Below are 56,594 nucleotides of genomic sequence, written 5' to 3'. Positions count from 1 at the left end.
GCAAGGACATCTGTGCCCGCAGACCTCTCGATATCTCTTCTCGGTCGATCAAGGTCAGAGAAAGCCGTGACCTAATGCGGTCCCGCGGACGGATGCCGCCAGTGCGCCCTAACAGCGGTAAAATTGATGATGACCCCCGATCAAACACCCGACCAATCGAGCTCATCGACTCTCCGCGTTGCCATCTGTCCCAGATCTCTGACTTCTGTTTGTCCGTAAAAAATATGTGGCGGCGATACTTCACGTTCATCACTCCATCTTTGACTAAAGATTAAAGTGTTGCGTCGACCAGTTGAAATCGCCGGACAAAGCAGACGAAGCACACCATCGTATTTATCGCAAATCCGTTGGTCTGTGTTAATCTTGGCATAAAAGTTAAGAGAGACGCACAATTCGGGAGATTTCGGTTGGGAAAAAGGAAATTCGTACTGGAAAGTTTCTGGCAGGACCGGCGGCGATGACGCGGCCGTCTACGGAACTGCTTGCCGTTTCGCGCCGCTGGATCGACGCAATCCAGCACAAGCGGAAAAACCAGATGCGCAACCTTTTGTCTGAACATCAACACCTGCGCTTCGTCGGCACCGGCGAAGACGAACTGTGGGCGGGTGAAGCCGTGCGTGAGGGGATTGGAGAGTTTTTTGGCGTAATTCCCCAATTCCTCAAACACGAAGAAACTTTTGCCGAAGCCTTTGAGAATGGTGACTCCGGATGGGCGTGCCTCACTCATGACATTGTTTTTGCCGATCAGCCCGATCGGACATTTCATGTGCGGAACACCCTGATCTTCGCTCTCGAAGAAGGCGTTTGGAAAATCGTGCTGCGCCATGGTTCGCTTCCAATCCCGAATATCGATTTCACGGGAATCGAACAAAACGCCATCGCCGATCTTGTCGTTGCTGCGCGGAAAGGCTTTTCACTCGATCAACGAGACGGCTTTGCCTCGATCATGTTCACCGATATCGTCAATTCTTCGCGCCTTGCTTCACTGATGGGCGACCGCCTTTGGTCTACTGAGATGGCTCGGCACTTTGCCTCGCTGCGCGAAATCATCGAAGATGCAGACGGTCAGTTTGTGAAGTCATTGGGCGACGGAACCATGTCGAGCTTTCCGGAACCTGCTCAGGCATTGCACGCCGCGAGGGCAATCCTGCAAGTAACCGAGCAATCCGACGGACCTGCCATCGCCCTGCGCATTGGTATTCATACCGGCAACATCGTCCAGACGAGCGATGATTTCTTTGGGTCTGTCGTCAACAAGGCAGCTCGGATCGCTGCCCTCGCCGCATCGGGCGAAATCCAAGTCTCTGATACCACGCGCCGAATGGTCGGTGAAACGCAGGATTACCGCTTCACCAAAACGACTTCGGTGCAGCTACAGGGGTTTGAGGGCGAGCACCTCATTCACCGGCTGGACTAAAGGAATGAGTTGGGAACGCTTAGAACATTTTTCGTTTCTCAACGGCAACTTTGTCCGCGAAGCTACCATGGCGCCAAGCGCAGCGAATGTCTCCAATCCGCCCTTAGTGTCGGTTCGTGACACGCTGGCACTTCTGGCCCTGAGCAGACATTGACTGCTCTGAGGAGTCCTGCGGTGCCGCTTACCCAAAGCGGCAATAGGTGAAGTTTGAAAAAGCCCTGCGACTGCAAATTGAATCAAACATCCGCCAAGATTTCTCCTTTCATTTCTCCCGTTATTCGCGACATATCCTCTCTGTGGACCGATCTACGAACCTCGTCGATTTTCAACTCCGCTGCGTCTCTGGTGGCCTTGTCTGGCCATTCTGTAATCGCAGCACTCGTCCGATCACTGGTGCGTATGACGGTCACACGGTTTGCCCCAAATCCCTTAAGCGCAGGAATTCTTTTTTCTTCGATCGCACGCAATGAAACATTGAAGTCGGCTCCGTCTGCGAGTTCCCATGTGGTTATTGTGATATAGCGCATTTTCTCCTCCTTTGTTTAGCCCTTGGTGATAGCATAAAGCGGATCGGATAGATTGATCGAAATCATGCAAGAGTAGACCAACTGAAGGATTGAAAATCCAAATAGGGACATCTTGGAAGTGCGCAAAATATTTGACGCCCTGGGCAGCTTGCGGCCCTAACCGGCCATTAACCAGCCTTCCAATGCCGCAGCGCGGCTTCCCCAGACCGGCCGTTCGTGCATCGCGCAGCATTTTCGGCGGCTGATAGACCGCAGCGCCGGACAAAGCGCCAATTTCCTTCAGCCGCACCAATGACCGCTTTATTCACTTCGAGGTGGCGTGACTTGATCGAAAAGTCTTGCCACTCTACTCGATTATTTCGAATGAATAGTGAAGAACGGTCGCGATTGTGGCGTTATCGACCCCTTCTTTTTGCATCCGCATCGCTCCACCGTTTTGAGCGTCGAAGTACAGCGCCGCAGCATCGGTTGGGATTTTTGCTCCGCACTCCCCTTTTGATTTGGCGGTCTCAATCCAAACCATATAGGCATCCAATACCTCTTGGCGAAGCTGATCCACGCATTCACCTGTGGCTGACCCGAGGCTATCGCGCTGCGCACGCATGGCGACGAACAGGCAACCCAAGGGCAACCCAACTGCTTCGCGGTCTTGCGTTGTGAACGAGACCAAGGCGGCCTTTGCAGCCGCAAAACTCTGATCTCGTTTTAGAATGTCGAACAACGGCAATAGAGCTAAGCTGCGGTAGCTCTCAAGCGCAGCACGTTTCAAACCATCATCGCTCCCAAATTCGCGGTAGATCCCGGGTTTTGAAGCACCTGTCAGTTTGCAGATCTCGCCGATGGAGACATCGGTTGGGTTGACATCCCAATATTGCATCAGCGCGGTCTGTAGAACGTGCTCTCGGTCCAGAGTCTTTGGTCGACCTCGTTTTTCAGTCTTTTCCATTTCGGACCTAAGGGTATTTTATAATTGACACGCACGTACCGAAGCCATAATACGAAATAAATACAGAAAGCGCCAGACGTCCTACAGGAGCCTAAATAAGATGCCCAAAGACCCAATTGGAATACTGGGCCGCATGAACGCGGCAAGCTTGATGATGATTACGCCTGAGTTCTTCAAAGTGCGGCGTCTGCGTACGAAAGGGGCCGCAAAAATAAGCGAGACCCCAGCGCGTTTCGTAATGAAACCGGAACGCATGACCTTGGACGGTGTGGATATCCGCTTTGCGAGGGCTGGCAATCCGAACGGTCCAACCGTGCTTTTTCTGAGCCCACTACCGCAAAGTATCCTATGCTATGATAAGGTTTGGGACGCTCTTGCGGCTGACGCTAATTTGGTCGCCCTCGATCTGCCGGGCTTTGGCCGCAGCGCAGGTGACATGAGCTTTATGACTTTCGAGGCGCAAAGCGCGTTTCTGGAAAAATTTGTCTCGAAAATGGGTCTGACGGACATTCATGTTGTTGCCCCTGATATCGCGATGCCGGTGGCGCTGCATTATGTCATTCACCGCAATCACAAGGCGGCAAGCATTTTGGTCGGGGATGGACCGGGCATTCTGCCTTCGGACAACGGCAGCCTTGTCACCAAGATCATTCTTTCTGGGTTCTGGCGATCGATGGTGAATATGACCGGCCCGCGTGCGTTTATTGCAGGCGCCATCCAGCTTGGGTACTTGCACTACAGCCCATCAGCAGAGGAGGTCGCGGACTATGTTGCTTCTTATAGCGGGCGGATCAGTCAGGTTTCTGCATGGTTCAAGCATTATCCGATAGGCTCTAAAACCATTGATCCCCATCTGAATTCTCTCGAAGTCCCAGTTCATGTTTTTTGGGGTGATCAAGACGCTTTCCTGACAACCGACAATGCAGAACGATTGCACAAGCGGCTTCCTAAGAGTGCCTTGACCATTTTTGAAAACTGCGGCCATTTCTGTTACCAGGATAAGGGCCAGGAATTCACCCACATGGTCCAAAACTGGATCACGGGTGGGTATCACTTTGGTGATACGCATGGCTGACGTCTTCTACGTCTCGATCACTGGATTGCAGCTGAAAAGAGTATGGCATGCGCCGAAGTTCTGGCGTCATGCAGCCGCATCGATGTCGCAAGCAAGGTCTGCGGATGGATGCCTCTCGGCAGATGCACGCACAATCGATGGCGTTCATCACACTTTAACTGTTTGGACTTCTCGCAAGGCAATGCTGGCCTACCTTTCAGAGGGTGCGCACCTCAAGGCAATGAAGGCGTTCAAATCGTTTGCGACTGGTAAAGTGTATGGCTTTGAAACGGCAAAAATTCCCGAATGGCCAATAGCACATGCCCTCTGGCTCGACAAAGGTCGGCAGCTCTGACGAGACGTCTCAGCGCTCAAGAAGCATGATGCGTAACGAGCAAAGCTGACCTTTGCATACTACGCAACATCTGTCACATTGGGCTCTTAGCTGCATTGAGCAGCAAGGTCAGCAGGGCGGACTTTTCAGTCATCCAACATTGCGAAATTAGTGTCCGCTTTCCTGCCTAATCGTCAGTAGAATATCGAGGATGGACAGGTCCCTCATGTCCTCCTTCTTTAATTGTCCAGCCGTGGCCAGTTGTGGGTAGCCAAGCACGAGGCTCCACAGTGCAACCTGACCTTTTCCATTTCTGACGTCGACGTTTCCCTTGTGCCAGAAAATGCCCGCTGAGATATCGGCAAGATTAGCAACACAGGCCCCGACCTCGCTCATCAGGCCGGGATCATCTGGATCGGTCACGATCAGGCGACGCTTTTCGGGACTGGCAGCAGGTTTGATGGCTACCAGTATTTCAACCAGCTCACAGAAGCTTTGTTGAAATTCCTGTCAGACAACACGAGCTAAATTTACTTAGATCCCGTCTATAGTGGGGCTGGTTCCAAAATTAAGTTTCAGCGCTTTGGTCATACTTGTGCCGTGCAGCATCGATCGTGGCGAGATTTTCCAGCGCCCAATAGCCCAAGGCACTAACGGGCTCTCGAAATGACTGACCCATTTTGGTGAGGTTGTATTCAACTTTCGGCGGGATCGTCGTGTGATAGGTTCGGTTTACAAGGCCGTCGCGTTCCAACTCTTTTAGGGTCAGGCTGAGCATCCGTTGCGAGATACCAAGGTTGCGCTTGAGTTCATTGAACCGCAGCGTCCCGTATTGGGCCAATGAGATCACGACAAGCACGCTCCACCGGTCACCAACACGCGACAGCACCTCATTGATGCGTTTGCAGTCGGGGCATTGTTTATCATCCAGCATGGCGGTTCCCTTTGTGTAACCAAGGTTCAGGAATGTGCCTTCTTGCGGCGCACCTAAGTACACCTTAGGTAGTCGGTTACAAATATATACCGCCGAATTGAGGCGCTGACAATAGGATGAAATACATGACTGCAAAGCCACTGAATGATCTTCTGAAATGGCGCTACGCCACCAAGAAAATGAACCCTTCCAAAGCTGTTCCACAGGACAAGGTTGATGCGATTATTGAGGCGATCCGGATGTCACCGACATCCAGTGGCACGCAACCGTTTAGCGTCCTCTTCGGCGCTACGATTGATCACAAAACGCCCGAATTTGTGCAGGTTTTGCAGCGTCAGGTTTTCGCGCATGCCGTGGGCCAGTAACAAACCGCGCAGCTTGCGATCTTCGGTGAGGTAGCAAAGACCCTGCACCAAAGCATCCGACGGGTTGCGGACCTGAATGGTCTTTCCAAACAGCGCAACGCTGTCCGTCTTAGCAGACCTAAGACCAACCAGACCTTCCATCGTTTCGGTCCGGAGAGAGCCGATCAACCCGCCGATCCCTAGAATTTCACCTGCCCCAAGGTCCAGATCGATCCCTTCGGAATATCCCTTAACCGACAGCCCGCGTACACTTAGAACAGTTGGCCTGTCCACCACGGCCACGGGCTTTTCGGGAAATAGGTCAGAGACATCGCGACCGACCATCGCCGTTCCCATGTTGTCTTCGGTGTAATGGTGGCCGGGCCCGTGTTGGACAACCGCGCCATCGCGCATGATCGTCACGCGATCGGCAAGCTGTGATACTTCGTCGAGCTTATGGGAGGTGAACAGGATTGCGGTGCCGGATGCACACAGTTCGTTGATCTGTTCGAACAGAACCTCGGTTTCTGATTTTGTCAGAACGGCGGTCGGCTCATCCATGGCCAGAATGCGGGCCTGCCGCGACAGGGCCTTTGCGATCTCGACCATCTGTTCATCAGAATTAGAGAGTTGCGAGACCAACGCATCCGGCGATACGCGACACTTCACGTGATCCAGATACTGCCGTGTGAGCGCGCGCATCTTGGGTTTATCCAGCAGCAAACCGGATTTCAGCTCACGCCCCAGAAAGAAATTCTGCTCAACCGTCAGCTGTTCGGCGAGGTTGAATTCCTGATGGATCATAACGATCCCGGCCTTCTCTCATTCGTGCAGGCTGGAAAACAGGAGGGGGTGACCATCAAGGATGATCTGACCGTGGCTTGCAGGCTGATATCCTGCAAGGCTTTTCATCGTGGTAGATTTACCCGCCCCATTCTCACCTATCAGCGCATGAACCTCACCTGCATACAGCGCCAGATCGACGCTATGCAGCACCTCAATCGGTCAGAAGTTTTTACTCACCCCTTTCAGAGCAAGCACTGCCGCATTGTTGGCAGCGGACTGAACGCAGGCGTTGATGAATGACATCCCTTCAAGCCCCTCGACTATCCCCGGAAGAAGACCCATCGCGTTGGCGCGCGGAGTGCCGGATTGCACAGCGCGGATGGCGTCAGCTGCTTCGGTATAGATCGTCGCAAAACCCCCCAGATAACCTTCGGGATGGCCCGCGGGGATGCGGCTGACGGCAGCAGCGGCGGGGTTTGCCGCCGGACTACCGCGCGTTATCAGCCGCTTTGCCACGCCGTGCGGCGTAAACCAGAGATAGTTTAGATCTTCTTGCGCCCATTCAAGTCCGCCTTTTGATCCGTAGATGCGCAGCTTTAGCCCGTTCTCATTGCCCAGCGCCACCTGACTGGACCACAGCATACCGAGCCCCTCCATCAAAGCGCAATATCACATGCGCGTTGTCATCCAACTGCCTGCCTGCGACAAAGCTTTGCAGATCACCGGCAAGACTTTCACAACGCAGCCCTGACACAAAGCAGGCCCGATTATAGGCGTGCGTTCCAATATCCCCGACAGATCCGCCTGCCCCGGACCGCGCTGGATCGGTGCGCCATTCGGCCTGCTTCAGCCCTTCGTTCTCCAGCGGAGAGGTCAACCAATCCTGAGGGTATTCGGCCTGCACGATGCGGATGTCGCCCAAATCGCCCGCCTCACTCATCGACTTGGCCTGGCGGACCATCGGGTAGCCGGTGTAATTGTGGGTCAATACGAATAGGGCGTCAGAGACTTCGACCGCAGCTTGCATTGCATGGGCGTCTGCCATCGTTGCAGTGATAGGTTTGTCGCAGATGACATGGATGTCGCGTTCCAAAAAGGCGCGGGCTGCGGGATAGTGCACATGGTTCGGCGTGACGATGGCAACGGCTTCAATCCCGTCGTCACAGGCAGCCTCTACCGTAGCCATTTCGTCAAAATCACCATAGCAGCGGTCAGCTGCCAATCCGAGAGTTTTGCCAGACGCCTTTGATTTTTCGGGTGTGGAGGACAATGCGCCTGCAACCAGTTCATATCGATCGTCGATCCGTGAAGCGATGCGGTGAACGCCGCCAATAAACGCGTCATTTCCACCGCCAACCATGCCAAGCCTGATAAGTGCCATCTTAGCCAATCCCCATCATTTTAGAGTTTGCAGCATCATCCGTTCCGCCATCGGCGAAATCGTCAAACGCTCTTTCAGTCACGCGGATGATATGGTCAGAGACAAATTGCACGCCTTCGCGTGCGCCGTCCTCAGGGTCTTTGAGGCAGCATTCCCATTCCACCACAGCCCAGCCGTCAAAGTCATTCGCCGCCATTTTGGAAAACACCGCCCCGAAATCGACCTGACCATCACCCAAGGACCGGAAACGCCCTGCCCGATCAACCCAGCTTTGATACCCCGAATAAACGCCTTGCCGCCCCGTTGGATTGAACTCGTCATCTTTGACGTGGAACATCCGAATGCGGTCTTTGTAGATATCGATGTTGTCCAGATAATCCATGCATTGCAGCACGTAGTGACTGGGATCATGGAGCATGCAGGCAAGGCCGTGTTTGCCCACGCGCTCCAAGAACACCTCGTAGGTGATGCCGTCGTGCAGGTCCTCACCGGGATGGATTTCATAGCAAACGTAGACGCCGCAGTCTTCCGCATGATTCAGGATGAGCAGCCAGCGTTTTGCCAGCTCATCAAATGCCGTCTCGATCAGACCAGGGCGCTGTGCCCACGGATGCAAGAACGGCCAAGCCAGAGAGCCAGAGAAGGCCGCGTGCGCGCCGATTTCCATATTATGCGACGCGCTGAGCGCCTTCATGACCTGATCCACAGCCCATTCCTGACGTGCCTTTGGATTCCCGCGCACTTCTGGCGCTGCAAGACCGTCAAACGCGTCATCATAGGCGGGGTGAACCGCGACAAGCTGACCCTGTAGGTGGGTCGACAGCTCTGTCACCTCCACACCATTCTCAGCTGCTTTTCCGCGGAATTCGTCGCAATAGTCACGGCTGCTGGTGGCTTTGTCCAAGTCGATTAAGCGGGCGTCCCAGCTGGGCACCTGAACGCCCTTTTAGCCGCAATCAGCCGCCCATTTTGTGAGGCTGGCCCATGAATTAAACGGGGGTTCGTCGCTTGCAAATTGCGCCAGAAATAGCGCCGGTCCTTTGATCGTTTTCATATCTCTGTTCTCCTCCCATTGCGGTTCAAACGAACCGGTTCACGTTGTTTTCATGAATTTTTTGCCGACCAGATTTTGGTTTGGGGTTGATACTGTCTGCTTCGACTTGTGCGGCGATGGTCTCCAGATCACTGATCAACATTGACTGTGCGCGGTAGTCTTCCCATCCGGCGTAGCGGGCTATGCGCATTTCCTCTAGCGTGCCATCCTCAAGCATCGCAGCGGCCGCCTTCAGGCCGCGCGCGCAGACGTCCACGGCACCGGCGTGCGCTGCGATCAGGTCGTCAGGCTCAAGCGATTGGCGGCGCAGCTTTGCATCAAAGTTCGTGCCGCCGGTTTGAAATCCTCCAGCTTTCAGGGTTTCGTAATAGGCTAGTGCCACTTCGGGAGCGTTGTTGGGGAATTAATCCGTATCCCAGCCCGATTGATAGTCATTGCGGTTCATATCAATAGACCCGAAAATCCCCAGCGCGTTGGCCAAAGCAATTTCATGCTCAAACGAATGGCCTGCCAAAATTGCGTGCCCTTGTTCAATGTTGACCTGCACTTCTTATTCATGCCCAAATCGCTGCAACAGCCCGTAAACCGTTGAAACATAGTAGTCATATTGGTGTTTTCTTGGCTCTTTCGGCTTGGGCTCGACATGGATTGCGCCCTTGAAACCGATCTTGTGTTTGTAATCAACGACCATGCTCAAAAAGCGGCCCAGATGATCCAGATCTTGACCAAGGTTGGTGTTCAACAGCGTCTCGTACCCCTAACGCCCGCCCCAAAGCACATAGTTCTCACCGCCCAAACGGTGGGTGGCATTCATGCACTGCTTGACCGAGGCCGCGGACCACGCAAAGACCTCTAGATCTGGGTTCGTTGAGGCGCCTGACGTGAACCGGCTGTGCGAAAACAGGTTCGCTGTGCCCCGCAGCAGTTTGGTTTTGCGACCTTCCATCTTCGCCTCAAAGATGTCGATGATTTCTTCAAAGTTGCGTTTGCTTTCCGCAAAACTTTGCCCTTCGGGACGAATATCGGCGTCATGGAAACATGAAATACGGCGCGCCGAGAATATCAAAAAAGCTCAAAGGCGACATCGGCTTTCATCTTAGCCAACTCCAGCGTGTCGCCAAACCACGGCCGCTCAAATGTCTGTCCGCCGAAGGGGTCTCCTCCGAGACATGCAAACGAATGCCAAAAGGCAACCGCGAACCGCAGATGGTCCTCCATGCGCTTACCCAAAAGGAATTCGTCAGGGTTGTAGTGGCGGAAAGCCAGATCCGTCGCATTTGGATTGAATTCTAGCGGCGCTTGCTCTGCGAAAAACGTGGTCATTGTCAGCCTCTGTCAGTAATTTTGGTTTTCACGGGCGGGAGATCGTCGGAAGAATGGGATCGCGGGGCGGCACAGGACGGCCATCTGCCAGCAGCCGAAGCGGATTCAGCGCCGCCGAAACCTCTTCCTCGGGTCGCTGGTCAATCACGATGTCAAAGGTCCTGTCCAGCAACGCCGAACGCGAATGGTCAACAAGTTTGTGCGCCACGCAAAAGGGACTTGCTGAACACGATTCCAAGGCACGCGCCAAGCCGCGATTTCCAGCGCCGACATTATATACAGCTGAAATAACAGTGTTATTTCTCAGAGCGGTCTGGATTTCTGCTTCAACTATTTCTGCGTTATCTTGTCCATGGAGGACCGGGCAAATGGACAGGTCGGGGAAATCCTCGTTCAGGACTTCTTGAAAACCGGTCAGGCGTTCGTTGTGGTCACGTGCATTCAACGCACCGACGATGAACTGAACACAGCCCTTCCGCCCCCATGCGCCATACCGACCAGTCGTGCGGCAGTACGTCCGGCCACGACGTTGTGGATACCGATGTAAGTGCTTTCTTCCAGCGAGGGCAGCGCAGACACCAGCGACACGACAGGTATCCTATTCTTCTTCAGCGCCAGCAACGGTGCGAGCAACGCATCGCCCTCAAGACCCACGACCGCCAGACCGTCCAGTTCACTTTTTGCAAGCTCGCCCAAATGCTCCGCAAGACGTTTGGCATCAAAGGCGGGAACATCTTGTATTTCAATGGAAATCGAGGACAAGGACGCCGCTTCAACCTTGTGGTTGATGATCGCGCGCACGTGTTGAAAGAAAGTATTCGCCCCTGCCGGAATGACAAAACGAAGCGATAGGTTTTCTGGCGCGACAGGTTTGCAGCCTAGACATTGCGCACATAACCAAGCTCGGCCACCGCCGCGCGCACCTTCTCGACCGACTTGGTCGAGACACGCGCACGCCTGTTCAATACGCGAACAGCTGTTGCATATGACACGCCTGCTTTCGCGGCGACATCATGTAATGTAGGTTTTTTTTCACAGGCCCCTCCCGTTTCATCATCCGTGGATGATTCTGGTCTGCCAAGCCATCTTGGCAGACAGCTAACGGACTGTGCCGAAAGGTATTTCCATCGTTAAAAGAAGACCACTAAAGCTGAAGAACAGGCTGGAGCAACATTTCGCAAGCCAAAATCATACCCTACGCGCAGCATGACAGGTGCAACTTTTGAGCGCCCTTCACCCTAAGTGAACAGGAGCTACAAACGGCTTTTGAAGTAAAGAGAATTCATCAGCCGACAGATACGCATCCAACGACCAGCCAGGCTGTGGGGGCGCGCTCACAGCTATAGCAAGCGCGCCAGATTTTCAGACCGATATTATCCGCCGACCTTTTCGTCGACCTCAGCGGCAAGCGCTTCGGCGCGGGCGGCAATTTCGGCGAGCGTATCCGTGACGGACTGCGGCACAACAGGAACTTCGATGCGCTCTGGCTCTATGACCACATTGCGCAGGCCCGCCAGCTCTGCTTCACGCTCCGCCAGTTCAGCGCGGACCTCTGCGATTTTGTCTTCGACGCTTGCGGTTTTGTCAGCAAGCATCAGGCCCGCCATCAGCAGCATCCGTGCTTCGGGCATGCGGCCCACGGCATCGGCCAGGATTTGTGCTTCGTCATCCAGCATCTTGGCAGCCGAGTGCAGATAGCTTTCCTCCCCCTCCTGACAGGCAACATCAAAGTAGCGGCCGCCGATGGCAATCTTGACCTCTGGCATTATGCGTCTCCTCGCGTGCTGGGGCTGGTCGTGGCGGCATCCATCAGGGGCTGCAGGCTGGCAAGGATCACCGAGGCTTCGGCGACATCGGCCGCGCGGGCAGCGCGCAGGGCCTCAAGCTCTGCCAGCATGGCTTTGTTAATCAGATGGGCATCTCCCACCCCTTCGGCATTGGCTTCGCGCAACGCAGCGCAAGCATCGCTTAGCTGGGCGTTGGCACGACGCACGCGCTGCAGTTCGATATCAAGCTGGGCCATGCGGGCCTCGCCTTCTTCGACCTTGGCGCGCAAGGAGGCGGTCTCGGTTTCCGATTTGGCACGCAGGCCGCGCACGCGCTCTTGAAGCTGCGCGTTTGCTGTACGCTCTTCTTCCAAAAGCTTTACGGTCTCTGCGTCTGGCCCTGCGGGCGTGGCCGGTCCCAGCTTTTCCAGACCGAATGCGACCTGATCCATCGCTGCGGTAATCCGCCGCTGAAGTTCTTCGATATCGCTCATATGCCTCTCTCACTCAATCTGTAGCACTCCGACCCTGCCGTATGACGAATCGGTTTACGCCCAATATTGGTGCAATCCTATCCAAAGCCGCAATAAAATGCTGCCCCCCTTTCAGAACAGGACCTTGAGCCGAATTCTTCACGCCCAGCCTTAACAAACGCCGTGTGTCGCATGCTTGATCTTTCCCGCTGCCCTGATATGGAGCCTGCAACGCCTTTTAGCTTGTATAAGGAGTCCCTGCCGTGGATCTCAAAGCCCTTCAAACTGCCAATCCCGATCACTGGTCCAAGGCCGCCGCCATTCGCGCGCTGACACTGGACGCTGTTGCTGCTGCAAATTCCGGCCACTCAGGCATGCCCATCGGCATGGCGGACGTCGCCACGGTGCTTTACCAGAACCACCTGAAATTTGACGCGGCCCAGCCCAACTGGCCTGACCGTGACCGTTTCATCCTGTCTGCAGGCCACGGCTCGATGCTGCTCTATTCCCTGCTCCATTTGGTAGGTGACGTGCAATTCCTGATCGAGGAGATCAAGAATTTTCGCCAGATGGGCGCGCGCACTGCCGGCCACCCAGAGAACTTCCTTGCCGATGCGATTGAGACCACCACAGGCCCGCTGGGTCAGGGCATAGCGAACTCTGTCGGGTTTGCCATGGCCGAAGAAATCCAGCGCGCCACTTACGGCGCCAAGGTTGTGGACCACTATACATACGTCATCGCAGGAGACGGCTGCCTGATGGAAGGCATCAGCCAGGAGGCCATCGCGCTTGCGGGCCGCCACAAGCTGAGTAAGCTCATCTTGATGTGGGACAACAACAACATCACCATAGACGGTCCGGTCACGCTGTCCGACACCACCGATCAGGTCGCGCGCTTCCGTGCCGCAGGCTGGGACGTCCAAGAGATCGACGGCCACAACCCCGATGAGATTGACGCCGCGCTGACGGCTGCCAAAAAGACCGACACGCCCAGCATGATTGCTTGCAAGACGCATATCGCCCTGGGCCACGCCGCGCAGGACACCTCCAAGGGCCACGGCGCGCTGACCGATCCCGCACAGATGGTTGCCGCAAAAGAGGCTTGGGGCTGGACCTCTGCCCCCTTCGACATTCCTGCCGACATCAAATCCGCATGGGAGGCCATTGGCAGCCGCGGCGCAGAAGTACGCAAAGCGTGGGAAGAGCGGTTTGACAGCATGCCACGCGGCAAGCGCGAGACGTTCAACCGCGCGCTGGCGGGCGAGGCTCCGCAAAAACTGACTGCGGTGATCAAGGCATTCAAGAAACAGATGTCAGAATCCGCGCCGAAGCTTGCCACGCGCTCTTCTTCCGAAAAAGTGCTGGAAGTGATCAACCCGATCATGACGGAAACTGTGGGTGGATCTGCCGACCTTACAGGTTCCAACAACACCAAGACCGCAGATCTTGGCGTGTTCGATCTGGATAACCGCGGGGGTCGCTACATCTATTGGGGCATCCGCGAGCATGGCATGGCTTCAGCGATGAACGGTATGGCGCTGCATGGCGGCGTGCGTCCGTACTCCGGTACATTCATGTGCTTCACCGATTACGCGCGCCCTGCGATGCGCCTGTCAGCGTTGATGCAGGTTCCAGTTGTCTATGTAATGACCCACGATAGCATCGGTCTGGGCGAAGACGGCCCGACCCACCAACCGGTTGAGCATCTGGCCATCAGCCGCGCGACCCCTAACACGCTGGTCTTCCGCCCCGCCGATACGATTGAAACGGCAGAAGCTTGGGAAATCGCACTAACGCAAACCGGCACACCTTCTGTGCTGTCGCTGACACGTCAGGGCCTGCCCACTGTGCGGACCGAGCATAAGAACAACAACATGACAGCGCGCGGCGCCTACACGCTTGTCGATGCCGAAGGCAAACGCCAGGTGATCTTGATTGCCAGCGGCTCTGAAGTTTCGGTCGCACTAGAAGCGCGCGATCTGTTGCAGGCCGAAGGCGTCGGTGTGCGGGTTGTGTCCATGCCATGCATGGAGTTGTTTGCCCAGCAGGACGACGCCTACCGCAAACGCACCCTGCCGGGTGGCGCTGTGCGCGTCGGCATCGAAGCTGGTGTGCGTCAGGGCTGGGACCAGTGGTTGCTAGGCGAGCGCGGCAAATTCGGTAAAGCCGATTTTGTCGGCATGGACAGCTTTGGCGCCTCTGCTCCGGCTGAAGAACTGTTCGTCAAATTCGGCATCACGGCCGCCAATGTGGCCGAGAAGGCAAAAGCACTTCTCTAGTATAGGTAGAATCACTTTCTAGCACAGGTGGTTTTATGTGCGTGCGGCGGAGCCTTTTCAAAGGTTCCGCCGCCTTTGTTTCCAAATTGTGGATAGTCTGGTGCTGTATATCGGCCAATTTGTGCCAGTTCTGCCACATTTCCGGCGATCTTTAGCCACATCATACCCCTAAATAGGGGGGGTCTTGATTGGCGTTAAGAATTCCCTAACGATTAAGGCGCAAGTTAGAAGACGGTGATACAAACGCGGAGTGTGAAACTATGGCTTACATCCTGACAGCGATCATGAGCGGTGGCATTGCGGCGATCCTTGCGCTTTTCGCAGGCGAAACTTGGGGCCAGATTTTCTTTAGCTACGTCATTTACGGACATCTTGGCATTGCCACTCTGGCCGTTGCACAGATGGCAGCGAACCTCTTTGACCGCCGCGGCGACCCGCAAGACTAAACCCAAATCGACAATATATCAGACGTGGTGCAGCCTGATCTGCATACTGTCTAGCGCATGCATTGCGTTCCCTGGCCGCCAGACAGGCTCCCTCTTCAGTTCGATCCGAGATACCTTCTGCGCCAGCACCGTCAGAACTGCGTCCATCTCAGCGCGTGCCACGTTTTGCCCGACACATCCATGCACCCCGACACCGAAGGCCAGATGACCCTGCGGCTTGCGGTCAACTCTGAAATTTTCAGGATCACCCCATTTGTCAGGGTCCATGTTCGCTGAACCCAATACACAAAGCACTTTGCTGCTCTCTTTGATCGCAATGCCGGAAACCTGAGTATCCAGATTGGCCGTGCGACAAAAGGAATGCACCGGAGAAGTGTAGCGGAGCACCTCTTCAAAACAGGCGCGGGCCAGCGACGGACCGGCGCGCAATTTGTCGTATTCCTGCGGATTGCGACCCAGACAGTACAACGCGTTGCCAATGGCCGTCACCGTGGTGTCTACACCCGCGGATAGAAATGAGCGGACCAGAAACCCCGCCTCTTCTTGCGTGATCTCGCCTGCGTCGGCAGCCTTATACAGCATCTCGCCCATGCCACCTTTCAACAGACGGTCGCGCGCGCAGGCTTTTGTGATCCATGCAATGATCTGTGGCGCGCGGCCAAGCGATGCCTGCCGGATCGGGTTATCCGGCCCAAGGCTGTTGAAAACCATTGCACCATAGTCGACCAGATGGCGCGGATTGCCGTCTTTCATGCCGACGGCCTTAGGGAATACGGTGGTGGGAAAGCTTTCAGCAAACTCGGCAACCGCGTCGAAACTATCGCGGGTGAGCAGATCGTCGATCATGGTTTCGGCTGTTTGCATGAACATGTCACGCTGGGATGCGGCCACCCGCGGCGACATCGCCTTGATCATCACCTTGCGGGTGCGGGTATGCTCTGGCGGGTCCACCTCAAGAATGATCGAGGGCGGACGCCACGCGCGGGTGTGTTTGAAATCATCAAGCCCGACACCGCGCGATGAGACAAAGCGCGAGTAGTCCGAGAATACTTCCTTGGTCTCCGCAAAGCGGCCCACGGCCAGAATGCCATACTTTGGGATGAACACCACAGGGCCCTTGGCGCGCAATTCGGCGTAGTAGGCTTCCGGCTTTGCAAGGATCTCTGGTGCGTAGGGATCAATGTCCCAGATCGCGGCGCCCTTGGGCGGTGCGATGGCTTTGTGTCCTTCGATCATCTCCACGCGGCACATCCTCCACTACCCCTGTCAGACCAGTGTGACGTGTCATGCGCCCATTCCCAAATGTTATTTTGAGAAAACCTTACGCCACAGCGGAGTCACGATCTTTTCGCCAAGCGGGATAAGGATCATACCAAGGATCAGACCAAGCACACCGTCGATGGCCGCTTTGACGAACCATTCGACCGCCCCTGTCCAGCCCTCGGGAACAGTATGTCCCACGGCAGCGGCTACGTCATGGATGATATGCGCAGGCGCGGCAAAGCCCAGTTCTTCCAGCCCGTGCACAATGATCGAACCGCCAACCCATAGCATGGCCGCCGTCCCTACAACTGTCAGCAGACGCAAGAACCCTGGCATCGCCTTGACCAATCCACCGCCCAGGTTTCGGGTGAGCGACAGCCGCCCGTGGTTTGCCATGGCAAGGCCAAGATCATCCATTTTTACGATCAGCGCGACAGAGCCGTAAACCGCGACAGTGATCATTACAGCCACAGCCGCCAATGTCGCCGCTTCCATCCAGAAGTTGCTCACAGGGATTGCCGCAAGCGAGATGGTCATGATTTCGGCCGAGAGGATAAAATCGGTCTTGATGGCGCCGACGGCCTTTTCTTCTTCAAGCGCGGCGGGATCGGAGATCGTTGTCTCTTTGTGCGGATGGTCCTCGTGGCCTTGGCTCCAGCCCAACACATAGGCAACCTTCTCGGCCCCTTCAAAGCACAGATAGGCCCCGCCCAGCATTAGCAAAGGCGCGATGGCCCATGGTGCAAAGTTTGACAGGAGCAGTCCGGCCGGCAGCAAAAACAACAGCTTGTTACGCAGTGATCCTTTGGTTATGCGCCAGATGATCGGCAGCTCTCGCTTGGCCTCGAACCCGTGCACATATTTCGGCGTAACAGCGGCATCATCAATCACAGCACCCGCCGCTTTCGCGGAGGCTTTGGTCGCCTGCCCGATCACGTCATCCACAGATGCTGCTGCAACCTTCGCAATGGCTGCAACATCATCCAGCAAGGCAATCAATCCACTCATCACAACGCTCCGTTTTTCCTGACCTACCGATGTAGAGCAGCCCAGCAGGATTGCCAATGCGGTATGGCACAAGGATGTTACCGCTAACCTGAACTTTTAACGCTAACATGTGATTTTCAAGGGGCTTTGGCTCTGGCCCCTGCCTGCAACAGGCGTCTATAGCAGGCGCAACCTGATCACCCAAGGAGCCTCCCATGACCATCAAAGTAGGTATTAACGGTTTTGGCCGCATCGGCCGCTGTACCCTGTCCCACATCGCCCAATCAGCGCGCGAAGACATTCAGGTGATCAAGCTGAACGCCACTGGCCCGATTGAAACAGCAGCCCATCTGCTGAAGTACGATTCCGTGCATGGCCGCTTTTGCAACGAGATCACCATTGATGACGGCTACCTCAATTTGGGCCAGAACGACATCGAAGTAATGTCCACATACAATATAGAAGAGCTGGACTGGTCCGGCTGTGACGTGGTGTTGGAATGCACGGGCCAGTTCAACGATGGCAACAAGGCGCGCACGCACATCGAACAAGGCGCGAAGAAGGTTCTGCTCTCGGCACCGGGCAAGAACGTGGATCGCACTATTGTCTTCGGTGTGAATGATGACCAGCTTCTGGCCTCTGACACCATGATCTCTAACGGGTCGTGCACCACGAACTGCCTCGCGCCGCTTGCACGCGTTATGCACGAGGCAGTGGGTATTGAGAGCGGTTTGATGACTACCATCCACAGCTACACCGGCGACCAGCCGACGCTGGACCGCCGCCACAAGGACCTTTACCGCGCCCGCGCCGCCGCCATGGCGATCATCCCCACCTCTACCGGAGCGGCCAAGGCGCTGGGTGAAGTCATGCCAGAGCTTAAAGGCAAGCTTGATGGTACCGCTATGCGCGTACCAACGCCGAACGTCAGCGCCGTTGACCTCACCTTTACCGCCTCACGCGATGTGACCGTGGAAGAGATCAACCTCGCCGCCAAGAAAGCCGCCGAAGGCTATATGTCTCGCGTCTTTGCCTATGACCCCGAGCAAAAAGTGTCGATCGACTTTAACCACACCGAGCACAGCTCAATCTTTGCGCCGGACCAGACCATTGTTGTAGCTGGCCGCACGGTGCGTGTCTTGTCGTGGTATGACAATGAGTGGGCGTTCTCCGTGCGCATGGCCGATGTGGCTGTTGCCATGGGCAAGCTTGGCTAGGACTTGCTGCAACGCCCTGCCTGCCCTAGAACGGGCAGGCAACTGAAAGGGCTCACGCCATGACCAACAGGATCGCATTTGTGCTGGGCCTTCTGATCGTGGGCACCATTGTGGTAGATTATATCTTCTACGGGACTGAACATTCAGTGTTCCTCGGCAAAAAGCTCACCGATCTCATTGAATGGCTGGCCTTCTGGCGCTAGGCCGCCTGCTCTGAACACTTCTATGAGAGGGCTTTCAGCTTCGGCTTGACCTTCGCGGTCAACTGAATATGTTAGCGCAAACATACATTCAAACGGGTAGAATTATGACAATCAAACTTGGCATCAACGGATTTGGCCGCATTGGCCGTAACGTCCTGCGCGCGCTTGTCGAAAGTGGCCACGATGATATCGAAGTGGTGGCGATCAACGATCTGGCCCCGCTTGAAACCAACGCACATCTGTTTGAATTCGACAGCGTGCATGGCCGCTTTGGCCGTGAAGTCACTTGGGGTGATGGGGTGATGGACATTGGTCGCGGCCCGATCCGTGTCACGTCCGAGCGTGCGCCAGAGGATCTGCCATGGCAGGACGTGGACATTGTGCTGGAATGCACAGGTATTTTCCGCAGTGTCGAGACAGCTGGCCGCCACCTCAAGAACGGATCGAAGAAGGTGCTGATTTCAGCCCCAGGTCAGGGTGATATGAAAACCATCGTCTATGGCGTGAACCATGACATCCTGACGGCGGATGACACGGTGGTCTCCAACGCGTCCTGCACCACGAACTGCCTTGCCCCACTCGCCCATGCGCTGCACGGCGCCTTTGGCCTCAAACGCGGCTATATGACGACTGTGCACAGCTATACCGGCGACCAGCCTGTGCATGACACGGCCCACAGCGACCTCTACCGCGCCCGCGCGGCAGCTCTGTCGATGATCCCGACCACCACGGGTGCCGCAGAGGCCGTTGGCCTTGTCCTGCCCGAGCTTGCAGGCCGCATTGCTGGCACCGCGATCCGCGTACCAACCCCGAATGTGTCCTGTGTCGATCTGGTTGTTGAACTGGACCGCGACGCAACGCCCGAAGAGATCAACAGCGCCCTGAGCAAGGCCGCCGAAGGCATGGAGGGTGTGATGGGCGTCACCAGCCGCAAGCTGGTATCAATGGACTTTAACCATGATGCGCGAAGCAGCATCATCGCGCTGGACCAGACTACGGTTCAGCAGGGAAATATGGCGCGCGTTCTGGCATGGTATGACAACGAATGGGGTTTTTCCAATCGTATGCTCGACACCGCGACCACCATGGCGCGCGCCTAAGGCCTATTTGGCAAAGCGCGCTTTCAGCTCTGCGTTGACGCGGGGCGTGACAAACTTGCTCACGTCCCCGTCAAGACGGGCGATTTCCTTGACCAGCTTGCTGGCAATCGCCTGATGCTGGGCTTCGGCCATCAAGAACACGGTCTCGATCTCTTTGTTGAGCAGCCGGTTCATGCCAACCATCTGATATTCGTATTCGAAATCCGCCACAGCGCGCAAACCGCGGATGATCAGGCTTGCGCCAACGTCCTGCGCACAGTTGATCAGTAGATTCTCGAATGGATGGGCGACAATCTCGATGCCGGTTTCCTTTGCGAGGGCCTCACATTCTTCTTCGATCAGGTCCACCCGCTCTTCCAGCGTGAACAATGGCCCTTTGTCGCGGTTGATGGCCACACCAATCACCAGCTTATCGACCAACGAGGCCGCGCGCCGGATGATATCAATGTGCCCCAGTGTGATGGGATCGAATGTGCCGGGATATAGGCCAACGCGCATGGGCGGCGCTCCTTGGGTCAGAGTTTTACGAACTTCAAGCAAACACGCGGGGCCCGCAGATGCAAGAGCGGCTAGTGCCCCCTGATCATCCCTTCGAGCGCGTCTTTTTCCATCGCCAGCTCCATCAGACGCGCCTTGACCACGTCACCCAGCGAAATAAGGCCAATGAGCGCGCCATCTTCGATAACCGGCATGTGGCGGAATCGCCCCTCGGTCATCTTTTCCAGCACGGCATCCGCCCGCATATCGCGGTGACAGGTCACCAGCTTCGAGGTCATGATCGAACTTACCGGCTCCGACATACAGTCTCCTCCCGCACGTCCAAGCTGTCGCACGATGTCACGCTCCGAGACGATACCGTCCAGCGTGCGCTCATCGCGCGTAATGATCAGCGTGCCGATCCGCCGCTCTGCCAATATCTGAGCCGCCTGTGCAATCGTGATCGACGGCAAAGCCGTCACCACACTGTCGTCCGCCTTGGATTTCAGGATTTGAGACACCAACATTAATCGTCCTCCCATGGTCGCGTGTTGAAGTCCCTGTATCGTCGCGCGCGCATGGTTGATCTGTCAAGGGCGCAGCTCGGCCTCACACAGCATTTCGAGCCGGGTCACTTCTGCGCGCAGCCCTGCTGCCATCAGGCTGGCGAACCGCGCAAGCCGTTCATTACGCGCATCATCTGCGTGCCGGATAAGGTAAAACGCCCGTGTCAGGCTGACCGCATCGGTCAAGATCCGCTGTACGCCCGGAGCAAACGGCAAGCTGAAATCATGCACCACGCCCACGCCCGCGCCCTGCCGCAACATATTCACCTGAACCGAAACAGAGTTAGACGCCAGGGCCACCCGCCCTGCCCCCAGATCAGCCAGATAGTCCAGCTCCCGATCAAAGATCATGTCGGGGATATAGCCAACCATGCGGTGATCTTTCAGCGCAGCAAGATCGGTGATAGGGTAATGGGCAGCCAGATATTCCTGCGAGGCCGCAAGATGCAGGCGGTATTCGGTCACTTGCCGCACCACTAGCCGCCCCGCTGTGGGCGCGCTGACCCCGATAGCCATGTCCGCCTCACGCCGCGTCAGGTTGAACACCCGAGGCAATGCCACGATCTGGATATCCAGACCAGGATTATCCCGCCCAATTGCAGCACACACCTGCGGCAGCAGAAAGTTCGCACAGCCGTCCGGTGCGCCCAACCGGATTTGGCCCGTCAACGTCTCGCTCTGCGCAATCGATCCGACAGCGGCACCCCGCATTGCCTGCTCCACCACGCCGGCCCGCTCCAACAGCTGCACCCCTGCTTGGGTCAGAGCATATCCCTGCGGGGATTTTACGAACAAAGGTACCTGCAACGTTTTTTCAAGCCGTGCCATCCTGCGCCCCAGTGTGGCGGGGTCCAGCCTTAGCACCTTACCCGCCGCCGACAGGCTCTGCTCCCGCGCGACAGCTAGAAACAGCCGCATGTCATCCCAATTTTGCACAGCACTTCCTTTTCAATCAGCGTCTTGCGTGTCACCGCACACATATCGACAAAAATGCAAGACGATTTTGAAAACTTACCTCTACCCCCGACCTTTTTGCAAGACTACACTGTGCGAAACGCAATAGGAGATCCCCATGCAAGAGCTCACTCACTATATCAACGGCGCCCACGTCAAAGGCACATCCGGTCGCTTTGCCGATGTTATGAACCCGGCTACCGGCGAAGTGCAGGCAAAATGCCCGCTCGCCAGCAAGGAAGAGCTGGAACAGGCCGTGGCCTTTGCTGCCGCAGCCCAGCCTAAATGGGCCGCGACCAACCCGCAGCGCCGCGCCCGCGTGCTGATGAAGCTGGTCGATCTGCTGAACCGCGACATGGAAAAGCTGGCCGAAGCGCTGAGCCGCGAGCATGGCAAAACCTTGCCGGATGCCGCAGGCGACGTGCAGCGCGGCCTTGAGGTTGTGGAATATTGCATCGGCGCGCCACAGTTGTTGAAGGGTGAGTTCACCGATTCTGCCGGCCCCGGCATTGATATGTATTCCATGCGTCAGGCGCTGGGTGTGACAGCAGGCATCACGCCATTCAACTTCCCCGCTATGATCCCGATGTGGATGTTCGCCCCTGCCATCGCTTGCGGCAACGCGTTTATCCTTAAACCATCCGAGCGTGATCCGTCCGTGCCGCTGATGCTGGCCGAGCTGGCCGAAGAAGCAGGCCTGCCCAAGGGCATATTGCAGGTCGTTAACGGCGATAAGGAAGCCGTGGATGCGATCCTGTATAACGATGTGATCCAGTCGGTGGGCTTTGTCGGCTCGACCCCAATTGCGGAATACATCTACAGCACCGGCTGTGCGCAGGGCAAACGCGTCCAGTGCTTTGGCGGCGCAAAGAACCACATGATCATCATGCCCGACGCGGATATGGATCAGGCCGCAGACGCGCTGATTGGTGCAGGCTACGGCGCTGCGGGCGAACGTTGCATGGCGATCTCTGTTGCTGTGCCAGTGGGTGACGATACAGCCGACCGTCTGATCGCAAAGCTGGTGCCACGCATCGAAAAGCTGAAAGTCGGGCCGTATACCTCCGGCAATGATGTGGACTACGGCCCCGTTGTGACAGCCGCTGCCAAAGCCAACATCGAACGTCTGGTACAGACCGGTATTGATCAAGGCGCCGAACTGGTTGTCGATGGCCGTGATTTCAAACTGCAGGGATACGAGAACGGCTTTTTCGTTGGCCCTCACCTGTTTGACCGCGCGACTAAAGATATGGACATCTACAAGCAGGAAATCTTCGGCCCCGTACTGACCTGTGTGCGTGCACAAACCTATGAAGAGGCCATCGGCCTTGCCATGGACCACGAGTACGGCAACGGCACCGCGATCTTTACCCGTGACGGTGACGCGGCGCGTGATTTTGCCAACCGGATCAACGTAGGCATGATCGGCATCAACGTGCCAATCCCTGTGCCGCTGGCCTATCACACCTTTGGCGGCTGGAAAAAATCTGTCTTTGGTGACCTTAACCAGCACGGACCAGATGCGTTTAAATTCTACACACGCACCAAAACAGTGACCGCACGCTGGCCGTCAGGCATCAAAGAAGGCGGCGAGTTCTCTATCCCAGTGATGGAATAAGACAGCCTTTGCGCACCCACTCTCCCCCGCACGGGGGGGAGACGTAATAGACAAAACGAACAGGAGTGGGCGGTGCGATATCAGCGCCGCCCGTCTCGCAGCACGAGGAGAAAGGCTGCGTTGACAAACTCCTGAAAGATTTGGGCCTTACCCACGTCTCAAACCATCGGGAGAACGACATGGATTTTGCACTCAGCGAAGAACAGAACGCCATTTTTGATATGGCCTATGCCTTTGGGCAGGAGCACATTGCCCCTCATGCGCAGGCTTGGGAAAAGGCAGAAAGCATTCCAAAAGAACTTTGGCCGCAGATTTCAGAGCTGGGATTTGGCGGTCTTTACGTCTCTGAAGAAGGTGGCGGCGCGGGGTTGTCGCGGTTGGACGCGACGCTGGTGTTCGAAGCCCTGTCGATGGCCTGCCCTTCGGTGGCGGCCTTTCTATCCATCCACAACATGTGCGCCAAGATGCTGGACAGCTTCGCTTCCGATGAGATGAAGTCCCGGATTATGCCCGACGTGCTGTCGATGAACACAGTTCTCAGCTATTGCTTGACCGAACCCGGCTCTGGCTCTGACGCGGCGGCCTTGCGCACCCGCGCTGAACGCACCAACGAAGGTTATACCCTGAACGGAACCAAGGCGTTCATTTCTGGCGGCGGATACTCGGATGCCTATGTCTGCATGGTACGCACCGGCGATGACGGCGCTGCAGGTGTTTCAACCGTCTATGTCGAAGACGGGACAGAGGGCCTGAGTTTCGGCGGTTTGGAAGATAAAATGGGCTGGCGCAGCCAACCCACGGCCCAAGTGCAATTCGATAATTGCAATATTTCCGCCGACAATTTGGTAGGCGAAGAGGGTCAAGGTTTCAAATATGCGATGAAGGGGCTGGATGGCGGCCGCTTGAACATTTCGGCTTGCTCGCTTGGTGCAGCACAGACAGCGCTGACCAAAACGCTGGACTATATGGGCGAACGCAAAGCCTTCGGCAAACCCATCGACCAGTTCCAAGGCCTACAATTCCGCCTCGCGGATATGGAGATCGAGCTTCAGGCCGCGCGGGTATTCCTGCGTCAAGCGGCGTGGAAGCTGGACAACGGCGCGCCAGACGCAACCAAGTTCTGCGCGATGGCCAAGAAGTTCGTAACCGAGGCAGGCAGCCGAGTTGTTGACCAGTGCCTGCAACTGCACGGCGGCTATGGCTATCTGGCAGATTACGGCATCGAAAAGCTGGTGCGCGATCTGCGTGTTCACCAGATTTTGGAAGGCACGAACGAGATTATGCGCGTGATCGTCTCTCGTGACTTGCTGAAAAACCGCTGAGGAGTCGGGGGATGAGCGATATTGAAATCCGCGTAACCGGACGCGCCGGTCGCATCACTCTAAACCGCCCTAAGGCCTTGAATGCTATGACATATCAGATGTGTCTGGCGATCGAGGATGCTCTGGATCGGTGGCAAGACGATGACGCTGTCGTCTTGGTGTTGATTGATGCCGAAGGCGAGCGCGCCTTTTGCTCAGGTGGGGATATTGCCGAGTTGTATGACACCGGCACGCGGGGCGACTATGCGTACGGCCAGAAATTTTGGGCCGACGAATACCGGCTGAATAATAAGATTTTCAACTACCCAAAGCCGGTTGTGTCGCTGCTTCAGGGCTTTACCATGGGCGGTGGCGTTGGCATCGGCTGTCACGGGTCGCACCGGGTGGTCGGTGAGACCAGCCAGATTGCGATGCCAGAAGTTGGCATCGGTTTGGTACCAGATGTTGGCGGCTCTTTGATGCTTGCCCTCGCGCCTGGTCGGCTGGGCGAATACTTGGGTATTACAGCAACACGTATGAATGCAGATGATGCGATATTTGCAGGTTTTTCAGACGCTTACATACCACAGCTTAAGTGGCCTGAATTATCCGCAGAGCTGGAAAAATCAGGTGACCCAAGCTGTATCGCAACTTATGCCACCACGCCGCCCGAGGGTGCCCTTCGCGGTCAGCAAGAGCAGATCAATGCCCTGTTCGCTGGTGAGGCGCTGGGGGATATCCAACGCACGCTAGACACCGATGGCGGTGAATTCGCAGCCTCCGCGCTCAAGATGATGGGGTGGAATGCCCCCCTCTCGATGGCTTGCGCCGTTGAGATCATCCACCGCTTGCGTGGCCCTTCGCTGACGATGGAAAAAGCGCTGGACCTTGAGTACCGCTTTACCGCCCGCGCGATGGAACACGGTGATTTCCTTGAGGGAATCCGCGCCGCGATCATTGACAAGGACCGCCAGCCGAAATGGCAATATGCACAAGGTGATGTGCCTGCGGTTGCTGTTTCCAAGATGTTGGCCCCCTTGGGGAAAAATGCACTTACCTTCACACGGGAGACTGACATGAGCAGCTATAAAATTGGATTTATCGGCCTTGGAAACATGGGGGCGCCGATGGCCGCCAATCTGGCCGCAGCTGGCCATAGCGTGACGGGCTTTGACACCGCAGGCACCACGGCAGCCGGTGTCGCGGCGGCCCAAACCGCCGAAGCCGCCTGTGATGGCGCAGATTTTGTCATCACGATGCTGCCCAACGGCGCGATTCTGCGTGCTGTTGCGGCTACCGTTCTGCCCGCAATGAAGAAAGGCGCCACGCTGATTGATTGTTCGACCGTTGATGTGGATAGCGCACGGGACGTCGGCACGCAGGCAGCAGGCGCAGGCATCGGCTTTGTTGATGCGCCGGTTTCGGGTGGCATTGGCGGCGCGGCTGCTGGCACGCTCACCTTCATGGCAGGCGGGACCGATGAATCATTCGCCGCCGCCGCCGATATGTTTGATATTATGGGTCAAAAGGCCGTCCATTGTGGTGAGGCAGGCGCGGGTCAGGCAGCCAAAATCTGTAACAACATGATCCTTGGGGCGACAATGGTTGCCACCTGTGAGGCCTTCGCGCTGGCAGACAAGCTCGGTCTTGATCGCCAAAAGATGTTTGATGTGGTCAGCACCTCCTCAGGCTCAAGCTGGTCGATGAACACCTATTGCCCCGCCCCCGGCGTGGGGCCCAAAACCCCTGCGGATAATGACTATACCCCCGGATTTGCAGCTGAATTGATGCTCAAGGACCTTGGCCTTAGCCAGCAGGCCGCCGAAGCGGTGAACGCCGATACCCCTATGGGTGCGTTGGCAAGGACACTCTATGCGCAGTTTGTTGAGGAAGAAGGCGGTAGGGGCAAGGACTTCTCTGCCATGTTGCCCCGTTTCGAGGCGCGCGGACGAGACAGCTGATGTCGCATTCTGGCATTTCTGCTAGGCGATAGGCCTTAGGCTGGTAAACACACCAGCCTAAGGAACCAGCTATGCCTTTGCCGTTTGAGACCTTCGCCGCCACGCTGCGCTACGATGACTTGCCTGAAGCGCTTTTGTGGACGTTGCGCCGATCCTTCACTGATACGATGGGGACCGCAGCTGTCGCTTCGACCACCGAGATGGCTGATATTGCCCGGCGCGGGGCGTTAGCGCTGTTCGGGGCGGGCAGCGCAGGGGCAGCACGCATCCTTTTACACGGTGGATCAGTCAGCCCAGTCGGCGCTGCGATGGCGGGCGCCTTCACCGTGGATGCAATTGACGCCCATGACACCACATCGCCCTGCAAAGGGCACGCAGGATCAGCCGTGTTCCCCGCGCTGCTGGCGGTTTCCGATACGCTGGATCGCTCCGTTACCGGCGCCGAATTCGCGGTCTGGCTCGCTATCGCCTATGAAGTGAGCTACCGCGCCGGACTGGCGCAGCACGCCACCTGCCCCGATTACCACACTTCAGGTTCTTGGACGTCTACTGGCGTGGCGACGGCGATCGCACGAGCCTTGGGGCTGTCGGAAACTCAAATCCGCCACGCTGCGGGTATTGGAGAGTTCCACGGCCCCCGTAGCCAGATGATGCGCTGCATTGACCACCCTAGCATGCTGCGTGATGGCGTTGGCTGGGGCGCGCCATCGGGCCTCACGGCGGCCTATCTGGCGCGCGAAGGGTTCACCGGCGCGCCTGCGCTTACCTGTGAAGAAGCAACGGAGTTCTGGGAAGACTTGGGCACCGGCTGGCGCACGGTTGAAGACACCAGTTACAAGCCGTACCCGTGCTGCCGCTGGGCGCACCCGTCAATTGATGCGGCCGCCGAGTTAATGGTCGCCCATGGTCTGACCCACACCGACATTGTAGGTGTTGATATCCGCACCTTCCATAATGCGACGCGGCTGGCAGGCCATCGCCCCAAAACATTGGATGAGTTCAGCTATTCCATCGCCTTTCCCGTCGCTTGCATGATTGTGCGCGGGCAGATCGGCGTGGACGAGCTATCTCCGGACACGTTGAACGATCCTGACATCCTGAGGGTCAGCACCGCGACGAACCTGATCGACGATGACCACTATACCAAAATCTCGGTCGGAAAACGTTGGGCCGAGGTGACGCTGCGGACCACCGATGGCCGCGAATTCACCTCAGAACCTCGAAGCCCGCGTGGCGATACCGACCAACCGCTGAGCGACGCCGAGATTTCAGATAAGTTCCACCGCTTTTCCGACCCCGTGCTGGGGCGCGCAAAAGCGGACGAAATCGAAGATCTATCGAGTCGGTTTGATACGCTGGACGCGGTGCAGTTTAGCCGCCTTCTGGACCTGTGCTTGAGCGCGACCTGAGGTAGCTGACTACATGAACGCCAGATATCATCGCGGGTCACACACCGGTCACGCTTGTGTGCACTCCCCTTTATGACCGGAACCATTATGCTGTGAGGCCGTTTACGATCCAACAACGGAAAGGAAACGTACAATGCGTATCGTTCAAATCATTACGGCCGCAAGCATCGCCTTCGGTTCCGCTACGGCTGCTTTTGCTGCGTCGCCGCTTGCTGCCCCCCGCCTATAAGGCGCAGTTTATCCAAAGCGGTGCGGGCGCTGCGGAAATCGTTCAGGTGTCCGAGCGGCACCACAAATATAAAAAACATAAAAACAAACATCGCGCTGATCACAGAGCCCACGAGCGCAACGAAAACCGCGAAGCCCGCCGCGAGCGGCAGCATGGTTATGATCACAGCCGCCATGGTCGTGACCGTGATGATATCGATCTGGACAAAGTGCTTGGCGTATTGGGCGCGGCTGCGATCATCTCGAACCTCGGCTAAAAGCTGCAGCAATCCAGTTGGAACCAGTGGCCGCTATTCAGCGGCCACTTTTGTTTTATTCTGCAGCATCGGCTTGAGGTACTTACCGGTATAGCTTTCCGCGACTTCTGCCACCTCTTCAGGTGTGCCAGTGGCGACAACCATACCGCCGCCGTCACCGCCTTCGGGACCAATATCAATGATGTGGTCGGCGGTTTTTACGACGTCCAAGTTGTGCTCAATCACAATGACCGAGTTCCCCTGATCGACCAGTTCATGCAGCACCTCCAACAACTTGCGCACGTCTTCAAAGTGCAGGCCTGTTGTTGGCTCGTCCAGAATATACAGCGTGCGTCCTGTTGACCGCTTGCTCAGTTCTTTAGACAGCTTAACGCGCTGCGCCTCGCCGCCTGACAAGGTCGTCGCCTGCTGGCCGACCTTGATATAGCCAAGCCCGACGCGCATCAGTGCATCCATCTTTTCGCGGATGGATGGCACAGCGGTGAAGAAGCTTTGCGCATCCTCAACAGTCATATCCAACACGTCGGCGATGCTCTTGCCTTTGAACTTCACCTCCAACGTCTCGCGGTTATAGCGTTTGCCTTTGCAGGTCTCACACTCGACGTAGACGTCTGGCAGGAAGTGCATTTCGATCTTGATCACCCCGTCGCCCTGACACGCCTCACAGCGACCACCCTTGACGTTAAAGCTGAAGCGACCGGGTTTGTAGCCGCGCGCCTTGGATTCGGGCAGGCCGGCAAACCAGTCGCGGATAGGGGTGAAGGCGCCGGTATAGGTGGCCGGGTTCGAACGCGGTGTTCGTCCAATCGGGCGTTGGTCAATGTCGATGACCTTATCCAGATGCTCCAAACCTTTGATCGTCTCACAAGGTGCTGGTGTTTGCCGCGCGCCGTTAAGGTTCATGGAGGCAGTTTTGAACAGGGTCTCAATGGTTAACGTGGATTTACCGCCACCCGACACACCCGTTACGCAGACAAATTTCGCCAACGGGAAATCGACGGTGATGTTGTGCAGGTTGTTTCCGCTTGCCTTCACCACCTTGATCTTCTTCTTGTTGCCCTTGCGCCGCTTGGCAGGCACCTCGATAGAGCGGACACCGGTGAGGTATTGGCCAGTGATCGAGTTCGGATCGGCAGCAACCTGTTCGGGCGTGCCGTGGCTTACCACTTGGCCGCCATGCACACCTGCCCCCGGCCCGATGTCAAAGACATAGTCGGCCTCGCGGATTGCTTCCTCGTCATGCTCGACCACGATCACGGTATTGCCTTGATCACGCAGGTTCTTCAGCGTCAGCAATAGGCGGTCATTATCGCGCTGGTGCAGACCGATGGAAGGCTCGTCCAACACATAAAGAACGCCTGTCAGACCAGAGCCGATCTGGCTGGCCAAGCGGATGCGCTGGCTTTCGCCACCACTTAACGTACCACTTGAACGTGCAAGCGTAAGGTATTCTAACCCAACGTTATTCAAGAAACCCAGGCGCTCCCGAATTTCCTTCAGGATTGCTTTGGCGATCTCGTTCTTCTGCGGGCTTAGGGCGTCTGGAACGCTGCTGCACCAATCGAATGCCTCGCGGATGGACATCTGCACAACTTGCCCTGCATGCAGCAGGTCGCCAGGCTTGCCGATTTTCACTGCCAGTGCTTCGGGACGCAAGCGGTAGCCTTCGCACGTGCCGCAGGGACGGTTGTTCTGGTAGCGCTCGAACTCTTCGCGGATCCAGTTGCTGTCGGTCTCACGGTAGCGGCGTTCCATGTTGGGGATCACGCCTTCGAAGACGCGGCTGACCTCATAGACGCGCCCGCCCTCGTCATAGCGGAACTTGATTTCTTCCTTGCCAGAGCCGTAGAGGAAGACCTTTTGGATTTTCTCATCCAGATTCTTCCATTCGGCGTTTTGGCTAAAGCCGTAATGCTTCGCGATGGCCTCAATCGTTTGCTTGAAGTAAGGGCTCTTGCCCTTGCGCCATGGGGCCAGCGCGCCGTCATAGATTTTCAAAGTCTGGTCGGGCACCACAAGACGCTCGTCAAAGAACAGCTCTTTGCCCAAGCCGTCACAGGACGGGCACGCCCCGAAGGGCGCGTTGAACGAGAACAGGCGGGGCTCGATCTCAGGGATGGTGAAGCCGCTGACAGGACAGGCGAATTTCTCGGAGAAAGTAAAACGCTCGGTCTCGCCCTCGCTTGGAGCAGTCTCAAGAATGGCAATGCCGTCGGCAAGGTCCAGCGCCGTTCGCAAACTATCAGCTAACCGCGTCTCAAGCCCCTCACGCACCACGATCCGGTCAACGACCACGTCGATGTCGTGGCGGAATTTTTTATCCAAAGTGGGTGGCTCATCCAGCTCATAGAACTCACCGTTGACCTTCACGCGCTGGAAGCCGCTTTTGCGCAGCTCAAGGAATTCTTTGCGGTACTCGCCCTTGCGGTCACGGATGATCGGGGCCAGCAGATAGGCGCGGGTCCCCTCTTCCATCGTCATGATCCGGTCGACCATATCCTGCACCTGCTGCGCCTCAATGGGTTTGCCGGTGGCGGGGCTGTAGGGTGTACCAACGCGTGCAAAAAGCAGACGCATGTAGTCGTAAATCTCGGTCACTGTGCCCACGGTCGAGCGGGGATTTTTCGACGTGGTCTTCTGCTCAATCGAGATGGCCGGGCTGAGGCCAGAGATATGATCCACATCAGGTTTCTGCATCATATCAAGGAATTGGCGCGCATAAGCGCTTAGGCTTTCGACATAGCGGCGCTGGCCTTCGGCGTAGATAGTATCAAACGCAAGACTGGATTTACCCGAGCCGGACAGCCCCGTAATCACGACCAGCTTGTCGCGCGGAATATCCACGTCGATGTTTTTGAGATTGTGCTCGCGCGCGCCGCGCACTTCGATATTCTTCAACTCGACCATTCAGACACCCCCAAGGTTATTATGCGATATAGGTGGGGTTGCGGGATTCTCCAATGGATAACTGTGAACAAAGCGTAAACATTACATCTTTCTGCGCATTGCAGCAAAGAATATATGCAGGATCAAGCCGCAAGCAAAGGCAACGCCTGCCAGCAACGGCAGGCTCAGATAGCCCCATCCGGCCAGCTCCAGCACCATCACTGGTGTACCAAGCGTGTTGCCGAGGTTGCCCATTTGGGCCATCGCCCCATTGGCCTGCGTCTGCGCGACGGCCGTGTCATTGAGCTGTGGAACAGCTGCAAAACTCGCTCCCTGAATAAGCCCCATCGCCCCCGCGAGCGCCAGACACGCCAGCGGCAAGGCAGGCATCACCCAAAGCCAGACCATGCAAAGCATCGACAGCCCAAACCCAAGGATTACCACCTGCACAGCCGCGATATAGCATAGCAGGACAACACCAAGGGTCATCGACACGACGATGCTCACCAAAGGCATGGTCCCCATGATCACAGTGCGCACAGCAGGGTCCAGATAGGGTGGCAGCACCGTCAGGATCGAGACGAAGCAGAATGTGTAGAACAGCCAGCCCAATCCAGGGGCGGAAATCCGCGCCGAGCTATAAATCGCGCGGTGGGTTGCCAAAATAGAAGCCATTGAAAACGCGGGCATCTCCCCCTCTTGTGGCAAGGTCCGCAAGCGCGGGCTAAGATACAGCGCAAAACCGGCCATATAGAAAGCATGCACAGCGAACAGCGCAGGAATCCCCGCATGAATGGCAAGCGGCCGACCCGCCCATGCCATCAACGCAAAGGCCACACCAAAAAAAGTTCCCCAAAGCGACAACGCCAGCCCGCGCTGCGCGTTTGTGGCGATCTGCGCAATCAGCGTGGGCGCGGCAACGACGATGGCAAGGTGGGATATCCCCTCAACCAACCGCAGGGCCAGCATGACGGGCAGTGGTGGCAACATCGCCTGCCCCAGCGACACAGCCGCGCCCAGCCACAAGGCACCCAACAGCGCACGGCGGTACCGCACCCGCGCCACCAGCATGGCAGCCACTACGCCAAGCACGATGCCGATCCCGCCGACAACCGACACAAGCCAGCCAAGGGCAATGCCGCCGTCGGGATAGATATTACCCAGCAGGTCGTAAATCACCGAGATTTTGGCATATTGCATGGCCGCGCCCAGCCCCGCGCCCCAGAGCGCCAATATCAATGGCCAAGATCCGCGCATCAGCTACGCTCGGCCATCGCCCATGCGCAGATCGGCATCATAGGATCGTTTTCGATGTCATCGGTCGCTTCGTCATATTCCGGCGGCCAGACCTCTTCGAGGTTGCGCTTTGCCACGTGGCGATTGCCCCACTGGAACGACTGAATCAAATGCTCTTCAAAGCCGCATTCGACTAAAAAGTTCTTGAGCCCGCGCGCGGACCAGCGCGAGTTGTCCATCGGCGCGGCATGAAAGGGCACATAGAACGGCACGGCGACCCAGAACTTACCGCCTTTTTTTAGCATCTGGCGCACGTGTTTGGTCGCCACGTAGGGACGGTCCAGATGCTCCCATACCTGATTGGCCAGGATCAGGTCAAACTTGCGCGGCTTACCTGTTTCAGGGTCCAAATAAGGACCGGCGCAGATGTCATATTCAGGGTAACAGAATTGCTCATAGCTTTTGAAATCAAACTGTTGGCCGTAATGGCCCGAGATTTCAGCCACCTGCAAACGGTGCGGCTTGAGTTCTTGTATCATCCGGCGGGATGCGGGGCCCATGACGACGCGATTGAGACTAACCATAAGGCGGTTATGTCAGCGCATCAGGGTGTGGTCCAGTGCAAAGGACAGGACCTGCGGGCGAATGCCAAAGCACTGCCCGCAGGTGCAAAACATTACATGTGGATGACGCGACCGTAGGCGTCCAGCACGGATTCATGCATCATTTCCGACAGGGTCGGGTGCGGGAAGACAGTGTTCATCAGGTCTTCTTCGGTGGTCTCAAGCTGGCGGCCAACGACATAGCCTTGGATCAGTTCGGTCACTTCGGCACCAATCATATGCGCACCCAAAAGCTCTCCGGTCTTGGCGTCAAAAACGGTTTTGACCATGCCACTCTCTTCACCCAAAGCGATGGCCTTGCCGTTGCCGATGAACGGAAAGCGGCCCACTTTGATATCATAGCCCAGCTCTTTGGCCTTGGTTTCGGTATAACCGACAGAGGCGACCTGCGGGTAGCAATAGGTACAGCCCGCGATGCTTTCCGGTTTGACCGGATGGGCGTGCAGTCCCGCCATCAGTTCGGCCACCATAACCCCTTCATGGGAGGCTTTGTGAGCCAACCACGGCGCGCCAGCGATGTCACCAATCGCATACAGACCGTCGACACCGGTGCGGCAGTACTCATCCGTAACCACATGGGTGCGGTCGATTTTGACGCCAAGCTCTTCAAGGCCAAGGTTTTCAACATTACCCACGATACCAACAGCGCTGATCACCGTGTCAAATTCGTGCGTCTCAACCTTGCCGCCAACTTCGATATGGGCGGTGACAGTAGCCCCGGCACGGTCGAGCTTTTTGACCATCGCCTTTTGCATGATCTTCATGCCCTGTTTCTGGAATGCCTTTTTGGCGAAGGCCGAGATTTCTTCGTCTTCTACAGGCAGCACGCGGTCCATCACTTCGACCACAGTCGTGTCGGCGCCCAGCGTGTTGTAGAAGCTGGCGAATTCAATGCCGATGGCGCCGGAGCCAATGACCAACAGCTTTTTCGGCATGTGCGGCGGTTGCAGGGCGTGGCGGTATGTCCAGACCAGTTTGCCGTCCGCCTCAAGCCCGGGCAGTTCGCGCGCGCGCGCGCCAGTGGCCAGCACGATATTCTTGGCTGTCAGGTTCTCGGTGCCCTTTTCGGTTTTGACGGTAACCTTGCCTTTGGCGGGCAGCGTCGCATCCCCCATGACCACAGTGATCTTGTTCTTTTTCATCAGGTGACCGATGCCGCCTGAAAGCTGACCGGCGACCTTGCGCGAGCGTTTGACCACGGCATCCAGATCATAGCCGATCCCGTCAGCCTTGAGCCCGAATTCCTTGGCGCGTTGCATCAGGTGGAACACTTCGGAGGAACGCAACAGCGCCTTCGTTGGAATACAGCCCCAGTTGAGGCAGATACCGCCAAGGTTTTCTCGCTCGACGATACAGACCTTCATACCCAGTTGCGCGCCGCGAATGGCAGCAACATAGCCACCCGGCCCTGCGCCGATCACGATAAGATCAAAGGATGTATCGGCCATTTTGCACCTCATATACAGCTGGAATAATATAGTTCACCGTTAAACTATACCATCTTATCCAGCAATGGCGAGGGGGGAATGGCTGGCATGCGCGTAACGCATCCGGCCCTGCCGCGTGCGCTGCTTTTGCGCGGACGAACCGGGCCGATGATGTGAAAAGAGGGCCATCCGGCCCCCTGTTCTTTGTGGCTTTAAGCCGCTTCTTTTGTCTGTAGCTGCCGCAGCGTGTGACCATAGCCACCCTTGTCCACATAGGCAATTTCGCTACGGGTATTGGTGCGGGACAGTGCGTTGTTTCGATAAGGGAAGCGGCCAAATTCGCGAATGACTTCGCGGTGGGCCTGAGCGTGCACAATGCTGCCTTCGCCGGCGTTTGGCATACGCTCTACCAGCAGGCGGACGCAGCGATCCTGATCACACAGGTTCTCGGAATGCATAAGCGGCAGATAGAAGAACTGGCGCGCGGGCGCGTCGATTTTTGCATCCCATTCCTTGCAGATGGCACGTTTGGCCACCGCAAGAGCGATAGGATCAAGCGAAAACGCAGCCGCCTCACCACGGAACATGTTGCGCGCAAACTGGTCAGTGACGATAAGATAAGCCAATGCGCCAGATGGATAGGTGAGCCAAAGGCTCAGCCCGCCATCACGTGCGGCTTCCCATACGGGCATGAAACGTCTGCGGATTTCTGCATCAAGTGCATCGTCGACAGCGTACCAGCCTTTCGGGCCCACTTCATCGAGCCAGAACTCCAGTACCTCATCAGGACCAACCATCGCTGCATACCTCCTTGCGCGCAGGTAAATGACACATGCAGTAAATGTTATTTGAAACAATATTCATACACACGAATTGCAACAAAACGGTTACATTAGCGCAATCACCTCTCCAATCAGGGGTAAAGTTTCCGATGGGCGACGGAAACCTGCCCGATTAATCAGCGTTTTTCGCGGCTTCCTCGTCTTCCAGTTCAGTTTCGATCGCGTATTCCTGAGCGATTTCAAGTGCCACAGCCGTGGCTGTTGGTGCCATTGGAACATAAGAACCGGTGTCCTCGGATGCAGGTGCTGCACGCACCGTGGCTCGGTAAGACGCGTAGATGATCATCGCGGCGAACAAAACTGCCGTAAACAGGTAGAACCCTGCCGGGCCCAGCGAGGTGCCCATTATCCAACCTGTAATCACTGGCCCCAAAATCGCGCCCAATCCGTTGATGAACAACAATCCGCCCGAAGCTGCGGCCATGTCGTCATGCTCAAGAAAGTCATTGGTGTGCGCGATCAGCAGGGAATAAAGTGGGTTGGCCATACCGCCAATAATGAACGCGGATGCCAGCAACAGGGTGAAAACATCTCCGTACATCATCCCCATGATCGAGCCTGCCCCGCCGACAATCGAAACCGCAATGATCAGATAACGCCGATCCATCCGGTCAGACACCCAGCCGATAGGGTATTGCAGGATCACCGCGCCGATAAAGAACGTCGCCACAAATGTTGAGATTTGCGGCACGCTCAGGCCTGCTTCGGCACCATAGACCGAAGACATGCCGAACTGCGCGGAAAAGATGCCGCCAAGGATAAACATGCCGACACAGCCTAGTGGTGAGAACCCCATCAGCTCTTTTAGGCTCATCGGTTTGGTGCGTTCAAAGGCCGGCGTCGGGCTGATGGACAGCAAGATCGGCGTCACCGCGAGGCTCACCAATACTGAAGGGATAACAAACAGTACAAAGCCGCTTGGATCAGCGGTCAGCAGCAGTGCCTGCGCCGCCACGATGCCCAGCGTCTGCACAATCATGTAAAGCGACAGCGCCTGTCCCCGGTTAGAGTTGTCAGCCGCGTTGTTCAGCCAGCTTTCCGCCGTCACATAAACGGCAGAGAAGCAAAAACCGATCAGCACACGGCCGATGGTCCAAACCGCAACATTGGGAAAGGTTGGATACAGGATCATCACCGCAGAGATGGCCGATGCCAGTGCCGCAAACACACGTACGTGGCCCACGCGCTGGATCATACGCGGCGCAAGGCGCGAGCCGCCCAAAAATCCAACAAAATAGGCCGACATGACGATCGACATCTTGAACGTATCAAAACCTTCAAGCTCACCACGGATACCCAGCAACGTCCCCTGCATGCCGTTGCCCAGCATCAAAAGGAACATGCCGAAAAGGAGCGCCCATGCGCTTGAGAGGACCTGTATCACTGTGTGGTTCCTTTATCTGCACGACACCCCTATCGGTCCAGTGCGCGCCGTGTCGGGTTTAAATACGACCGGTTTCGTCGCTTTTGCGAGCCGGTATCAGGAGAGACGCATCTCCGTAAGAGAAGAAACGATAGTTTTCGTTAATGGCATGTGAATATATGGTGCGGATTGTCTCTTGTCCCATAAGGGCAGAGACAAGCATCATAAGTGTTGAACGCGGCAGGTGGAAATTCGTCATCAACGCGTCAGCCACGTTGAACTGAAACCCCGGCGTGATAAAGATATCCGTGTCGCCTTCCCACGGCTTGATGGCGCCACCCTGCCCTGCTGTTTCGATCAGGCGCAGTGCTGTTGTGCCCACAGGAATCACCCGCCCGCCAACGGCTTTGGTCTGGGCGATCTCGGCAGCTGCTTGGGCGCTGACTTGCCCCCATTCCGAGTGCATCTTGTGCTCTGATATGTCGTCGGTCTTGACAGGCAGAAACGTGCCCGCGCCCACATGCAGGGTCACGTAGGTGAATTCAACACCCATCTCGCGCAGCGCCTCAAGCAGCTCTGCATCGAAATGCAGCGACGCCGTAGGGGCGGCAACCGCACCTGAGTTCTTGGCCCAGACAGTTTGGTAGTCTATGTTGTCCTGCGCGTCAGCTACGCGTTTGGCGGCGATATAGGGCGGCAGCGGCATGGCACCAGCTGTGTTCAGCGCGGCGTCGAAATCATCGCCCGACAGGTTGAACCGCAGATAGGCCAACCCATCGGTGATCTCTTCCAAAGTAGCGCGCAGATCATCCGAAAAGACAATCTCCTCGCCCATCCGCAACTTTTTGAGCGGTTTGACAAGGGCCGACCACACGCCTGCATCTGCCTGCGGCTCAAGCAACGTCGCTTCGATCTTGGCAGCAACAGGGCCTTGGGTGCTGTCGCGGTGGCGCAGGCCGGACAGGCGCGCAGGGATCACGCGGGTATCATTTAGCACCAGCCGGTCACCAGCGCGGAGCCAATTCACCAGATCAGAGACTTGGGCATCATGTATGTCGCCCCCCTGCGCCACCAGCAGCCGCGCAGAAGAGCGCGGCGTCGCCGGACGCACGGCGATCAGTTCGTCGGGGAGGTCAAAGTTAAAATCGCTAAGTTTCATGCTGCTGCCTCTAGCGACCTTCGTAGGTGCGTTCAACGGGCCTTTTTGGTTCGGCGTCTTTCTGCAGTTGCGGCGCCCCTTCAACAGTGGGCAATTCCGTTTGCGGCGCCCGCAGAATGTTGCGTAAGCCCCCCGGAGCCAGCACCGACAGCGGATTAACCGAGACTTTGGGTGATTTAGCCTGCCCGCTGAGCGTATAGTTGAAGCCAAGCAACCCTTCACCCTTGCGCGTCAGTAGCGATCCGATGCCGTTTAGCAGATACACTGGCGTGATCACCCCTTGCATGGATATTTGACCTGTGTCGGTGGCAAAAACGCCGTCTGCCGACAACCCCAGCGACGCGCCAACGGCGCTACCGCGGCTGAGTGTGATGCGGCCAGGCGTCATGCGAAACTCTGCCTCGACCTCTTCAAAATAAATGCCGTCGCCGTTCATCTCGTTCACAAGACCCACCACAGAGACCGCGTTGACCAGTGCTGCCATCGCCGGCGCATCCTTGATCGAGACGCCAGTCACCTTGAGGCGTCCGTCAAACGCCCCGCCGCTGCCTACAGGCAACAAAGACAGCTCCATGTTGCCGCCAACCACCTGCTTCAGCAAGCCCGCCGAACGCAGTACGCCGCCCGCATCCGCACTGCTCAGGCGCACTGCGGTGCGGCCATTCTGCGGCACGATGCGGCCGTAAACACCCGTGCCGCCATTCACCCGCGCCTCGAACGGACCATCTAAGCCGCCCGTTTTTTTGAACGTACCGGCAAGACCCTGAAGCCACATGGTATCCGTGATCTGCAACCGATCGAGCGCCACGCGCATGGGCGGCGCGGGCGGACCGGACGCGCCGCCACCACTGCTGCTTCCGCTGCCGAATTGTGCAGTGCGCATGTCTAGCGTACCGCCGCGCACCACCACCTGTGGCGTGCGTCCTGCGCCTTGACCCACAAGGGCCGCGCGCACGTTGAGCCAGTTGCCTACGCGCAGATTATCCAGCTCCAGCACGTCCAGCCCGCCGCTTTTGGCCAAGCTGATGTTGCCCTTGGCCAACAGCCCTGCGCCGCTCAGGCTCATTGCGGTGACAGCGGGATTTGCACCCAGACGAATGCTCATATCTAGTGCACCGGTTGTGCCGCTGCCCTTGCGCCAGCCAAGCTGCGGGATCTGAAGGGTCGCGCCGCGCAGGTCGGAGCGCAGGCTCATGCGTGGTGACTGGCCACGCTCAAAATCGATGCCGATGTCGGCGCGCGCTGTACCCGTCAGTGTGTTGGACGGCAGCGCAATACCGAATGCAGAAAGCGCCTGTGGCGTTATTTGTGCCGTGCCGCGCAGCGCGCTTTTGGCGGAGCCTGCACCGATTGGCTGCTGCCAGCGTCCGTCAAATGCGACACCGTCCAGCGTCCCCTTGCCTTCGATCCGGACACTATCACTACTGGCAATCAAGGCCATTCGATCGGACCTGAGCGTGCGCCCCTTGATCAGCCGGGTGCTGGCGAGGTTCAGCAAATCTCCGGTGACGTCGAACTTCACATTCTTCGCACCGCTACCCTTTTTTAGCGGAAAGGATATTGTCCCGGTCGCGAAGACATCTCCCGTGGCCAACTCAACCGGCAAACCGGTGCGCTGCATCACACCCATCGGCGGCTGGTCCAGCGTCCAAAGCGCCGCAGTGACAGGCCCACGCGCATTCAGACGCACCACGGCAGGGGCACCGTCCTTGACGGTAGTGTCAGGGATAATGAAAGACGACCGCGCTATCCGCAGCGCGCCGCCAATTCCCGCCTCCATCTCACCATCATCAAGAGAGACCACAAAGCGCGTACCGTCCAGACTGGCGTGTCCGCGCGCGCCTGTGATCGGCGGCAGATCTTTCAGAAAGCGAACCGAGGCGTCCTCATAATCAAACGCCATATAGGTGCGGGGGCGCTCATCCGGGTCGATGCGCAGCGCGAAATCGGCGTTCTTCATACGCGCCGAGATCAGGTTCTGTGTCAGCCAGTTGCGCGTTTTGGTCTTCAGCGGCTCCGGCCAGAGTGCGATGATCCGCGCCGGATCAATCTCGTCCGCGCGTGCATCCATCGCCACGCGCCAGCCCTCCAGCTCGGCGGTGAGCGTGCCGAACGCATGACGTGTTTCGCCCTGATCGAACAAATCGAGCCGACCGATATCCAACTTGAACGGCGCCGTTTGCAGACGGAAATCAAGCTCGGCCCCTTCCAGCTCTACCGGTTCGGGATAAAGACCCATCGGGTTGGCACTTAGCTGGGTCATGCTGAACTGCCCCACCATCGCCTCCAGCGTGCCTTCGCGCAGGCCAGTCATTGTGGCGGTGCCTTCCGCACGCGCGGTCACCCATTTGCTGCTTACCGAAAGCTCGTCAAAATGCAGCAAACCAAGGGCTGAATCGTAAGAGAAATAGCTGCGCGCGGCCTCAAACGGGATGGGCCGCGTGCCGGCGTTGGGTTGCACAACGCCTGCCCCTATCTGCAACGTCGCGTTCAGTGGCGCCAAGGTCCCGTCACTGCGCACGCCGGACCGGACCGCGCCCGATATAGGCGCACGCAACGCCCCCATCCACGCGAAGGCAGGGCTTTGTGTGGCAATGTCGGCGGCAGAGGCATCATCAATTCGTACACCAAACTGCGCCTCGGGCGCGCCAATGGGACTGGTGTAGTTGGCCGACAGCGTTGTGACGCCTGCATCGCCGCCCAACAGCGCCAGATCGGCATTAACCACCAGCGCACCGTCTTTGCGCTGCGCAATCAACCGCCCTCCATCAAGGGTAAACGCACGCTCGGCGCGGCGGTCTACATATTGCAGGGTCATGCCGCGGATTTCGGCATTCTCAAGTGCTGCCAGTCCGGGTTGTTGTAGCACCGCGTCGATCTGTGCCACCAAAGCGCCCAGATTTTGGGTGCGACCCGTTCCGCGTCTAGTGCCTAACACAGTCTGAAGCGCCAGAGTACCATCCTTGTCACGCACCAACGTCATGAAAACGCCGTGCAAGGCGACCTCGGCCGGTTGTACCTTTCCTTTGCGGAGCGCAGGCATAGACAGTCGCAGACGCGCTTCGGAAAAGCGGACCAGTTCATTCCCATCCGGCGTGCGCACGGCCACATCGCGCAAGCGGACACGGGGCCGCCAGCCCTCTTCCATCAGCAGGCGCAACTCACCGAACGATATTTTGACCTCAGGGAATTCCTCTTCCAGTCGCTGCTCAATCCGGGTTTCAACCCAACCAGGCATCACCACAGGACGATCATAGAAAAAGTAGACTGCTCCGACAGCCAGAACAATCAGCAACACCAGCAAGGACCACAGCGCATTGAAAAACCCCAAGAACAGCAAGAACCAGCCGCGTTTACGGCGGGCTGGCTTGGCAGGTGGGGGGGCTGGCGGTATGGTTTCGGCCATCAGGTTCCGGTCACTGGCAAAGAAGGCTACATCTTGCGCGGTTCGGGTTGGACTTTACCGCCGCTGAGCTACTATGACAGACGCGCGCGCTGCGTCCAAGGCCGCGCCAATCATTGACCGGAGTTTTGACATGCCAGACGTATCCCAGCCCGCCCCCGATTTCACCCTGCCCGTCACCGGTGGCGGCGACGTGACCCTGAGCGCGCTCAAAGGTGCGCCGGTTGTGCTGTTCTTTTATCCCCGCGACGACACACCCGGTTGCACCAAGGAAAGCATCGGCTTTTCCGAGCATCTGGAGGCATTTAACGCTGTTGGTGCCAAGGTTTTCGGCCTGTCGCGTGACACAATGGCCAAGCACGACAAATTCGCCGCCAAGCACGGGTTGAGCGTTCCGCTGCTGTCGGATGTCGACGGCAAAGTGACCGAGGATTACGGCGTCTGGGTTGAGAAAAACATGTACGGCAAAACCTCAATGGGGATTGAACGTGCAACCTATCTGATTGATGCGACAGGAAATATTGCGAATATCTGGCGGAAAGTTAAAGTACCGGGCCATGTGGAAGAAGTACTGGAAGCGGTACGCGCGCTATGATGCCGCTGGCTGAAATGGCCGAAGCCGTGCTGCGCACCGCTGATGGCCGTGAAAAGACAGCCCTGTCCCACAGCTTTGCCGCTGAGTGGCGTGCGGCGCGTGCCGATGGCACGGTGCCCGAGATCGGCAGCGCAAATCCGCCGCTCCACCCTGCGCGCCCCGCCAAGCCAGAGCTTCTAAGCCCACGTGATGTGCCGCGTCGCAAGCTTGGCACGCCGGAAGGCCGGATCGCACTTACGCATGCTGTCGCCCACATTGAGCTGAACGCCGTTGATCTGCACTGGGACATTATTGCGCGGTTTTGTGACGTAAAAATGCCCATCGGATATTACGACGACTGGGTGAAGGCCGCTGATGAAGAATCAAAGCATTTCAATCTGATGTGCGATTGCCTTGAAGCCGAAGGCAGCTTTTACGGCGCGCTTCCTGCCCACGCAGGGATGTGGCGTGCAGCCGAGGATACCGTGGATGATTTCATGGGCCGCCTTGCAGTGGTGCCCATGGTGCTTGAAGCACGCGGGCTGGATGTGACCCCCGGCATGATCAAGATATTCAAACAGGCCAAGGCGGATCAGGCTGTGGCAGCGCTTGAGATCATCTATGCCGAGGAAGTGCACCACGTCGCCTATGGCTCCAAGTGGTTCCATTTTCTGTGCGGCCGCCATGACATCGACCCCACGCAGAAGTTCCATGCGCTTGTCCGGAAGTATTTCCACGGCCAACTCAAACCGCCGTTCAACGAGGAAAAGAGGGCAGAAGCCGGCATACCGCCAGATTTTTACTGGCCATTGGCGGAAAGTAGTTAAGCCGCGCAGCACAAGCCGCTGAAATAGGCGGATTTCCGCCCATATGTCACAGAAAGCGGCGACTCTACGTCACGAGCGCCCTCAAGGGTTGCCCGATGCCTTCCCGAAAGTTATTGCAATTTTGTTAACGGATTTGTGAGGGACACGCCGATCCGTAAGGGGACCTAAGGGAAATAATAAACGTGCGCACAAAAATCGCGATTAAGGCTCATGCTCTGTTAGAAAAACATTTTCCAGAGCGCCGAGTATTCTTGAAATCAGATAATGACACACGGTTCATCCGTTTGCGCCCCGTAACCCAGCTGATTGCGCTGGCCGGATCGTCAGCCTTGGTCGCTTGGGCCATTGTGGCAACAGCGATTATCCTCATGGACAGCATCGGCTCTGGCAACTTTCGCGAGCAGGCCAAACGGGATCAACGCACGTACCAAGCGCGCCTGAATGATCTAAGTTCACAGCGCGACACCCGTGCAGAAGAAGCCCTTGCCGCACAAGAACGCTTTAACGCAGCCCTTACCCAGATTTCCGTCATGCAGTCAGAGCTGCTGTCATCCGAGACACGCCGCCGCGAGCTTGAGACCGGCATTGACGTGATCCAGTCCACCCTACGCGACACGATGCAAGACCGCGAAGCGGCGCGCAGCCAGGTCGCACAGCTGCAAACCGAAAACGGCGATTCCATTCAAGTTGCGGCCAGCACCGCGCCGATGGATTTTCTCGCTGATGCGCTGGCCCGTACCGCGCTAGAGCGTGACAAGGTGATCGAGGACTCTGAAGAGGCGCTGTTGATTGCCGACGAGCTGCACCAGAAAATTGCGACCATGCAGGAGCAGAACGACACGATTTTCCGCCAGCTTGAAGAGGCCATGACCGTTTCGGTTGCGCCGCTGGACCGTATGTTTCGCGCAGCAGGCATGCCGACCGAGCGTATCCTTGAGACAGTGCGTCGCGGATACTCCGGTCAGGGTGGCCCACTCACCCCCCTTAGCTTTACCACCCGCGGCGAAAAGCCCACCGCAGATACGCTGCGCGCTAACCGCCTGATCAACCAGATGGACAGGTTGAACCTTTACCGACTCGCCGCCTCCAAGGCACCATTTGCGAATCCTGTAAAAGACGCTTTCCGCTTTACGTCGCATTTCGGCTTCCGCCGCGATCCTAAAACCGGCGGCCGCCGTATGCACTCCGGTGTTGATTTCGCAGCAGGCACAGGCACACCACTCTATGCCACGGCGGACGGTGTTGTGACTCACGCTGGCTGGAGCTCTGGATATGGACGTCTGGTGAAAATTCAACACGAATTCGGCATTGAGACGAGGTATGCGCATCAATCGAAAATCCGCGTGAAGGTCGGTCAAAGAGTATCGCGCGGCGATCGTATCGGTGATATGGGTGCTACAGGACGGGTAACCGGCGTGCACCTACACTACGAAGTGCGCGTGGGTGGGAAAGCCGTCAATCCAATGATCTATATCAAGGCAGCAAACGATGTTTTCTAAGAGCAAAATCAACGATCCGGCCCCAAGCGGTACTGAACCACAAAAACCCGCAATGCCGACTTCTTCGGCTGCCCCATCAGTGCCGCCGCAAAAGCCGAACGAGTTTAAGGCAAGCGCCCCAAAGGCAAAGCCGCCCGCCTCTGTCCTGTCTGCCGATCTGCACGTGACCGGTAACATGAAGACAACTGGCGATATTCAGGTTGAAGGCACGGTTGAGGGCGACATCCGCGCACACCTGCTGACCATCGGCGAGACAGCAACAATCAAAGGCGAGGTGGTTGCCGACGATGTTGTGATCAACGGCCGAATCGTTGGCCGTGTGCGTGGTCTGAAAGTACGCCTGACCTCCACAGCGCGGGTCGAGGGTGACATCATCCACAAGACCATCGCCATCGAGAGCGGTGCGCACTTTGAAGGTTCCGTACAGCGTCAGGACGACCCACTGAACCCCGGCGCCAAAGCGGCCCCTGCCCAGAAAGCAAACCCTGCTTCCTAAGGGATTTGACAACTGCAAAAATTCTAAACGCCGTGAGCGGCGCTCGCGGCGTTTTACTTTGCCGCCATGATCGTGGTGGCTGAAAAGACATTGGCGTAGCGCAGCGCCGGTTAAGAACCGGATCTCAATATTCTGTACAGAGTGGGCAGAACTGAAGAATGCGGGGTATGTGCTGTAGCACCTTTGGTCAGCCCAAAACTATTATTTTGGATACATGGATAGACCAATGCATACCGATCAATCCTTATTTGGTCCTGACGCGGCGTCACAAAACTCTGCAAAGTGATTTCAGGACATCAAAACCTGGAGAGACCAAATGACACTTGTAGAAAAAGCCCGCACCGGTCGCCGCTTCGCTCTTGAAGCTTTGGCCGAAGCCAGAGACAACAAAACAACAGCCGTCAGCTTTTGCAGTTCAAAAGCGTTCGCCTGCTCGTTCTCCGCCACCATATCGAAAACATCTTCAACTTCACCGAAATCGCTTCAGATCGCCGCCAAGCGATGCCGCTCCAGATCGCTTCATAAGCTTACTTCCCGGGCATCGGGCTATCGCCGTGCCCGCTATGATGGCCAGAAATCATACGCCACGTACCTAAGTTCTGTTCCTACCTTACCGCGTAGTTGAATGATTGCCTGAGACGGGTAAACATCGTCGGCACCTGAACAATTTTCGCGATCTAGCGCTGATGAAATAGGTCGCACATATGGCCTAGACCCCCAAGAGCGTCAGGTTCTTCCTTGCTACAGCTCTGACCTGAAAGAACGAAAAAATGCGCCTCCTACGAGACGCCTTCAATCTGGAAACCAGTTCGGACAGGTTAGTCCGTGACGGTGACCGTCTTCATCATATCAGGCTCGCCAACAACGGCGCCGTTGCCGCCTGTGCCGCGTTTGATGGCATCAACCACATCCTGACCATCCGTCACACGGCCAACAACCGTGTATTGACCGTTCAAGAAGGGTGCTTCGTCAAACATGATAAAGAACTGACTGTTGGCGCTGTCAGGGCTTTGTGACCGCGCCATGCCAACCACGCCTTTTTCAAACGCAACGTCCGAGAACTCGGCTGGCAGATCGGGCAGATCGGAGCCGCCTGTGCCTGCGCTACGCATGTCGCTGCCCATTTTGCCATGTTCCACATCGCCGGTCTGGGCCATAAAGCCGTCGATCACGCGGTGGAACACAACACCGTCATAGGCACCATCTGCCGCCAAAGCGGTGATCTGTGCCACGTGGCGGGGGGCCACATCTTCGAGCAGGTCAATCGTGACCGTCCCGTTGGCCTGCCCTGCCACTTCGATCATCAGACCGGAGGCAGCGACAGGGCCAGCAATGAGCGCTGCGAACAGCCCGCTTGCAAGCAGCTTACGCATCTGCAGCTACCTTGACGCTGATCATGCGGTCGGGGTTGGCCGGTGGCTCGCCCTTTGCGAGGGCGTCTACATGCTCCATGCCAGAGATAACCTGACCGTAAACAGTGTACTGGCCGTTCAGGAAATCATTATCTTTAAAGTTGATAAAGAACTGGCTGTTGGCCGAGTTCGGGTTAGCAGAGCGCGCAGCACCAAGCGAACCGCGTGCGTGCGGAACCTTTGAGAATTCGGCTGGCACATCAGGATGCTCGGAACTGCCGGTGCCTGCGGCGCGCGGGTTATAGTCTTTTTCCATGTTGGCGTGCTGTACATCGCCGGTCTGGGCCATAAAGCCGTCGATGACGCGGTGGAAAGCCACGTTGTCATATGCACCTGCGCGCGCCAGCGTTTTCATACGCTCGACGTGCTGGGGCGCTACGTCCGGCAGCAGCTGGATGGTGACGGTGCCACCTTTGATTTCCATCAGGATTGTGTTTTCGGGGTCTTTGATCTCGGCCATGGGGCACTCCTTCATAAATCTTTCACGTTACCTAAGGCGCAGAGGCACAATTGCCAAGGCAGTGCATTGACCCTCGGCAAGATAACGGCAAAACAACACTAACTTTGAGCGCAGACAACAAAGGATCGGTACACATGGGCTGGAAAACACTGGACGACATGGACCTTCACGGCAAACGGGTTCTGGTTCGCGTCGATATCAACGTTCCCGTTGAGCAAGGCAAAGTAACCGATGCCACGCGCATTGAACGGATTGTGCCCACCGTGCAAGACATTCTGGCCAAAGGTGGCACCCCGATCCTTCTGGCGCATTTCGGACGGCCCAAGGGCAAGGTCAATCTGGAAATGAGCCTGCGGCAGGTCCTCCCTGCCCTGCGCCACGCGCTGATGCGCTCTGTCGCGTTTGTCGAAACACTGGATGCCGCCGAGAAACTAACCGCGGAGGCAGCAGTGGCAGACGTGGTGCTGATCGAAAACATTCGTTTCCACAAAGGCGAAGAAGCCAACGACCCCGAGTTTGCCGCGCGTCTTGCGCGTCTGGGCGATATCTATTGCAACGATGCTTTCTCTGCCGCGCACCGTGCTCATGCCTCGACCGAGGGGGTTGCCCATCACCTGCCCTCGTGTGCAGGTCGTCTAATGCAGGCCGAGCTTTCTGCGCTGGAAGCCGCATTGTCCAAGCCGAAGCGTCCGGTGGGCGCAGTTGTGGGCGGGGCCAAGGTTTCGACCAAGATCGCGCTGCTGGAAAATCTGGTGAACCGCCTTGATTTGCTGGTTATCGGCGGCGGGATGGCCAACACGTTTCTGGCTGCACAGGGCGCGCAACTGGGCGCGTCGCTGAGCGAGCCTGACTATTTCGACACTGCGCGCGATATCATGGCGCAAGCAGCCAAGGCTGGCTGCCGTGTTCTGCTGCCCGTGGACGGTTTGGTCGCGCGGGAGTTCAAGGCAGGAGCCGCGCATGAAGTGACCCCGCTTGGCCCCGATACGGTTCTTGCGGCTGACCAGATGGTTCTGGATGCGGGCCCCGAGACAATCGCGCAGGTCCGTCTGGCATTCAAGGGACTGAAAACGCTGATCTGGAATGGCCCCATGGGCGCGTTCGAGATTGCTCCGTTCGACACTGCTACGGTCGCTGCAGCGCAGATGGCGGCAGAGCAGACCCGCGCTGGCACGCTGGTCTCAGTCGCGGGGGGCGGTGATACGGTTGCCGCGCTCAATCAGGCGGGTGTGGCGAATGATTTCACCTATATCTCTACGGCAGGCGGCGCCTTTCTGGAGTGGATGGAAGGCAAAACCCTGCCCGGTGTCGCGGCATTGGGCGGCTAACTAATCGGCCAACTGCACTGCTGCCGTATTGGTAGGCAAAGCGGCCACAGTTCGGCGGAATGTAGCAAACATATGTCGCTGGAGGGAATCCGGGGATTCCCTTTGCGAATTACCTATGGCATAGTCCTAAGACCGCCCGATAAGAGGCGGCAAAGATCGGCAGCAACCCACAGGCATCCTCTTATGAGCAAACCATCGTTTGGCCCTATTCTGTTCTTCGCGATCGCCTTCGCGCTGAGCCTGTATTTCATGTTTGCCGCTGTGCAGGGTGATTTCGGCCTGTTTCGCCGTGCCGAAATTCTGGCCGAGGCCGATACCATGCGCACCCAGCTTGTACAGGTCCGCACCGATGTTGCGCAGATGGAGAACCTGACGCTGCGGCTGTCGGATGATTACCTTGATCTTGACCTGCTGGACGAGCGCGCGCGCACGGTCCTTGGCATGGTGCGTTCCGATGAGATCGTGATCCGCTAAACAGCCCTGCCCCTACAACATGGCTCCGTTGCGCAAAGCCCTCTCGCCAAGCACGTTCGAATCCTTTATGATATAGTTTAACGTTAAACTATATTCGGCGATTTCGATTTACGCCGACGGGAGGACTGCCATATGGCTGCCAAGAAGCCGAGTTCCAAAGCGACCCAATCCAATGTTTCACCGGAAGAGCTGAAAGCGTATTACCGCGACATGCTTTTGATCCGTCGCTTTGAAGAAAAAGCGGGCCAGCTGTACGGCATGGGTCTGATCGGTGGCTTCTGTCACCTCTACATCGGACAAGAAGCGGTTGTTGTGGGCCTTGAGGCCGCAGCCAAAGAAGGCGACAAACGCATCACCTCTTACCGCGACCACGGGCACATGCTGGCCTGCGGCATGGACCCCAAGGGTGTGATGGCCGAATTGACCGGCCGCGAAGGTGGCTACTCCAAGGGTAAAGGCGGCTCCATGCACATGTTCTCGAAAGAGAAGCATTTCTATGGTGGCCACGGGATCGTTGCGGCGCAGGTGCCACTTGGTGCGGGCCTTGCCTTCTCTGACAAATACAAAGGCAACGACAACGTGACCTTCACCTACTTCGGTGATGGTGCGGCGAACCAGGGTCAGGTTTATGAAGCCTACAACATGGCCGAAATCTGGAACCTGCCGGTCGTTTTCGTGATAGAGAACAACCAATACGCTATGGGCACGTCCACCAAACGCTCCACCCACTCGCCCTCCTACTGGGAACGCGGCGCTGCCTACGGAATCAAGGGTGAAGAAGTGGACGGCATGGATGTGCTGGCCGTGAAAGAAGCCGGCGAGAAGGCTGTCGAAGTCTGTCGCGCAGGCAAAGGCCCCTATATCCTTGAGATCAAAACGTATCGCTACCGCGGCCACTCTATGTCGGACCCGGCCAAGTACCGGACCCGCGAAGAAGTGCAGAAGATGCGCGACGAGCGTGATCCGATCGAGGCAGTGCGCAGCCTGCTGCTGACCGGCAAACACGCCACCGAAGATGACCTCAAAGCGATCGACAAAGAAATCAAAGCCGTCGTGAACGAAAGCGCCGAGTTCGCCAAGGACAGCCCGGAGCCGCATCTTGATGAGCTTTGGACAGATATTTACGCAGAGCTGGAGGCTTAAAACATGGCAACCGAAATTCTGATGCCCGCCCTGAGCCCCACCATGGAAGAAGGCACGCTGGCCAAATGGCTGGTGAAGGAGGGCGATACTGTCTCCTCCGGTGACATCATGGCCGAGATCGAAACCGACAAAGCCACGATGGAATTCGAAGCCGTGGACGAAGGTGTGATCGGCAAAATCCTGATCGAAGAAGGCACCGAAGGCGTGAAGGTCAACATGGCCATCGCGATCCTGTTGGAAGAAGGCGAAGACGCCTCTGCCATGGACAGCGCCAAATCCGAACGTGCCTCTGCCCCCGTCCCTGCGGACAAAGAACAATCGTCCGAAACAGCGCCTGCCGCTGCCAAGTCCCACCCCGAGCCTGTCGTAGACACGTCTCCCGACTGGCCGGAAGGCACGACGCTGAAGAAACAAACCGTGCGCGAAGCGTTGCGCGACGGCATGGCCGAAGAAATGCGCCGCGACGAGACAGTATTCATTATGGGCGAAGAAGTGGCCGAGTATCAGGGCGCTTACAAAATCACCCAAGGGATGCTGGATGAATTCGGCTCCAAACGTGTGATCGACACGCCGATCACCGAACACGGATTTGCCGGTATCGGTGTCGGGGCTGCCTTTGGCGGCTTGAAACCGATTGTCGAGTTCATGACCTTTAACTTCGCCATGCAGGCGATGGACCAGATAATTAACTCTGCGGCCAAGACGCTGTATATGTCTGGTGGCCAGATGGGTGCGCCTATGGTGTTCCGTGGGCCAAACGGTGCGGCTGCGCGTGTGGGTGCCCAGCACTCGCAGGACTATGCCGCATGGTTTATGCAGGTTCCCGGCCTTAAGGTCGCTATTCCCTATGCCGCGTCTGACTATAAAGGTCTGATGAAAACGGCGATCCGCGATCCGAACCCGGTGATCTTCCTTGAGAATGAGATTCTCTATGGTCGCTCATTCGATGTGCCTGATCTGGATGACTACACCGTGCCGTTCGGCAAGGCCCGCATCTGGCGCGAAGGCGACGATGTGACCATCGTGAGCTTTGGCATCGGCATGACCTACGCACTCGAAGCCGCCGACAAACTGGCCGAAGAAGGCATTATGGCCGAGGTCATCGACCTGCGCACCCTGCGCCCGATGGACACGCTCGCGATCATCAAATCCGTGATGAAGACCAACCGTCTTGTCACGGTTGAAGAAGGCTGGCCGCAAGGCTCTGTCGGGAGCTACATCAGCTCTGTTGTGATGCAGGATGCGTTTGACTATCTGGACGCGCCGGTGATCAACTGCACAGGCAAGGACGTACCGATGCCCTACGCAGCGAACCTTGAAAAACACGCGCTAGTCACCACCGCCGAGGTGATCGAAGCCGTGAAAAAAGTAACATACAAATAAGGAGCGGACACGATGCCAATAGAAATCCTGATGCCCGCCCTCTCGCCCACCATGGAAGAAGGCACGCTGGCCAAATGGCTGGTCAAGGAGGGTGACAAAGTCTCCTCCGGTGATGTGATGTGTGAAATCGAAACCGACAAGGCGACGATGGAGTTCGAAGCTGTAGACGAAGGCGTGATCGGCAAGATCCTCGTCGGCGAAGGCTCCGAAGGGGTTAAGGTCAACACCGCTATCGCCGTCCTTCTAGAAGATGGTGAAACCGCCGACGACATCGCTGATACACCAGCGCCAAAGGCCGAAGCATCCAGCAATGCCGCTCCGGCAGAAGCCTCTGACGCCACGGCCCCAGCCAAAGGCCACGGGCGCGGCGCAACAGATGCGACACCAGCGCCCGCCGCTGGTGCGAAATCCGATGGAAGCCGCATCTTCGCCTCCCCCCTTGCGCGCCGCATTGCTGCGCAAAAGGGTCTTGATCTGGCTGCGGTCAAAGGCTCCGGCCCCCACGGCCGAATTGTAAAAGCCGATGTTGAAGGCCTTTCGAAAACGGATGCTCCAAAGGCAGCCGCAACTGCCGCGCCGGACAAGGCTGTAGCTCCTGCCGCAGCGATGCCAACAGGCCCATCCAGCGACGCGATCGCCAAGATGTATGAAGGCCGCGAGTACGAGGAAATCACCCTCAACGGCATGCGCAAAACCATCGCAACGCGCCTCACCGAGGCCAAGCAAACCGTGCCGCACTTCTATCTGCGTCGCGATATCCAGCTTGATGCGCTGCTGGCCTTCCGTGCCCAGCTCAACAAACAGCTTGAGCCGCGCGGTGTGAAACTGTCGGTCAACGATTTCATCATCAAAGCCTGCGCGCTGGCCTTGCAACAGGTGCCAGATGCGAATGCGGTCTGGGCCGGTGACAAGGTATTCAAGCTAAAACCATCGGACGTAGCCGTTGCTGTCGCCATCGAAGGCGGGCTCTTCACGCCTGTGCTTAAAGACGCAGAGATGAAGTCCCTCTCCGCGCTAAGCGCCGAGATGAAAGACCTTGCCGGACGTGCACGTGACCGCAAACTCGCGCCGCATGAATATCAGGGCGGCAGCTTTGCCATCTCCAACCTCGGCATGTTCGGCATCGACAATTTTGACGCGGTCATCAACCCGCCACACGGTGCAATCCTTGCCGTTGGTGCTGGTGTGAAAAAACCAGTTGTCGACGCGGACGGAGAGTTGGGCATCGCTACGGTGATGTCTGTCACCCTGTCTGTCGACCACCGTGTCATTGACGGAGCGTTGGGCGCGCAACTGCTCTCTGCAATCAAGGACAACCTAGAAGCGCCGATGACGATGCTCGCCTGATAATTATTTTGGCGATAGATATCCTGTGACGTTTGAGGCGCTAAACCTAAGGAGCGACACAAAAGATCAACAAAAAAGGCCGGAGCAACCGCTCCGGCCTTTTCCATTTGTGCGTTTAGCCCTGCGCTATTCGCTCCAGGGGCCCAGCATATGATTCATCGAAATCGACGGCTGATCACAGCCGGCCTCTCCGACAATGCGCGCAGGAATACCTGCTACGGTCTTACACGGCGGCACTTCTTCAAGCACGACCGAACCTGCAGCGATGCGGCTGCAATGGCCAATCTTGATATTGCCCAAGACCTTGGCTCCTGCTCCGATTAGAACACCATCACCGATTTTGGGGTGACGATCCTCTTCTTCTTTGCCGGTGCCGCCAAGCGTTACCGAATGCAACATCGATACGTTGTCACCCACAACAGCCGTCTCACCGATAACAATCGAATGGGCATGGTCAATCATGATGCCCTTGCCCATGCGGGCGCCGGGGTGGATATCCACTCCAAAAATTTCAGAGACACGCATTTGGAAGAAATACGCCAGATCACGCTGGCCGCGCGCCCACAAATAATGGCTCACGCGGTAAGCTTGCACCGCCTGGTAGCCTTTGAAATAGAGGATCGGCTGCAATAGGCGGTGGCACGCCGGATCACGTTCATATATTGCCACAAGATCCGCGCGTGCAGCTTCAACCAAACCCGGCTCATCTGCATATGCCTGATCTACGATCTCGCGCACAACCATCATCGACATCTCGTTCGAGGATAGTTTGGCCGCAATCCGGTAGGACAAAGCCTTTTCTATGGAGGTGTGATGCAGGATCGTCGCATGAACGAATCCGCCGATCAGCGGCTCGTCTGCTGCGGCTTTTTGAGCGTCATGCTTGATCTGGTCCCAGACAGGATCGACAGAGGCGATTTTACTACGAGGACTAGCCATGTGGCGGCTCCTTTATCTCGGCTTTTTTCTCTATTTAGCACAAATCGGTCCGCTGCAAAGACGTTACCTTGTACAAGTACCGCATCTATCATCCCCGCGGCGCGCCAATACGTTCAGAACAAGGGCCATCGCAAGATAGTAATCCGGCACGGCATTGACCATAGAATACCCCTTCAGATGCGCCAACGTCGCGGCACGCAGGCTGCCGTCCCCCCACTGCGGATGCAGCCTGCGCAGGCGTTTGACGTGTTTATCAGCAACGTGAGCCTGCCAGAACAACCTTTGACAAAATGCAACGCGTGCGCCCACCGGAACTGTCTGCACCGCGCCGGCAGCGTGGTGCAGATCGCTCAAGCCAACCCGTCTCACAATCCGGTGATCTCCGTCCGTGCAAACAACCCCGGTCCATAGGTCGAAGAGACCTGTGCCACTTCAACAGTAAAAGAGGCCTCCACCGCGTCCGCCGCTTGCGCGGCCGCAATGCAATCGAACAATGGTGCCGACACTATTTCCTCCCGCACAACGACCCCGTCTTTTGCGATCCGCAGCAGATAGGATTCTGTCTCTTCCCCCAAGGGCACTTCAAGAGGCTCCCATGCGTCGCCGTCAATTCGCGTTCGACGCACCCAACTGACTGCCAGCGCACCGTTTGACTGCGCGAGGACGCGCAGGTGGGCGGGCGCATAGGGGCGTAAGCCATTGCCGTCAAACATCACCCCGTCAAAGGCCTTGCGCAAACCGCGGCTCAATCCTTTTTCAAAGGTGGCTACATCCTTGCCCATCGCTGACAGTGAGGTGCTCATCCGGCGCAACTCGCTGTCAAAGCCCGATACCAGAATACTGGTCTGGCCCAGCGTCTGGTTGAGCTATTGTGCATCTGTTGCCAGATCGTCAAAACTTTCATCATTCATTATCTCGATCCTTTGTCTTGTCAGGATAGGCCGCCATCAGAGCGGCCAATCCGGCACTTAGCATCGGTGCATCACCCGCCTTGCTACCCAGCATCATCTGCAACTCTGCAGGCGTCAGCGCCCAGAAGGCATCAGGGGTCAGCCGCAAACCGTGCAGCCCTGCGCGCATCAAAGCGGGCCAATCAAAGCCAGCGCTCATGGCTGAACCGTAAAAGCCCGCGCCAACAGCTCAGCGGCGGCTTGTGCTGCGCGCATTGGGCCACCCCCGATCTCGGCCTGTGCCAGCGTGTCGGGGTTCATTTCGACCCCACCGCCGCGCAGACCCGCACATAGCAGCGCCAGCACGTCCCGCGTGCTGAACCCGCCCGTCTCGAACCGCTGCACCAGCGCCATCAGCGATGGTTAAGCCAGCTCTTCCTCCAGCTCGGCTAAAGCCCCCAGCGTAAGCCGCATCCGATGGTGCTGATTGTTCACAACCAGCGCCACCTCTCCCCTCCACCGATTTTCCATGCTTACTCAACCGGATCGACGTAAGGGATGAATTGCAGCTGCCCCGCAGAGGCAAGCGACAACTCGTAAGTCGCCTCCCCATTAAGCTGGCCTGCATACTCCAGCGAGGTCACCTGAAACGGGCCCTCCACGATCCCGAACTGGGGAATGACCACCTGAAAATTTGGCGTCAGCCCATCAAAGAGCAATTGGCGCGCACGCTCGTCTGTGGCTTCATCACGGAACACGCCAGAGCCGCTGATCGCAGCTGACCGCACGCCTGCACCTGCCAGTAACTCACGCCACCCGCCCTCACTATCGAGCGCGGTAACGTCAACTGCTTCGGCATTGAAACTGATGCGCGTGGCGCGCAAGCCCGCGATGGTCTCAAAGTTGCCATCGGTGCTCATATCTACTTTGACCAAAAGGTCCTTGCCTGCTTGTACAGCCATTTCGTCGTACTCCTATAGTGTGCCGTTTGGCGTTGAGAATTAGTTGCCCTCTATTGGGGCGCTTTTGATCAGTCGTCCTGCACCCGCGCGCGAAAGCGCAGATCGATTTGGCGGGCACTTGCAGCATCAATGCGCCGTGCAGTCGCCCTCTCGAACCGCAGGGAAATCAACCTGCCGCGTGACAGCTCCAGCTCTACATCTTGCAGGGCGTCACTGACCGCCGTTGCAGCTGCTTTGGCTGTGGCGAAACCAGGGCTCGTCGTGATCACCGAAACCGTCAGAAAGTGGACCGCCCCCGCACCACTGCCGTCAGATGCCTCGCGCACCGTCTCGGAGCCAAGTCGCACGTAAATATCTGGCACGCTGCCCGCAGGCACAGCATCATAGATCCCCGTCCCAACAAGGGCACTCAGCGCAGCATCTTGGCTCAAAGCGGCAAATACCGCAGCCTGAAGAGCGCCTGAAACTGCATAGCTCATACGACCTGCTTCTCTTGGGCAAAGCAGGCCAGGTAGCGCCCCTCGGGGTCATGCTCGGCCACTGCTTCGATGGTAAAATCCGCTCTTCTTGCCGAAAGCGTTGCTGCGCGGTCGGACGCTCAGGGCTACCCACGGCTGCACCGCGCACGATGATGCGGTAGGCCATGCGGCTGATCGGCGCGCCGCTCTGCGCGGTCTCGCGTCCGCTGCGTGGTGTCACTTCGGCCCAAAGCGTGCCAACCGGCACCCAGCCCTGCACATAGCCGCCTGCGCCATCTCTCAGCTCGGCTGGCGTCTCAAGGACCAGCGCACGGTTCAGACGTGGCGCGCTCATGCCTGCGCCCCGCTGCGGCCAAGACGCATGGTGCGGTAGCGCTCGATGAGCGACGTCACACCAAACGGCATGCACCCATCGCTCAGCACGGTGTCATGGCGGTACTCTTAATAGTGTGCAGCCAGCATTAACACAGCCTGCTGCATGTCCGCAGGCACATCCTCCCATTCGGGACCGTATCCCGCCAGAAACCGCACGCGCAGTTCGCCGCCGGTCTCGGGCGCTGGAAGGCAGGCGCCGGTAGCGCGCAGTCGCGGCGTATGACCGTCCCGCTCCCACCAATAGAGGCCAGCATTCACTAACTGCTCGATCCCGCTGCGAGTCACGCGCTGCACATTGGCAATCACGGTGACCGGTGCCACAGTCAACGGCAAGGCATCAGCAGCACCGAGCGACGACATAACCAGCGTGAACTCCCGCTCGATCAATACCTTGCCTGTCCGCGCCTCGATTGAAGTGGTCCTGCTTTTTAGGACAGTTTTGCGGCTTGGCTAAGATGCATC

The 56,594-nt window shown here is 57.2% G+C and carries 53 protein-coding genes and 10 pseudogenes; 24 read left to right on the top strand and 39 right to left on the bottom strand.

The features are described 5' to 3' along the window. Positions 1-244: pseudogene (locus V7730_RS22645) on the bottom strand (IS30 family transposase); the annotation flags it as partial. Positions 245-457: 213 nt separating this feature from the next. Between V7730_RS22645 and V7730_RS11205 the strand changes: the two are divergent. Further along, entirely contained in the window at positions 458-1,417 is a 960-nt protein-coding gene (locus V7730_RS11205; RefSeq protein WP_335747675.1) for an adenylate/guanylate cyclase domain-containing protein, read from the top strand. A 236-nt stretch (positions 1,418-1,653) separates the two neighbouring features. Here V7730_RS11205 and V7730_RS11200 read toward each other — a convergent pair whose 3' ends face one another. Beyond that, a complete protein-coding gene (locus V7730_RS11200; RefSeq protein WP_335747674.1) occupies positions 1,654-1,944 on the bottom strand; it encodes a hypothetical protein in 291 nt (96 codons plus the stop codon). 346 nt (positions 1,945-2,290) lie between these two features. Beyond that, positions 2,291-2,890 carry a TetR/AcrR family transcriptional regulator gene (locus tag V7730_RS11195; RefSeq protein ID WP_335747673.1) on the bottom strand — a complete coding sequence of 200 codons (600 nt, stop codon included), beginning with the start codon at positions 2,888-2,890 and terminating at the stop codon, positions 2,291-2,293. A gap of 100 nt (positions 2,891-2,990) precedes the next feature. Here V7730_RS11195 and V7730_RS11190 point away from each other — a divergent pair, with 100 nt between their 5' ends. Both V7730_RS11190 and V7730_RS11185 read left to right on the top strand, forming a co-directional pair. Then, on the top strand, positions 2,991-3,965 hold the full coding sequence (locus tag V7730_RS11190) for an alpha/beta fold hydrolase (protein ID WP_335747672.1): 975 nt from the start codon (positions 2,991-2,993) through the stop codon (positions 3,963-3,965). Continuing rightward, positions 3,958-4,299 carry a hypothetical protein gene (locus tag V7730_RS11185; protein ID WP_335747671.1) on the top strand — a complete coding sequence of 114 codons (342 nt, stop codon included), beginning with the start codon at positions 3,958-3,960 and terminating at the stop codon, positions 4,297-4,299. Before V7730_RS11190 ends, V7730_RS11185 begins: the two co-directional genes overlap by 8 nt. A gap of 147 nt (positions 4,300-4,446) precedes the next feature. Here V7730_RS11185 and V7730_RS11180 read toward each other — a convergent pair whose 3' ends face one another. Then, entirely contained in the window at positions 4,447-4,701 is a 255-nt protein-coding gene (locus V7730_RS11180) for a hypothetical protein (protein ID WP_335747670.1), read from the bottom strand. 145 nt (positions 4,702-4,846) lie between these two features. Continuing rightward, on the bottom strand, positions 4,847-5,212 hold the full coding sequence (locus tag V7730_RS11175) for a winged helix-turn-helix transcriptional regulator (RefSeq protein WP_335747669.1): 366 nt from the start codon (positions 5,210-5,212) through the stop codon (positions 4,847-4,849). Between the two features lie 116 nt (positions 5,213-5,328). Between V7730_RS11175 and V7730_RS11170 the strand changes: the two are divergent. After that, positions 5,329-5,490, top strand: a pseudogene (locus tag V7730_RS11170) (nitroreductase family protein); the annotation flags it as partial. Here the strand turns inward: V7730_RS11170 and V7730_RS11165 are convergent. The 9 genes and pseudogenes from V7730_RS11165 to V7730_RS11130 form a co-directional block, all read right to left on the bottom strand. Then, positions 5,455-6,552 (bottom strand): annotated as a pseudogene (locus V7730_RS11165) (sugar ABC transporter ATP-binding protein). The pseudogenes V7730_RS11170 and V7730_RS11165 overlap by 36 nt on opposite strands. A 9-nt stretch (positions 6,553-6,561) precedes the next feature. Then, positions 6,562-7,723, bottom strand: a pseudogene (locus tag V7730_RS11160) (Gfo/Idh/MocA family protein). A 1-nt stretch (position 7,724) separates the two neighbouring features. Continuing rightward, a pseudogene (locus V7730_RS11155) lies at positions 7,725-8,777 on the bottom strand (sugar phosphate isomerase/epimerase family protein). Between the two features lie 25 nt (positions 8,778-8,802). After that, positions 8,803-10,100 (bottom strand): annotated as a pseudogene (xylA, locus tag V7730_RS11150) (xylose isomerase). 28 nt (positions 10,101-10,128) lie between these two features. Beyond that, positions 10,129-10,545 (bottom strand): substrate-binding domain-containing protein, encoded by a 417-nt coding sequence (locus V7730_RS11145; RefSeq protein WP_335747668.1) that lies wholly within the window; start codon positions 10,543-10,545, stop codon positions 10,129-10,131. Then, positions 10,542-10,934, bottom strand: a complete 393-nt coding sequence (locus V7730_RS11140) for a substrate-binding domain-containing protein (RefSeq protein WP_335747680.1) — start codon at positions 10,932-10,934, stop codon at positions 10,542-10,544. Before V7730_RS11140 ends, V7730_RS11145 begins: the two co-directional genes overlap by 4 nt. Before the next feature lie 44 nt (positions 10,935-10,978). Further along, a complete protein-coding gene (locus V7730_RS22640; RefSeq protein WP_443070209.1) occupies positions 10,979-11,194 on the bottom strand; it encodes a LacI family DNA-binding transcriptional regulator in 216 nt (71 codons plus the stop codon). 279 nt (positions 11,195-11,473) lie between these two features. After that, positions 11,474-11,866, bottom strand: coding sequence for a cell division protein ZapA (locus V7730_RS11135; RefSeq protein WP_335747667.1), 393 nt, complete (start codon positions 11,864-11,866; stop codon positions 11,474-11,476). Beyond that, the gene (locus V7730_RS11130) at positions 11,866-12,360 is read right to left on the bottom strand and encodes a hypothetical protein (RefSeq protein WP_335747666.1); all 495 of its coding nucleotides are present in this window, start codon (positions 12,358-12,360) and stop codon (positions 11,866-11,868) included. Before V7730_RS11130 ends, V7730_RS11135 begins: the two co-directional genes overlap by 1 nt. 242 nt (positions 12,361-12,602) lie before the next feature. On the opposite strand from V7730_RS11130, the gene tkt reads away from it, so the two are divergent. Continuing rightward, positions 12,603-14,618, top strand: coding sequence for a transketolase (gene tkt, locus V7730_RS11125; protein WP_335747665.1), 2,016 nt, complete (start codon positions 12,603-12,605; stop codon positions 14,616-14,618). Between the two features lie 260 nt (positions 14,619-14,878). Next, positions 14,879-15,064, top strand: coding sequence for a hypothetical protein (locus tag V7730_RS11120; protein ID WP_335747664.1), 186 nt, complete (start codon positions 14,879-14,881; stop codon positions 15,062-15,064). Between the two features lie 18 nt (positions 15,065-15,082). Here the strand turns inward: V7730_RS11120 and V7730_RS11115 are convergent, their stop codons facing one another. Both V7730_RS11115 and V7730_RS11110 read right to left on the bottom strand, forming a co-directional pair. Next, a complete protein-coding gene (locus V7730_RS11115; RefSeq protein ID WP_335747679.1) occupies positions 15,083-16,300 on the bottom strand; it encodes a cytochrome P450 in 1,218 nt (405 codons plus the stop codon). Between the two features lie 69 nt (positions 16,301-16,369). Continuing rightward, positions 16,370-17,335 (bottom strand): DUF808 domain-containing protein, encoded by a 966-nt coding sequence (locus V7730_RS11110; RefSeq protein ID WP_335747663.1) that lies wholly within the window; start codon positions 17,333-17,335, stop codon positions 16,370-16,372. Positions 17,336-17,529: 194 nt separating this feature from the next. Here V7730_RS11110 and gap (V7730_RS11105) point away from each other — a divergent pair, with 194 nt between their 5' ends. The 3 genes from gap (V7730_RS11105) to gap (V7730_RS11095) all read left to right on the top strand — a co-directional run bounded on the left by gap (V7730_RS11105) (position 17,530) and on the right by gap (V7730_RS11095) (position 19,834). After that, positions 17,530-18,531 (top strand): type I glyceraldehyde-3-phosphate dehydrogenase, encoded by a 1,002-nt coding sequence (gene gap, locus V7730_RS11105; protein ID WP_335747662.1) that lies wholly within the window; start codon positions 17,530-17,532, stop codon positions 18,529-18,531. A 59-nt stretch (positions 18,532-18,590) separates the two neighbouring features. Beyond that, on the top strand, positions 18,591-18,734 hold the full coding sequence (locus V7730_RS11100; RefSeq protein WP_335747661.1) for a hypothetical protein: 144 nt from the start codon (positions 18,591-18,593) through the stop codon (positions 18,732-18,734). A gap of 104 nt (positions 18,735-18,838) precedes the next feature. Continuing rightward, positions 18,839-19,834 (top strand): type I glyceraldehyde-3-phosphate dehydrogenase, encoded by a 996-nt coding sequence (gap, locus tag V7730_RS11095; protein ID WP_335747660.1) that lies wholly within the window; start codon positions 18,839-18,841, stop codon positions 19,832-19,834. A gap of 3 nt (positions 19,835-19,837) precedes the next feature. On the opposite strand, the gene coaD is transcribed toward gap (V7730_RS11095), so the two are convergent. The 3 genes from coaD to V7730_RS11080 all read right to left on the bottom strand — a co-directional run bounded on the left by coaD (position 19,838) and on the right by V7730_RS11080 (position 21,795). Further along, the gene (coaD, locus tag V7730_RS11090) at positions 19,838-20,332 is read right to left on the bottom strand and encodes a pantetheine-phosphate adenylyltransferase (RefSeq protein ID WP_335747659.1); all 495 of its coding nucleotides are present in this window, start codon (positions 20,330-20,332) and stop codon (positions 19,838-19,840) included. A gap of 71 nt (positions 20,333-20,403) precedes the next feature. Beyond that, entirely contained in the window at positions 20,404-20,838 is a 435-nt protein-coding gene (locus V7730_RS11085; protein WP_335747658.1) for a CBS domain-containing protein, read from the bottom strand. A gap of 63 nt (positions 20,839-20,901) precedes the next feature. Further along, complete coding sequence (locus tag V7730_RS11080) at positions 20,902-21,795, bottom strand: LysR family transcriptional regulator (RefSeq protein WP_335747678.1); 894 nt, start codon at positions 21,793-21,795, stop codon at positions 20,902-20,904. A 154-nt stretch (positions 21,796-21,949) separates the two neighbouring features. On the opposite strand from V7730_RS11080, the gene V7730_RS11075 reads away from it, so the two are divergent. The 5 genes and pseudogenes from V7730_RS11075 to V7730_RS11055 all read left to right on the top strand — a co-directional run bounded on the left by V7730_RS11075 (position 21,950) and on the right by V7730_RS11055 (position 28,120). Then, on the top strand, positions 21,950-23,449 hold the full coding sequence (locus V7730_RS11075; RefSeq protein ID WP_335747657.1) for a CoA-acylating methylmalonate-semialdehyde dehydrogenase: 1,500 nt from the start codon (positions 21,950-21,952) through the stop codon (positions 23,447-23,449). Positions 23,450-23,628: 179 nt separating this feature from the next. Continuing rightward, positions 23,629-24,771 (top strand): acyl-CoA dehydrogenase family protein, encoded by a 1,143-nt coding sequence (locus V7730_RS11070; protein WP_335747656.1) that lies wholly within the window; start codon positions 23,629-23,631, stop codon positions 24,769-24,771. A gap of 11 nt (positions 24,772-24,782) precedes the next feature. Beyond that, positions 24,783-25,748 (top strand): annotated as a pseudogene (locus tag V7730_RS11065) (3-hydroxyisobutyryl-CoA hydrolase); the annotation flags it as partial. Between the two features lie 78 nt (positions 25,749-25,826). Then, positions 25,827-26,711: a 3-hydroxyisobutyrate dehydrogenase gene (gene mmsB, locus V7730_RS11060; protein WP_443070208.1), complete on the top strand. Its 885-nt coding sequence runs from the start codon at positions 25,827-25,829 to the stop codon at positions 26,709-26,711. Positions 26,712-26,782: 71 nt separating this feature from the next. Further along, entirely contained in the window at positions 26,783-28,120 is a 1,338-nt protein-coding gene (locus V7730_RS11055; RefSeq protein ID WP_335747655.1) for an MmgE/PrpD family protein, read from the top strand. Between the two features lie 182 nt (positions 28,121-28,302). Here the strand turns inward: V7730_RS11055 and V7730_RS11050 are convergent, their stop codons facing one another. The 9 genes from V7730_RS11050 to V7730_RS11010 all read right to left on the bottom strand — a co-directional run bounded on the left by V7730_RS11050 (position 28,303) and on the right by V7730_RS11010 (position 41,547). Continuing rightward, entirely contained in the window at positions 28,303-28,524 is a 222-nt protein-coding gene (locus tag V7730_RS11050; protein ID WP_335747654.1) for a hypothetical protein, read from the bottom strand. Positions 28,525-28,638: 114 nt separating this feature from the next. Next, the gene (uvrA, locus tag V7730_RS11045; protein ID WP_335747653.1) at positions 28,639-31,512 is read right to left on the bottom strand and encodes an excinuclease ABC subunit UvrA; all 2,874 of its coding nucleotides are present in this window, start codon (positions 31,510-31,512) and stop codon (positions 28,639-28,641) included. Between the two features lie 81 nt (positions 31,513-31,593). Beyond that, positions 31,594-32,748, bottom strand: a complete 1,155-nt coding sequence (locus tag V7730_RS11040) for an MFS transporter (RefSeq protein WP_335747652.1) — start codon at positions 32,746-32,748, stop codon at positions 31,594-31,596. Next, positions 32,748-33,266, bottom strand: a complete 519-nt coding sequence (locus V7730_RS11035) for a class I SAM-dependent methyltransferase (RefSeq protein WP_335747651.1) — start codon at positions 33,264-33,266, stop codon at positions 32,748-32,750. The genes V7730_RS11040 and V7730_RS11035 overlap by 1 nt, the downstream gene beginning before the upstream one ends. A gap of 137 nt (positions 33,267-33,403) precedes the next feature. Next, the gene (lpdA, locus tag V7730_RS11030; protein WP_335747650.1) at positions 33,404-34,798 is read right to left on the bottom strand and encodes a dihydrolipoyl dehydrogenase; all 1,395 of its coding nucleotides are present in this window, start codon (positions 34,796-34,798) and stop codon (positions 33,404-33,406) included. 191 nt (positions 34,799-34,989) lie between these two features. After that, entirely contained in the window at positions 34,990-35,574 is a 585-nt protein-coding gene (locus V7730_RS11025; RefSeq protein WP_335747649.1) for a DUF924 family protein, read from the bottom strand. Between the two features lie 157 nt (positions 35,575-35,731). Further along, positions 35,732-37,003 carry an MFS transporter gene (locus V7730_RS11020; protein WP_335747648.1) on the bottom strand — a complete coding sequence of 424 codons (1,272 nt, stop codon included), beginning with the start codon at positions 37,001-37,003 and terminating at the stop codon, positions 35,732-35,734. A gap of 58 nt (positions 37,004-37,061) precedes the next feature. Continuing rightward, entirely contained in the window at positions 37,062-38,141 is a 1,080-nt protein-coding gene (gene queA, locus V7730_RS11015; RefSeq protein ID WP_335747647.1) for a tRNA preQ1(34) S-adenosylmethionine ribosyltransferase-isomerase QueA, read from the bottom strand. 10 nt (positions 38,142-38,151) lie between these two features. After that, positions 38,152-41,547: a YhdP family protein gene (locus tag V7730_RS11010; protein WP_335747646.1), complete on the bottom strand. Its 3,396-nt coding sequence runs from the start codon at positions 41,545-41,547 to the stop codon at positions 38,152-38,154. A gap of 130 nt (positions 41,548-41,677) precedes the next feature. On the opposite strand from V7730_RS11010, the gene V7730_RS11005 reads away from it, so the two are divergent. From V7730_RS11005 to V7730_RS10985, 5 genes are all read left to right on the top strand, one after another. Then, positions 41,678-42,139, top strand: a complete 462-nt coding sequence (locus V7730_RS11005; protein ID WP_335747676.1) for a peroxiredoxin — start codon at positions 41,678-41,680, stop codon at positions 42,137-42,139. Beyond that, a complete protein-coding gene (locus V7730_RS11000) occupies positions 42,136-42,945 on the top strand; it encodes a ferritin-like domain-containing protein (RefSeq protein ID WP_335747645.1) in 810 nt (269 codons plus the stop codon). Before V7730_RS11005 ends, V7730_RS11000 begins: the two co-directional genes overlap by 4 nt. Positions 42,946-43,127: 182 nt before the next feature. Beyond that, a complete protein-coding gene (locus V7730_RS10995; RefSeq protein WP_335747644.1) occupies positions 43,128-44,444 on the top strand; it encodes a M23 family metallopeptidase in 1,317 nt (438 codons plus the stop codon). After that, positions 44,434-44,940 (top strand): bactofilin family protein, encoded by a 507-nt coding sequence (locus tag V7730_RS10990; protein ID WP_335747643.1) that lies wholly within the window; start codon positions 44,434-44,436, stop codon positions 44,938-44,940. Before V7730_RS10995 ends, V7730_RS10990 begins: the two co-directional genes overlap by 11 nt. 316 nt (positions 44,941-45,256) lie before the next feature. Continuing rightward, entirely contained in the window at positions 45,257-45,565 is a 309-nt protein-coding gene (locus V7730_RS10985) for a hypothetical protein (protein WP_335747642.1), read from the top strand. A 193-nt stretch (positions 45,566-45,758) separates the two neighbouring features. Here the strand turns inward: V7730_RS10985 and V7730_RS10980 are convergent, their stop codons facing one another. Together V7730_RS10980 and V7730_RS10975 are read right to left on the bottom strand one after the other, a co-directional pair. Further along, on the bottom strand, positions 45,759-46,313 hold the full coding sequence (locus V7730_RS10980) for a peptidylprolyl isomerase (protein WP_335747641.1): 555 nt from the start codon (positions 46,311-46,313) through the stop codon (positions 45,759-45,761). Then, entirely contained in the window at positions 46,306-46,812 is a 507-nt protein-coding gene (locus tag V7730_RS10975) for a peptidylprolyl isomerase (protein ID WP_335747640.1), read from the bottom strand. Before V7730_RS10975 ends, V7730_RS10980 begins: the two co-directional genes overlap by 8 nt. Positions 46,813-46,946: 134 nt before the next feature. Here V7730_RS10975 and V7730_RS10970 point away from each other — a divergent pair, with 134 nt between their 5' ends. The 5 genes from V7730_RS10970 (at position 46,947) to V7730_RS10950 (ending at position 52,487) form a co-directional block, all read left to right on the top strand. Continuing rightward, entirely contained in the window at positions 46,947-48,140 is a 1,194-nt protein-coding gene (locus tag V7730_RS10970; RefSeq protein WP_335747639.1) for a phosphoglycerate kinase, read from the top strand. 183 nt (positions 48,141-48,323) lie between these two features. Then, a complete protein-coding gene (locus V7730_RS10965; protein WP_335747638.1) occupies positions 48,324-48,614 on the top strand; it encodes an FtsB family cell division protein in 291 nt (96 codons plus the stop codon). Positions 48,615-48,746: 132 nt separating this feature from the next. Next, positions 48,747-49,757, top strand: a complete 1,011-nt coding sequence (gene pdhA / locus V7730_RS10960) for a pyruvate dehydrogenase (acetyl-transferring) E1 component subunit alpha (protein WP_335747637.1) — start codon at positions 48,747-48,749, stop codon at positions 49,755-49,757. Between the two features lie 3 nt (positions 49,758-49,760). Continuing rightward, positions 49,761-51,140 carry a pyruvate dehydrogenase complex E1 component subunit beta gene (locus tag V7730_RS10955; RefSeq protein ID WP_335747636.1) on the top strand — a complete coding sequence of 460 codons (1,380 nt, stop codon included), beginning with the start codon at positions 49,761-49,763 and terminating at the stop codon, positions 51,138-51,140. A gap of 12 nt (positions 51,141-51,152) precedes the next feature. Beyond that, positions 51,153-52,487 carry a pyruvate dehydrogenase complex dihydrolipoamide acetyltransferase gene (locus V7730_RS10950; protein ID WP_335747635.1) on the top strand — a complete coding sequence of 445 codons (1,335 nt, stop codon included), beginning with the start codon at positions 51,153-51,155 and terminating at the stop codon, positions 52,485-52,487. Positions 52,488-52,613: 126 nt separating this feature from the next. Here V7730_RS10950 and cysE read toward each other — a convergent pair whose 3' ends face one another. The 9 genes and pseudogenes from cysE to V7730_RS10905 form a co-directional block, all read right to left on the bottom strand. Continuing rightward, positions 52,614-53,426: a serine O-acetyltransferase gene (gene cysE / locus V7730_RS10945; protein ID WP_335747634.1), complete on the bottom strand. Its 813-nt coding sequence runs from the start codon at positions 53,424-53,426 to the stop codon at positions 52,614-52,616. A gap of 63 nt (positions 53,427-53,489) precedes the next feature. Further along, positions 53,490-53,780, bottom strand: coding sequence for a DUF7742 family protein (locus V7730_RS10940; RefSeq protein ID WP_335747633.1), 291 nt, complete (start codon positions 53,778-53,780; stop codon positions 53,490-53,492). 11 nt (positions 53,781-53,791) lie between these two features. Beyond that, positions 53,792-54,229, bottom strand: coding sequence for a hypothetical protein (locus V7730_RS10935; protein WP_335747632.1), 438 nt, complete (start codon positions 54,227-54,229; stop codon positions 53,792-53,794). A gap of 100 nt (positions 54,230-54,329) precedes the next feature. Further along, a complete protein-coding gene (locus V7730_RS10930; protein ID WP_335747631.1) occupies positions 54,330-54,536 on the bottom strand; it encodes a rcc01693 family protein in 207 nt (68 codons plus the stop codon). Further along, a pseudogene (locus tag V7730_RS10925) lies at positions 54,533-54,847 on the bottom strand (gene transfer agent family protein). The gene V7730_RS10930 and the pseudogene V7730_RS10925 overlap by 4 nt, the downstream one beginning before the upstream one ends. 2 nt (positions 54,848-54,849) lie before the next feature. After that, positions 54,850-55,278: a phage major tail protein, TP901-1 family gene (locus V7730_RS10920; protein ID WP_335747630.1), complete on the bottom strand. Its 429-nt coding sequence runs from the start codon at positions 55,276-55,278 to the stop codon at positions 54,850-54,852. 68 nt (positions 55,279-55,346) lie between these two features. Then, positions 55,347-55,757 carry a DUF3168 domain-containing protein gene (locus tag V7730_RS10915; protein ID WP_335747629.1) on the bottom strand — a complete coding sequence of 137 codons (411 nt, stop codon included), beginning with the start codon at positions 55,755-55,757 and terminating at the stop codon, positions 55,347-55,349. After that, positions 55,754-56,091 (bottom strand): annotated as a pseudogene (locus V7730_RS10910) (phage head closure protein). Before V7730_RS10910 ends, V7730_RS10915 begins: the two are co-directional and overlap by 4 nt. A gap of 107 nt (positions 56,092-56,198) precedes the next feature. Next, positions 56,199-56,555, bottom strand: a pseudogene (locus V7730_RS10905) (head-tail connector protein); the annotation flags it as partial. Between the last annotated feature and the right edge of the window lie 39 nt (positions 56,556-56,594).

The organism is Sulfitobacter sp., assembly GCF_036961165.1.
Classification (GTDB): Bacteria; Pseudomonadota; Alphaproteobacteria; order Rhodobacterales; family Rhodobacteraceae; genus Sulfitobacter.
This window is presented reverse-complemented; position numbering and strand designations above follow the sequence as displayed.

Excerpts from the sequence above, each read along its gene's own strand:
- V7730_RS10980 (WP_335747641.1), bottom strand. The coding sequence starts at position 46,313 with ATGCGTAAGCTGCTTGCAAGCGGGCTGTTCGCAGCGCTCATTGCTGGC.
- V7730_RS11135 (WP_335747667.1), bottom strand. The coding sequence starts at position 11,866 with ATGCCAGAGGTCAAGATTGCCATCGGCGGCCGCTACTTTGATGTTGCC.
- V7730_RS10985 (WP_335747642.1), top strand. The coding sequence starts at position 45,257 with ATGACACTTGTAGAAAAAGCCCGCACCGGTCGCCGCTTCGCTCTTGAA.
- V7730_RS11120 (WP_335747664.1), top strand. The coding sequence starts at position 14,879 with ATGGCTTACATCCTGACAGCGATCATGAGCGGTGGCATTGCGGCGATC.
- V7730_RS11075 (WP_335747657.1), top strand. The coding sequence starts at position 21,950 with ATGCAAGAGCTCACTCACTATATCAACGGCGCCCACGTCAAAGGCACA.
- coaD (WP_335747659.1), bottom strand. The coding sequence starts at position 20,332 with ATGCGCGTTGGCCTATATCCCGGCACATTCGATCCCATCACACTGGGG.
- V7730_RS11035 (WP_335747651.1), bottom strand. The coding sequence starts at position 33,266 with ATGATACAAGAACTCAAGCCGCACCGTTTGCAGGTGGCTGAAATCTCG.
- V7730_RS11115 (WP_335747679.1), bottom strand. The coding sequence starts at position 16,300 with ATGATCGAAGGACACAAAGCCATCGCACCGCCCAAGGGCGCCGCGATC.
- V7730_RS10975 (WP_335747640.1), bottom strand. The coding sequence starts at position 46,812 with ATGGCCGAGATCAAAGACCCCGAAAACACAATCCTGATGGAAATCAAA.
- uvrA (WP_335747653.1), bottom strand. The coding sequence starts at position 31,512 with ATGGTCGAGTTGAAGAATATCGAAGTGCGCGGCGCGCGCGAGCACAAT.
- V7730_RS11000 (WP_335747645.1), top strand. The coding sequence starts at position 42,136 with ATGATGCCGCTGGCTGAAATGGCCGAAGCCGTGCTGCGCACCGCTGAT.
- V7730_RS10920 (WP_335747630.1), bottom strand. The coding sequence starts at position 55,278 with ATGGCTGTACAAGCAGGCAAGGACCTTTTGGTCAAAGTAGATATGAGC.
- V7730_RS11010 (WP_335747646.1), bottom strand. The coding sequence starts at position 41,547 with ATGGCCGAAACCATACCGCCAGCCCCCCCACCTGCCAAGCCAGCCCGC.
- V7730_RS10970 (WP_335747639.1), top strand. The coding sequence starts at position 46,947 with ATGGGCTGGAAAACACTGGACGACATGGACCTTCACGGCAAACGGGTT.
- V7730_RS11100 (WP_335747661.1), top strand. The coding sequence starts at position 18,591 with ATGACCAACAGGATCGCATTTGTGCTGGGCCTTCTGATCGTGGGCACC.
- V7730_RS11175 (WP_335747669.1), bottom strand. The coding sequence starts at position 5,212 with ATGCTGGATGATAAACAATGCCCCGACTGCAAACGCATCAATGAGGTG.
- V7730_RS11200 (WP_335747674.1), bottom strand. The coding sequence starts at position 1,944 with ATGCGCTATATCACAATAACCACATGGGAACTCGCAGACGGAGCCGAC.
- V7730_RS11050 (WP_335747654.1), bottom strand. The coding sequence starts at position 28,524 with ATGGCGGCTGTGATCATAACCATGCTGCCGCTCGCGGCGGGCTTCGCG.
- V7730_RS11025 (WP_335747649.1), bottom strand. The coding sequence starts at position 35,574 with ATGGTTGGTCCTGATGAGGTACTGGAGTTCTGGCTCGATGAAGTGGGC.
- V7730_RS11205 (WP_335747675.1), top strand. The coding sequence starts at position 458 with ATGACGCGGCCGTCTACGGAACTGCTTGCCGTTTCGCGCCGCTGGATC.
- gap (WP_335747660.1), top strand. The coding sequence starts at position 18,839 with ATGACAATCAAACTTGGCATCAACGGATTTGGCCGCATTGGCCGTAAC.
- V7730_RS11070 (WP_335747656.1), top strand. The coding sequence starts at position 23,629 with ATGGATTTTGCACTCAGCGAAGAACAGAACGCCATTTTTGATATGGCC.
- V7730_RS11085 (WP_335747658.1), bottom strand. The coding sequence starts at position 20,838 with ATGTTGGTGTCTCAAATCCTGAAATCCAAGGCGGACGACAGTGTGGTG.
- V7730_RS11195 (WP_335747673.1), bottom strand. The coding sequence starts at position 2,890 with ATGGAAAAGACTGAAAAACGAGGTCGACCAAAGACTCTGGACCGAGAG.
- V7730_RS11110 (WP_335747663.1), bottom strand. The coding sequence starts at position 17,335 with ATGAGTGGATTGATTGCCTTGCTGGATGATGTTGCAGCCATTGCGAAG.
- lpdA (WP_335747650.1), bottom strand. The coding sequence starts at position 34,798 with ATGGCCGATACATCCTTTGATCTTATCGTGATCGGCGCAGGGCCGGGT.
- V7730_RS10915 (WP_335747629.1), bottom strand. The coding sequence starts at position 55,757 with ATGAGCTATGCAGTTTCAGGCGCTCTTCAGGCTGCGGTATTTGCCGCT.
- pdhA (WP_335747637.1), top strand. The coding sequence starts at position 48,747 with ATGGCTGCCAAGAAGCCGAGTTCCAAAGCGACCCAATCCAATGTTTCA.
- V7730_RS11040 (WP_335747652.1), bottom strand. The coding sequence starts at position 32,748 with ATGCGCGGATCTTGGCCATTGATATTGGCGCTCTGGGGCGCGGGGCTG.
- V7730_RS11185 (WP_335747671.1), top strand. The coding sequence starts at position 3,958 with ATGGCTGACGTCTTCTACGTCTCGATCACTGGATTGCAGCTGAAAAGA.
- mmsB (WP_443070208.1), top strand. The coding sequence starts at position 25,827 with ATGAGCAGCTATAAAATTGGATTTATCGGCCTTGGAAACATGGGGGCG.
- V7730_RS11005 (WP_335747676.1), top strand. The coding sequence starts at position 41,678 with ATGCCAGACGTATCCCAGCCCGCCCCCGATTTCACCCTGCCCGTCACC.
- V7730_RS11080 (WP_335747678.1), bottom strand. The coding sequence starts at position 21,795 with ATGCGGCTGTTTCTAGCTGTCGCGCGGGAGCAGAGCCTGTCGGCGGCG.
- V7730_RS10955 (WP_335747636.1), top strand. The coding sequence starts at position 49,761 with ATGGCAACCGAAATTCTGATGCCCGCCCTGAGCCCCACCATGGAAGAA.
- queA (WP_335747647.1), bottom strand. The coding sequence starts at position 38,141 with ATGAAACTTAGCGATTTTAACTTTGACCTCCCCGACGAACTGATCGCC.
- cysE (WP_335747634.1), bottom strand. The coding sequence starts at position 53,426 with ATGGCTAGTCCTCGTAGTAAAATCGCCTCTGTCGATCCTGTCTGGGAC.
- gap (WP_335747662.1), top strand. The coding sequence starts at position 17,530 with ATGACCATCAAAGTAGGTATTAACGGTTTTGGCCGCATCGGCCGCTGT.
- V7730_RS11130 (WP_335747666.1), bottom strand. The coding sequence starts at position 12,360 with ATGAGCGATATCGAAGAACTTCAGCGGCGGATTACCGCAGCGATGGAT.
- V7730_RS10990 (WP_335747643.1), top strand. The coding sequence starts at position 44,434 with ATGTTTTCTAAGAGCAAAATCAACGATCCGGCCCCAAGCGGTACTGAA.
- V7730_RS10930 (WP_335747631.1), bottom strand. The coding sequence starts at position 54,536 with ATGAGCGCTGGCTTTGATTGGCCCGCTTTGATGCGCGCAGGGCTGCAC.
- V7730_RS11190 (WP_335747672.1), top strand. The coding sequence starts at position 2,991 with ATGCCCAAAGACCCAATTGGAATACTGGGCCGCATGAACGCGGCAAGC.
- V7730_RS10935 (WP_335747632.1), bottom strand. The coding sequence starts at position 54,229 with ATGAGCACCTCACTGTCAGCGATGGGCAAGGATGTAGCCACCTTTGAA.
- V7730_RS11055 (WP_335747655.1), top strand. The coding sequence starts at position 26,783 with ATGCCTTTGCCGTTTGAGACCTTCGCCGCCACGCTGCGCTACGATGAC.
- V7730_RS10965 (WP_335747638.1), top strand. The coding sequence starts at position 48,324 with ATGAGCAAACCATCGTTTGGCCCTATTCTGTTCTTCGCGATCGCCTTC.
- V7730_RS10950 (WP_335747635.1), top strand. The coding sequence starts at position 51,153 with ATGCCAATAGAAATCCTGATGCCCGCCCTCTCGCCCACCATGGAAGAA.